46 protein-coding genes (2 of these 46 cut by a window edge) are annotated in these 57,671 nt (G+C 59.9%); 15 read left to right on the forward strand and 31 right to left on the reverse strand.

Annotated features, from left to right (window positions below):
* Window positions 1–297: the 5' portion of an NUDIX hydrolase gene (locus OS242_RS13810; protein ID WP_267152270.1), read on the reverse strand. It extends 156 nt beyond the left edge of the window; the window shows 297 of its 453 coding nt (coding positions 1–297); it begins with the start codon at window positions 295–297; the stop codon falls past the left edge of the window.
* A 142-nt stretch (window positions 298–439) separates the two neighbouring features.
* Between OS242_RS13810 and OS242_RS13815 the strand changes: the two genes are divergently transcribed.
* Window positions 440–1,159 (forward strand): GTP cyclohydrolase II, encoded by a 720-nt coding sequence (locus OS242_RS13815; protein WP_267152271.1) that lies wholly within the window; start codon window positions 440–442, stop codon window positions 1,157–1,159.
* Between the two features lie 187 nt (window positions 1,160–1,346).
* Here OS242_RS13815 and OS242_RS13820 read toward each other — a convergent pair whose 3' ends face one another.
* From OS242_RS13820 to OS242_RS13840, 5 genes are all read right to left on the reverse strand, one after another.
* A complete protein-coding gene (locus OS242_RS13820; protein WP_267152272.1) occupies window positions 1,347–1,541 on the reverse strand; it encodes a hypothetical protein in 195 nt (64 codons plus the stop codon).
* A 364-nt stretch (window positions 1,542–1,905) separates the two neighbouring features.
* Window positions 1,906–3,828, reverse strand: coding sequence for a selenocysteine-specific translation elongation factor (gene selB, locus OS242_RS13825; RefSeq protein WP_267152273.1), 1,923 nt, complete (start codon window positions 3,826–3,828; stop codon window positions 1,906–1,908).
* Window positions 3,829–3,846: 18 nt separating this feature from the next.
* Window positions 3,847–4,788, reverse strand: a complete 942-nt coding sequence (gene trxB / locus OS242_RS13830; RefSeq protein ID WP_267152381.1) for a thioredoxin-disulfide reductase — start codon at window positions 4,786–4,788, stop codon at window positions 3,847–3,849.
* 156 nt (window positions 4,789–4,944) lie between these two features.
* Window positions 4,945–6,666: a tetratricopeptide repeat protein gene (locus tag OS242_RS13835; RefSeq protein ID WP_267152274.1), complete on the reverse strand. Its 1,722-nt coding sequence runs from the start codon at window positions 6,664–6,666 to the stop codon at window positions 4,945–4,947.
* Window positions 6,667–6,725: 59 nt separating this feature from the next.
* Window positions 6,726–7,685 (reverse strand): ribose-phosphate diphosphokinase, encoded by a 960-nt coding sequence (locus OS242_RS13840; protein ID WP_267152275.1) that lies wholly within the window; start codon window positions 7,683–7,685, stop codon window positions 6,726–6,728.
* A 166-nt stretch (window positions 7,686–7,851) separates the two neighbouring features.
* On the opposite strand from OS242_RS13840, the gene OS242_RS13845 reads away from it, so the two are divergent.
* The 3 genes from OS242_RS13845 to OS242_RS13855 all read left to right on the forward strand — a co-directional run bounded on the left by OS242_RS13845 (window position 7,852) and on the right by OS242_RS13855 (window position 10,040).
* Complete coding sequence (locus OS242_RS13845) at window positions 7,852–8,289, forward strand: rubrerythrin family protein (protein WP_267152276.1); 438 nt, start codon at window positions 7,852–7,854, stop codon at window positions 8,287–8,289.
* A 99-nt stretch (window positions 8,290–8,388) separates the two neighbouring features.
* Window positions 8,389–8,988 carry a DUF3501 family protein gene (locus tag OS242_RS13850; RefSeq protein ID WP_267152277.1) on the forward strand — a complete coding sequence of 200 codons (600 nt, stop codon included), beginning with the start codon at window positions 8,389–8,391 and terminating at the stop codon, window positions 8,986–8,988.
* Between the two features lie 134 nt (window positions 8,989–9,122).
* Window positions 9,123–10,040, forward strand: coding sequence for a hypothetical protein (locus tag OS242_RS13855; RefSeq protein WP_267152278.1), 918 nt, complete (start codon window positions 9,123–9,125; stop codon window positions 10,038–10,040).
* Window positions 10,041–10,081: 41 nt separating this feature from the next.
* Here the strand turns inward: OS242_RS13855 and OS242_RS13860 are convergent, their stop codons facing one another.
* Window positions 10,082–11,503 (reverse strand): DUF6020 family protein, encoded by a 1,422-nt coding sequence (locus tag OS242_RS13860; RefSeq protein WP_267152279.1) that lies wholly within the window; start codon window positions 11,501–11,503, stop codon window positions 10,082–10,084.
* Between the two features lie 159 nt (window positions 11,504–11,662).
* The gene (locus OS242_RS13865; RefSeq protein WP_267152280.1) at window positions 11,663–12,469 is read right to left on the reverse strand and encodes a histidinol-phosphatase HisJ family protein; all 807 of its coding nucleotides are present in this window, start codon (window positions 12,467–12,469) and stop codon (window positions 11,663–11,665) included.
* A gap of 156 nt (window positions 12,470–12,625) precedes the next feature.
* Between OS242_RS13865 and OS242_RS13870 the strand changes: the two genes are divergently transcribed.
* From OS242_RS13870 to OS242_RS13880, 3 genes are all read left to right on the forward strand, one after another.
* Window positions 12,626–12,919, forward strand: a complete 294-nt coding sequence (locus OS242_RS13870; protein ID WP_267152281.1) for an SAV0927 family protein — start codon at window positions 12,626–12,628, stop codon at window positions 12,917–12,919.
* A gap of 153 nt (window positions 12,920–13,072) precedes the next feature.
* Window positions 13,073–17,155 (forward strand): Ig-like domain-containing protein, encoded by a 4,083-nt coding sequence (locus OS242_RS13875; RefSeq protein WP_267152282.1) that lies wholly within the window; start codon window positions 13,073–13,075, stop codon window positions 17,153–17,155.
* A 172-nt stretch (window positions 17,156–17,327) separates the two neighbouring features.
* Window positions 17,328–18,677, forward strand: a complete 1,350-nt coding sequence (locus tag OS242_RS13880; RefSeq protein WP_267152283.1) for an MFS transporter — start codon at window positions 17,328–17,330, stop codon at window positions 18,675–18,677.
* A gap of 59 nt (window positions 18,678–18,736) precedes the next feature.
* On the opposite strand, the gene OS242_RS13885 is transcribed toward OS242_RS13880, so the two are convergent.
* Both OS242_RS13885 and OS242_RS13890 read right to left on the reverse strand, forming a co-directional pair.
* Complete coding sequence (locus tag OS242_RS13885) at window positions 18,737–20,254, reverse strand: WD40 repeat domain-containing protein (RefSeq protein WP_267152284.1); 1,518 nt, start codon at window positions 20,252–20,254, stop codon at window positions 18,737–18,739.
* A gap of 119 nt (window positions 20,255–20,373) precedes the next feature.
* On the reverse strand, window positions 20,374–21,273 hold the full coding sequence (locus OS242_RS13890; RefSeq protein WP_267152285.1) for an STAS domain-containing protein: 900 nt from the start codon (window positions 21,271–21,273) through the stop codon (window positions 20,374–20,376).
* A gap of 273 nt (window positions 21,274–21,546) precedes the next feature.
* On the opposite strand from OS242_RS13890, the gene OS242_RS13895 reads away from it, so the two are divergent.
* Complete coding sequence (locus tag OS242_RS13895; RefSeq protein ID WP_267152286.1) at window positions 21,547–22,323, forward strand: DODA-type extradiol aromatic ring-opening family dioxygenase; 777 nt, start codon at window positions 21,547–21,549, stop codon at window positions 22,321–22,323.
* Between the two features lie 6 nt (window positions 22,324–22,329).
* Window positions 22,330–22,890: a DUF3105 domain-containing protein gene (locus OS242_RS13900; protein ID WP_267152287.1), complete on the forward strand. Its 561-nt coding sequence runs from the start codon at window positions 22,330–22,332 to the stop codon at window positions 22,888–22,890.
* 92 nt (window positions 22,891–22,982) lie between these two features.
* Here OS242_RS13900 and OS242_RS13905 read toward each other — a convergent pair whose 3' ends face one another.
* Window positions 22,983–23,885, reverse strand: a complete 903-nt coding sequence (locus OS242_RS13905) for an Rpn family recombination-promoting nuclease/putative transposase (RefSeq protein WP_267152288.1) — start codon at window positions 23,883–23,885, stop codon at window positions 22,983–22,985.
* A 126-nt stretch (window positions 23,886–24,011) separates the two neighbouring features.
* Entirely contained in the window at window positions 24,012–24,431 is a 420-nt protein-coding gene (locus OS242_RS13910) for a DUF4259 domain-containing protein (protein ID WP_267152289.1), read from the reverse strand.
* 389 nt (window positions 24,432–24,820) lie between these two features.
* Here OS242_RS13910 and OS242_RS13915 point away from each other — a divergent pair, with 389 nt between their 5' ends.
* The gene (locus tag OS242_RS13915; RefSeq protein ID WP_267152290.1) at window positions 24,821–25,786 is read left to right on the forward strand and encodes a GNAT family N-acetyltransferase; all 966 of its coding nucleotides are present in this window, start codon (window positions 24,821–24,823) and stop codon (window positions 25,784–25,786) included.
* Window positions 25,787–25,870: 84 nt separating this feature from the next.
* Here OS242_RS13915 and hisIE read toward each other — a convergent pair whose 3' ends face one another.
* From hisIE to OS242_RS14000, 17 genes are all read right to left on the reverse strand, one after another.
* Window positions 25,871–26,545 (reverse strand): bifunctional phosphoribosyl-AMP cyclohydrolase/phosphoribosyl-ATP diphosphatase HisIE, encoded by a 675-nt coding sequence (hisIE, locus tag OS242_RS13920; RefSeq protein ID WP_267152291.1) that lies wholly within the window; start codon window positions 26,543–26,545, stop codon window positions 25,871–25,873.
* The gene (gene hisF / locus OS242_RS13925) at window positions 26,542–27,303 is read right to left on the reverse strand and encodes an imidazole glycerol phosphate synthase subunit HisF (RefSeq protein WP_267152292.1); all 762 of its coding nucleotides are present in this window, start codon (window positions 27,301–27,303) and stop codon (window positions 26,542–26,544) included. The genes hisIE and hisF overlap by 4 nt, the downstream gene beginning before the upstream one ends.
* Window positions 27,303–28,058 (reverse strand): 1-(5-phosphoribosyl)-5-[(5-phosphoribosylamino)methylideneamino]imidazole-4-carboxamide isomerase, encoded by a 756-nt coding sequence (gene hisA / locus OS242_RS13930; protein ID WP_267152293.1) that lies wholly within the window; start codon window positions 28,056–28,058, stop codon window positions 27,303–27,305. Before hisA ends, hisF begins: the two co-directional genes overlap by 1 nt.
* Complete coding sequence (gene hisH / locus OS242_RS13935) at window positions 28,055–28,684, reverse strand: imidazole glycerol phosphate synthase subunit HisH (protein ID WP_267152294.1); 630 nt, start codon at window positions 28,682–28,684, stop codon at window positions 28,055–28,057. Before hisH ends, hisA begins: the two co-directional genes overlap by 4 nt.
* A 1-nt stretch (window position 28,685) precedes the next feature.
* Complete coding sequence (hisB, locus tag OS242_RS13940) at window positions 28,686–29,285, reverse strand: imidazoleglycerol-phosphate dehydratase HisB (protein WP_267152295.1); 600 nt, start codon at window positions 29,283–29,285, stop codon at window positions 28,686–28,688.
* Window positions 29,282–30,565, reverse strand: a complete 1,284-nt coding sequence (gene hisD / locus OS242_RS13945) for a histidinol dehydrogenase (protein ID WP_267152382.1) — start codon at window positions 30,563–30,565, stop codon at window positions 29,282–29,284. The genes hisB and hisD overlap by 4 nt, the downstream gene beginning before the upstream one ends.
* A complete protein-coding gene (gene hisG, locus OS242_RS13950; protein WP_267152296.1) occupies window positions 30,565–31,209 on the reverse strand; it encodes an ATP phosphoribosyltransferase in 645 nt (214 codons plus the stop codon). Before hisG ends, hisD begins: the two co-directional genes overlap by 1 nt.
* A 21-nt stretch (window positions 31,210–31,230) precedes the next feature.
* Window positions 31,231–32,472, reverse strand: a complete 1,242-nt coding sequence (gene hisZ / locus OS242_RS13955; RefSeq protein WP_267152297.1) for an ATP phosphoribosyltransferase regulatory subunit — start codon at window positions 32,470–32,472, stop codon at window positions 31,231–31,233.
* Window positions 32,473–32,749: 277 nt separating this feature from the next.
* Entirely contained in the window at window positions 32,750–33,301 is a 552-nt protein-coding gene (locus OS242_RS13960; RefSeq protein ID WP_267152298.1) for an acyltransferase, read from the reverse strand.
* Between the two features lie 2 nt (window positions 33,302–33,303).
* Window positions 33,304–33,948, reverse strand: coding sequence for a pyrophosphatase PpaX (gene ppaX, locus OS242_RS13965; RefSeq protein ID WP_267152299.1), 645 nt, complete (start codon window positions 33,946–33,948; stop codon window positions 33,304–33,306).
* Between the two features lie 22 nt (window positions 33,949–33,970).
* Window positions 33,971–34,915: a nucleoside recognition domain-containing protein gene (locus OS242_RS13970; RefSeq protein WP_323372951.1), complete on the reverse strand. Its 945-nt coding sequence runs from the start codon at window positions 34,913–34,915 to the stop codon at window positions 33,971–33,973.
* Between the two features lie 101 nt (window positions 34,916–35,016).
* Window positions 35,017–36,489, reverse strand: a complete 1,473-nt coding sequence (locus tag OS242_RS13975; protein ID WP_267152300.1) for a M23 family metallopeptidase — start codon at window positions 36,487–36,489, stop codon at window positions 35,017–35,019.
* A gap of 142 nt (window positions 36,490–36,631) precedes the next feature.
* On the reverse strand, window positions 36,632–37,570 hold the full coding sequence (gene hprK, locus OS242_RS13980) for an HPr(Ser) kinase/phosphatase (protein ID WP_267152301.1): 939 nt from the start codon (window positions 37,568–37,570) through the stop codon (window positions 36,632–36,634).
* Window positions 37,571–37,577: 7 nt separating this feature from the next.
* A complete protein-coding gene (locus OS242_RS13985; RefSeq protein ID WP_267152302.1) occupies window positions 37,578–38,513 on the reverse strand; it encodes an NAD-dependent epimerase/dehydratase family protein in 936 nt (311 codons plus the stop codon).
* An 86-nt stretch (window positions 38,514–38,599) separates the two neighbouring features.
* Window positions 38,600–38,941, reverse strand: a complete 342-nt coding sequence (locus tag OS242_RS13990) for a phage holin family protein (RefSeq protein WP_267152303.1) — start codon at window positions 38,939–38,941, stop codon at window positions 38,600–38,602.
* 52 nt (window positions 38,942–38,993) lie between these two features.
* Window positions 38,994–40,205: an NAD(P)/FAD-dependent oxidoreductase gene (locus OS242_RS13995; protein WP_267152304.1), complete on the reverse strand. Its 1,212-nt coding sequence runs from the start codon at window positions 40,203–40,205 to the stop codon at window positions 38,994–38,996.
* 126 nt (window positions 40,206–40,331) lie between these two features.
* Window positions 40,332–40,979 carry a hypothetical protein gene (locus OS242_RS14000; RefSeq protein WP_267152305.1) on the reverse strand — a complete coding sequence of 216 codons (648 nt, stop codon included), beginning with the start codon at window positions 40,977–40,979 and terminating at the stop codon, window positions 40,332–40,334.
* A gap of 150 nt (window positions 40,980–41,129) precedes the next feature.
* Between OS242_RS14000 and OS242_RS14005 the strand changes: the two genes are divergently transcribed.
* Window positions 41,130–41,669, forward strand: a complete 540-nt coding sequence (locus OS242_RS14005) for a hypothetical protein (protein WP_267152306.1) — start codon at window positions 41,130–41,132, stop codon at window positions 41,667–41,669.
* A 25-nt stretch (window positions 41,670–41,694) separates the two neighbouring features.
* Here the strand turns inward: OS242_RS14005 and uvrA are convergent, their stop codons facing one another.
* Window positions 41,695–44,547 carry an excinuclease ABC subunit UvrA gene (gene uvrA, locus OS242_RS14010; protein ID WP_267152307.1) on the reverse strand — a complete coding sequence of 951 codons (2,853 nt, stop codon included), beginning with the start codon at window positions 44,545–44,547 and terminating at the stop codon, window positions 41,695–41,697.
* Window positions 44,548–44,919: 372 nt separating this feature from the next.
* Here uvrA and OS242_RS14015 point away from each other — a divergent pair, with 372 nt between their 5' ends.
* Together OS242_RS14015 and OS242_RS14020 are read left to right on the forward strand one after the other, a co-directional pair.
* Window positions 44,920–45,729, forward strand: coding sequence for a C39 family peptidase (locus OS242_RS14015; RefSeq protein ID WP_267152308.1), 810 nt, complete (start codon window positions 44,920–44,922; stop codon window positions 45,727–45,729).
* Window positions 45,730–45,989: 260 nt separating this feature from the next.
* Window positions 45,990–46,175, forward strand: coding sequence for a hypothetical protein (locus OS242_RS14020; RefSeq protein WP_267152309.1), 186 nt, complete (start codon window positions 45,990–45,992; stop codon window positions 46,173–46,175).
* On the opposite strand, the gene uvrB is transcribed toward OS242_RS14020, so the two are convergent.
* Entirely contained in the window at window positions 46,150–48,156 is a 2,007-nt protein-coding gene (gene uvrB / locus OS242_RS14025; RefSeq protein ID WP_323372952.1) for an excinuclease ABC subunit UvrB, read from the reverse strand. The genes OS242_RS14020 and uvrB overlap by 26 nt on opposite strands.
* A 252-nt stretch (window positions 48,157–48,408) precedes the next feature.
* On the opposite strand from uvrB, the gene OS242_RS14030 reads away from it, so the two are divergent.
* Together OS242_RS14030 and OS242_RS14035 are read left to right on the forward strand one after the other, a co-directional pair.
* Window positions 48,409–50,184, forward strand: a complete 1,776-nt coding sequence (locus OS242_RS14030; protein WP_267152310.1) for a fatty acyl-AMP ligase — start codon at window positions 48,409–48,411, stop codon at window positions 50,182–50,184.
* 4 nt (window positions 50,185–50,188) lie between these two features.
* Window positions 50,189–57,671: the 5' portion of a non-ribosomal peptide synthetase/type I polyketide synthase gene (locus OS242_RS14035; protein WP_267152311.1), read on the forward strand. 1,475 nt of this gene lie beyond the right edge of the window; the window shows 7,483 of its 8,958 coding nt (coding positions 1–7,483); it begins with the start codon at window positions 50,189–50,191; the stop codon falls past the right edge of the window.

Consider the following 57,671-nt stretch of genomic DNA (forward strand, 5'->3'; position numbering starts at 1 on the left):
GCCCTCTTCCGTCTCCTCCAGCACCTCGCCGTCAAACTTCTCCGCGTAAAACGTGAACAACATCCAGTGGTCGACCAGTTGATCTCCATCCTGCAGGATGATCGTAAACACGCCGCGCAGCACCGGGTCCTGAATCGTCAGCCCGGTCTCCTCGGCGATCTCGCGCACCACCGCTTCGTGAAGCGACTCACCGGGCTCGACCTTGCCACCCGGCGCCACCCACCAGCCGCGGCGGGGCTTTTTCAACATCAACAGCCGATCCCCGTCTTTGATCACGCAGTTTGTCACCAGTTGCATCCTTTGCATCACCGTTTTTAGCATACACCGCACAAGCACTTCCTACAACGGAGAACCCTGGCAAGTTTCGTCGAGCGGCATAGGATACCCTGACTTCGCAAAAAGTAGGAACAAACCAACTCCCAGAAAAGAGTGATCCCCTTTGATCGACGAAAAGGTCATTTCCATCTTACAAGATAAAATTCAAGTCATCGAAGGCGACGCATCCAGCCTCTACCTCGTCGGCCCGATTGGGCTCCCGGTCAACCTCCTCGGAGAAACCACCGGCTTCCACTGGTACTGCTGGCTCAAATGCTCCGAACAGACGCGGGACACCGCCCGCATGATCGAAAAACTGTCGGACGCATCCCTCGCCGAGTATCAACAATCCAGCGTCCTCGTCTACGGCGATTTTGCAAATTGCGACGACGCCCTGATCCGTTTCCACAGCATCTGCCACACCGGCGACATCTTCGGCAGCAAGCGGTGCGACTGCGGCTACCAATTGAAACAATCCATGAAAGAAATCACCGACCACGGCTGCGGCGCCCTCTTCTACCTCGCCAACCACGAGGGACGCGGCATCGGTCTCTTCAGCAAAGCGATGACCTACATCCTGCAAGAGCAAGGCTACGACACCGTCGATGCCAATCTCGCCCTCGGCTTCAAAGACGACGCTCGCGACTACACCGACGCCATCGCCGTCCTCAAAGCCCTCCGGCAAAAACCGGTGACGCTGATGACCAACAACCCGAACAAACTCAAAGCCCTCCTCGAATCCGGCCTCAACGTCTCGGAGAGAAAGCCCCTGTGGGGCGATGTGTCGCAGTTCAATGAGAAGTACCTGAAAACGAAAGTCGAGCGGTCGGGGCATTTGGGTTAAACAAAGAAAGGCGGATCACTCATTTCGAGTAACCGCCTTTTTGTTTTGTCCTATCGCTTTACCTTTCTAAATAACGGAAAATAAATCCGAACAGGCGCGCAACTTTACTCACTCTTCCCTTCAATGCGGCACGGAAAAAGGACTGGTCTCCACGACCAGTCCTTTTTCCATTTCCCATCCCATACCCCTACTTCCCCACGCCTTCCTTCTTCTCCGCCGCCTTCACAGCGGCGAGGCCGCTGGAGGTGGCGATCATGGCGGGTGCCAGGCTGAACAGGAAGAACTTCCAGTTCGCTGTCACCAGCGAAACAACCAAGAAAATCAGCGGAATGCCGATCCCGACCATCCACGTCCAGCGTCTTGCCTGATCCGTGCTCCACATATGTATCCCCCTAACCACGCGTACTACCACAATTTCACACCCCAACCCGCCCGTTGCCCAGCGGACGGTGAGAGTGGCTGGGGGGGTCTTTCGAGGAGCGAGTTTTTTATGACATTCGTCTTAAATGTTTGAGCGGGGGAAAGACCCCCCCAGCCGCTCTCGACCCCCGCACCATCGAATACCGAGCCTCCCCCAAGACAAAAAAGAGGCGAACGCTTTTCCGTAAGCGCTCGCCTATCTAACACATATTGTAAAAGGGGGGGTCAAATGTGATACCTTTACTATATCCCACATATGTTTCAGGCATATTACATCGAAGTTAACAAAACGTGACATCCTGACGAACAACGCATTACAAACCCCGTCAGACCAACACCCGTTTGTCTTCCACCCGTTTCGTGAACTTCAGCCCATCGAGTGTTTCCAAAATAGCGAGTGCGTATTTCCGAGACGTTCCAACCCAATCGCGGAATTCACCTACAGAGAAAGGCCCGGTCTGCTCCACCTTTTCGCGGATCACCTGCTTCGCACCAGCAAACACTTCCCCATCGAGAAGCATCCCATCCCCGAGCTCCACGAGATCCCCTCGTTCCTTCAAATAAAACAGCAGACCGGCGAGCGTCTTCTCGAGCGCCTTCGTCTTCACCCGCACCTCTTCCACAGACGGCGGATGATACCCGCCCTCGCGATACAGCTCCGAGATCTGCCCGAGCAGTTCCTTCTCCCGCAACGTGAACGGCACCTCATATCCGCGCAACAAAATCTTGTCCCGCTTCACCTCAAGCCTTGCCTTCGCCGCCTCCGTCGCCAGCAACGCATCAAACAGCTTGGGCTTCAGCTTCTTGCCCATCTGAGACAACACCTGCGCCTTGGGCACCGTCACCTGATACTTTTCCTTGGCAAAATGCGCTCGCATCTTTTCCTCAATCTCATCAAGCGCACCCTCCAACCAATCCGCATGCACCCACCCGTTCACAGCCGCAACAGGCGCCACACGCCCTGCCTCCTGCAACTGCCCGAGCCAGTCCGCGACCACTTCCTCCGTCGCCTTGATCTCCGCCGCGATCTCCTTCACCGTGAGGCCCGGGAGATCGAGCAACGCCTGCTGGATCAGCGTCTCCGGCCCGCCTTGCTCTCGACCGAGCAACTCCTCCAGCACATAATCGCGACGACGTCGATGCTCCCGAGCCGGATACGGGTCGATCACCGTCCCCCCGGCTATCGTCAACATCGGCGAATACGACCGCACAATAAACCGGTCATGCGGCTCACAGACAATCGGCGACTCCAGTCGGATCTGCACCAGCCCGTCTTCCCCCGGCCGCAGTTCCTCGCCTTCCAAAACAGACACGCGCCCCATCGTCTCGCTGGACCCGATATACAGCCTGATCCGCGTCCGATGCGTCAAAGCCCGAGGAGCATCGGCCAACACTTGCAGCCGCGCATCGATCATCTCCGTCGCCCGGTACAGCCCCGACTGCGCGATCATCATCCCGCGCCCGAGCTCTGCCCGTTCCACACCGGCCAAATTCAAAGCCGCACGCTGACCCGCCCGAGCCGCGTCCCGATCCTCGCCATGCACCTGAATCGTCCGCACCCGCGCCAAAGTCCCTTCCGGCAACAACTCCACCGTCTCACCGACCGCGATCTTCCCGGCAAACACCGTCCCGGTCACCACCGACCCAAACCCTGCCACCGAAAACACCCGGTCCACCGGCATCCGAAATGGCGCATTCGCCTCCCGAGGCTGGACTTCCAACGCCATGCGTCCGATCTCCTCACGCAGTTCCGCGATGCCGACGCCTTTCGCAGCGGCCGTCCTTACAATCGGCGCCTCCGCCAAAAACGTCCCGTTAAGGCCCGCTCTGACTTCCTCCTCCACCATCTCGAGCCACTCCGGGTCGACCGTGTCGGTCTTCGTCAGCACGATGATTCCTTTTTGCACATGCAGCATCTCCAAAATATGCAGATGCTCCACCGTCTGCGGCATGATCCCTTCGTTTGCGTCGATCACCAGCAAGATCAGGTCGATCCCGCCCGCTCCGGCCAACATATTTTTAATAAACTTCTCATGCCCCGGAACGTCAATCACCCCGATGCGTCTGCCATCGGGGAGATAAAACGGCGCGAAACCGATATCGATTGTAATGCCGCGTTCCTTTTCTTCTTTATGAGCATCCGTGTCGATCCCGGTCAGAGCTTTGACCAACGTCGTTTTGCCGTGGTCGATATGCCCGGCCGTACCGAGGATGATGTATGGTTCTGTAGTCGTAGTCGTATGGTTCACGCGAGAGAACTCCCTTGTCTACTCTTGGTCTTCCTCCCACAGCTCCACATAGTGGCCTGCGTAGAAGGCTGCGATTGCTCCGTCGCCCGTCGCCGTCACGACTTGGCGCAACACCGTGTCACGGCCGTCGCCCGCCGCAAAGATGCCCGGGACTGCCGTTTCCATTTTTGCGTTGGTCACGATGTAGCCGCCTTCGTTGAGGATCGGCAGTTCGGAGAAGAAGCCGGTGTTCGGCTCCATGCCGACGTAGATGAACACGCCGTCGCACGCATACTCGCCAGTCTCGCCCGTCTTGTTGTTTTTGATACGGACGTGCTGCACCTTGCCTTCGCCCTCGATGGACTCGACCACCGTGTCCCAGATGAACTCGATCTTTTCATTCTTGAAGGCGCGATCCTGGAGGATCTTCTGCGCCCGCAGCTCGTCGCGGCGGTGGATGATCGTCACTTTCGAAGCGTGACGGGTCAGGTAGATGCCTTCCTCGACTGCGGAGTCCCCGCCGCCGATGACGACCAGCTCCTTGTCGCGGAAGAACGCGCCGTCGCAGGTTGCGCAGTACGACACACCGCGGCCGCGCAGCTCGTCCTCGCCCGGCACGCCCAAGAGGCGCGGTTGGGCACCGGTGGTCAGGATGATCGTCTTGGTCAGGTACTCGCCGCGCGAAGTGATGACCTTCTTGATCTTTTTCTCCGCGTCTTCGATCTTTTCGACCTCGGCGGTGATATACTCCGTGCCAAACTCTTGCGCTTGCTCCAGCATGATCATCGACAGGTCCGGCCCGCCGATCGACTTCACGCCCGGGAAGTTCTCGATCAAGTGTGTCGTCGACGCTTGGCCGCCCGGCATGCCGCGCTCGATCATCGCCACTTTCAGGTTTGCACGGCTCGCGTACAGGCCTGCGGTCATACCCGCCGGGCCGCCGCCGATTATAATCACATCATAAAGATTCTCGCTCATGATGGTACCCTCCTCAAATAAAAAACGCCAAATGGTCGGCAACAGTCTCATGTAGTATACGAAAAAGGGCGAGTCGGTCATCCGCCCTCGCCCTCTAGTATATGAAACCAGATTCTCATTTGACTGTAAGAGATACCACAATTGCTGACTCTGCCGCCTTTATTCCGGCGTTTCCGGGGTTTCGTTTTTAGTCGTCAGCGAGCGATACATCCGCGAGACGCTGTTCGGCGACACCTCATACCGCTTGGCGATTTCCGCCTGCGAGATCTTCTCCCCGAGCTGTTTGCGCACCGCGTACTCCAGAGCGGCCGCCCACGGAGCCGTGCGCTGGATGCGGGGCGACGCATGGAACGTCCGTTGCAGAAAGGCGACCCAGATCTCCCGCGCCACACCGTCCGCTTTCGCCCCGCAGGACTCCTGCAGGCTCGCCTCCGCCAGCGTGAGCACCTCTTGCCACTCCGGCTTCAACGTCAGCAGATCGTCGCTCGGCTGTTCGACGCGCAACAGGATCTCCTCGCCCTCCAGATGCGCCTCAAACGGACCGTCCGCACCCATGTGCCGCAGCACGTACAGGGCCAATTTTTTCAACTGGTCGATCTCGTCGGCGTTTTTCAAAAACTCGCGCAGAGCCGCCTCGACCTCTTTGTCGGCGATCAGCGCGAACGTCTGAATCACCTGCATTTTGGTCTCCAGATCTCCGTGCCGCAACGCCCAGAACAGCGACGAGCGGACCAGCGGGTCGTTGCGCCACGCGCCGAGCTTGCCGTTTTGCAGTTGCTCTTTCATCGCTTTGAACTGCTCGTTGAACGGGATGTGGTACTGGTAGGAGACCGACTGCATCGTCCCTTTGCCCGCCTCCAGCGCCTTGTTGACCTTTTTCAAAAAGAACGCCGGGATCTCCGACTCCGGGTCGAGCTCCTCGACTTCCAGCCAGATCTTGCGCGCCTTCTCCAAAAATCCGAGGTTGGCCGCCGCCGCTGCCACACAATGGAGCAGCATCGGATCGGAGCGGTCACTCCAGCGCAGCAGTTGGCGAAACAGACGGTACGCTGTGGCGTGCTCGCCCAAAATGCCCATCGTCGTCGCCAGTTTGTAGGTGTGATCGAAGTAGAGCGGGTACAGTTTGCGCAGCCCTTCGAGGATCTGCTGGAGATTTTCCTTATCGCCCAAGTGCTGATAGAAGACTGCCAGATTGCACAGCGCATGCACGTTGGAGTTGTCCCGCGACAACACATCCTGGGCGATCTCGATCGCTTTGTCGAGTTCGCCGAGATAGTAGTACGCCAGCGACAGATTGTTGCGCGGCGCGGTCGAGTCCGGCTGCTGTTCAATCGCGCGCTCCAGATACTCGGACGCCTCGATGAACCGGCCTTCTTCTAATAAACGTCGCGCCTGATCCTGTTCCCGCTGCTCCTCTTCCTGCCGCTTTTTGCGCTCTTCCAGCACCTTGCCGCCGCCAAACTCCTGCACGAGGATCTGGAGCATCTCCTCGGCATCCTCGGCAAACTCCCCCTCCGGCTCATGCTCCAGATAGCGGGCGGCGTAGTCCTCCGACAGATCGTACTGCCCGAGGTTGGCGTAGTTGTTCGCCATGTAAAACCAGCACTCGACCATATCGGGTGCGATGTCTTTGAGGATCTTTTCTAAAATGCGGTTCGACTCCTCGAAGTCGCCCAGTTCGGAGAGTACGCCCGCGAGGTTGCAGTGGTGAACCGGATTGTCCGGCTCGTACTCGACCGCTTTCCGAAAGTTTTTCAAGGCGTTTTTCAAGTCGTGACGGTCGAGGTAATGCACCGCCCGTTCAAAGAAAAACGCGCCATCCACCTGAAAGGGGATCACGTTGCTGACCCGTCGCTCAGGCTCCCGTTTCGGTTTGTCCACGCGAGGTCACCTCCATTCCGTTTCGTTGATTATGTTTCCTTAGTATAACACAATTTCTCTCAGCGGTTCGATTCTGAGAACAGTTTGGAGATCGAGCGGTTGTGATGGATGCGGTCGATCGCCTCGGCGATCAGCGGCGCGACAGACAGGACGCGCAGCTTTTGCATCACCGGCGCTTCCACCGGCAGCGTGTCGGTGACGATCACCTCGCGAATCGCCGGGTGTTGCAGGCGTTGCAATGCCGGGTCGGAAAACACCGCATGCGTCGCGCAGAGGATCACGTGCGGCAGGGCCCCGTGCTCGACCAGCCCCTCGGCGACTTTGACGATGGTGCCCCCGGTGTCGATCATATCTTCAATGATGATCGGGATCTTGCCCCGCACATCGCCGATCACGTGGGTGATCTCCGCTTCATTGTGCTTCGGACGGCGTTTGTTCATCAGCGCGACCGGCAGATCGAGGTACGTCGCCAGCCGCTCCGCCGTCTTGGCCCGGCCTGCGTCCGGCGAGACGACGATATGGTCGGTGAGGTCCTTATTGCGCAGGTGATCGGCGATCAGATCGAGCGCCGTCATGTGATCGACCGGGATGTCAAAAAAGCCTTGAATCGCCGGCGCATGCAGATCCATCGTGATCACCCGGTCTGCGCCGACGGTCGTCAGCACATCGGCGACCATTTTGGCGGTGATCGGTTCGCGGGAACGGTCTTGCTTTTCCTGCCTCGCATAGCCGTAGTAGGGGATGATCACATTAATCATGCCTGCCGACGAGCGCTTCAGCGCGTCGATCATCACCATCAGTTCAACAAAATGCTCGTTGACCGGGTGGGAGAACGACTGCAGCACGTACACGTCGGCTCCCCGCACGCTCTCACCGATCCCGACATAGATCTCCCCGCTGGAGAATCGGGACAGCTCAGCCGCGCCCACTTCTGTGCCGAGCAATCGGCAGATCTCGGTGGCCAACATCGGATTGGAGGAGCCGGAAAAGATCTTCACATCTTCACTTGGACGTTTCATGTACAGGACCACACCCTTCGAACGTGATAGAACACACATTTCATACATGTATGTGACGCGCCTTACATCCTGAGCAGCCAATGTTGACTTAGTATAAATTTAGAATTAGTTCAGGTTCACCACACACGAACCCAACTGAACACCCATACTAAGGAGGAATTTCCCCATGGCAGAAGTAGCAAACCTGGTCGGTTCCAAAACCGCTGACAACCTGAAAGCAGCATTTGCTGGCGAATCCCAAGCAAACCGTCGTTACCTGTTCTTCGCAGAAAAAGCGGACACCGAAGGCGAAGTAGAAGTAGCAGACCTGTTCCGCACCATCGCAAACGGCGAAACCAAGCACGCATTCGGTCACTTCGACGCACTGCGCAACGGCAACGTAGGCGACCCGGTCACCGGCCTGCCGGTTGGCAACGCGAAAGAAATGCTCGCGTCCGCAATCGCGGGTGAAACCTACGAGTACACCGAAATGTACCCGGGCTTCGCAGCAGTCGCTCGCGAAGAAGGCTTCGCTGAAATCGGCGAGTGGATGGAAGTCATGGCAAAAGCAGAGCGCGTCCATGCTCAACGCTTCCAAAAACTGCTGGACTCCCTGAACGCGTAATCCCATTATCCTGTCGCAACACATCGGCCGCCCTGTACATACTACGTTCAGGGCGGTCACTTCATCCTCAACAAAAACATATCCGGAGGTGGATTTTTCATGACAACCGCGACGATCTCCCGCACCGACATCGTAGCTCTCTCCACGTATCGCCAAGGCCGCGACGAATACATCAAGAAAATGATCGACTACAAGCGTCCGCGCCGGATCAAGCTGTCCGACGGCATCACGCTTCTGTTTGAAAACCGCAACACGGTGCTGTTCCAGATTCAAGAGTTGATCAACAGCGAAGACCTCGAAGACCCGAAAGAAGTACAGGAATACATCGACATCTATTCCCCGATGATCCCGGCGCCGCAGGAACTGTCCGGCACGCTGTTCATCGAAGTGGACGACCAAGACCGCCTGCAAAAGATGCTCACCGCGCTCAAAGGCATCGAGCATCATCTGTACCTGATCGTCGGCGACGAAAAACTGCAAGCGGTGTTCGAAGAAGAACACGACGACCGCGAGTTCACCACCTCTGTTCACTACCTCAAGTTCCCGCTCACGGACACGGCTGCCGCTTACCTGACCAACGGTTCCTTTGAGCATGAGCAAGTGCGCGTGCTGCTCGACCACCCGGCTCTCGTCTCCGAAGTGCCGCTGTCGGCCGACACGGTCGCGGCTCTGGCCAAAGACCTGGAAACTCACAAGTAAATCGTCCCGCCGTCTCAAGCGGTGTTGATCCGTCCACTCCCTCTCCTTGGCAGTGGGCGTTTTCTTTTGCCGTCAATTGCCTGACATGTCCTTCCCCTGAACTGCCCACACTACTTTTCAGGAGGTGACTGTTGATGACAATTGCAGGGTTTCTCATCACGGCGTTGATTGTGTTTGCCGCATTTGCTGTTTGGTACTACGTGGTTCAGCGCAACAAACCGGGTGCCGGTGAAAACCGCACGCGCATGGCGAACTTCATGACCGAGATCGGGGACATCGAAGACGCCTCGCCGAGAAAACGTCAGCCTCAGCAAGGCAACAACGGGTACACCGCCAGCTCTTTTGAGTACATGGGTGAGAATCGTGCGGTAAGCGACAACGACAGTCAACAACCTGTCAAGACGGCCCAATCCTCCGCGCAAGTCTTCCAAACGGAAGTCGGCACGATGGGGGAGACGGGCCAAGCACAAGGTCAGTCTGCGCAAGCCCAAAGCCGCGTCAACGGCGTGAAGACGGCCAAGCAATCGGCCCAAGTCTTCCAGTCGGAGATCGGCACCATCGGGGGGGCCGGCCAAGGTCAGGCGCAAGGCGCGCAAAGTCAAGCGTTCCAGTCCGGTGCCGTCAAGACCGCCGAGTCCTCCGCGCAGATCTTCCAGTCGGAGATCGGCTCCATCGGCGCGGCCGGTCAAGGTCAGCAGGAACAAGGCTACGCGGGTTACTTTGGCCAAGACCAGCAAGCCAGCCGCTCCAAACAGAGCCCGATCCAGCGCTTCCAACAAGGCGGACAGCAGTTCAACACCGAGGTCGGCACCGTCGGCTTCAACGAACCGGCCGCGCACCGAGCCGCTCGCATGGAACTGGTGCAAGGCGGTCATCAAGCCGCCAAACAGCAAAACCACCAAAAGTACACGGTGGAAGCCGGTGAGATCGGGGAACTCGGGCAACGCCTCGACGCCTCCGTCGAACCGCAATTTCAGCCGCCGGGTGCGACGCTACCGTCCCCGGACAGCACGCAACTGAACCAGCAAGCGCAACAAGACCAGCAAGGCTAGACCCGCACCGCAAAAACACCCTCGCTGTCTCAGCGAGGGTGTTATTTCCAAAACGGGTGTGCCCGTCCCACTCGGTCTTCCTTGGCAAACGCCAGACCCGCGATCACCGGAGCGATCAGCAACGCACCGTACAGATACCGCACATCCTGCGCCGGCAGCGTCACCAACAGCCCCGCCGCGTTGGCCAGGATCGGCACCGTCACGAGCAACGCCTCCCTGCCCAGCCGGATCGCCGCCACGACGGCCAGAGCGCACAGCGCATACAGATACAACGCCGGACGCCACATCCACCACACCCGCGCCGGTTCCTCCGTCCATGCCACCAGCTGGCGGACGGCATTTTCGCGTTCTGGAGAGAGCGGATGCGCCAGTCGCAGGCCCATTTTGTTCGCATCGATATCCCGCTGTGTCGTGTACGTGTACCCGTCCGCCGGTTGCGGCACCGACCAGACGAGCGAGGTCAGCCCCGTCCCGTCCACAAACGCTACATGCGGATGTTCCGCGACGAACCGCACCCAGAGCCGGACGAACTCCCCGCTCTTTTCATTGAGGATCTGCTTTTGAAAATCAGGATGGTGCACCAGCGTATCCACCGTATACGGTCGATACGAACGCTCCCACTCTTCCATCGGCAACAAGCTCGCCAACAACTCCCGATCCTCCGGCTGCACCGCCACACCGGCCCGCACCATCGCCCCGATCTGATGCACCGGCAGCGACAACGCCTGCCACCGCTCTCCCGGCTGCACCTGCAACGATTCGTAGACCGGCCCTTTCACCGTCACAACGGTCAGCACGCACACCGCCCCGATGATCAACGCCCTCCTCCACTGCTCCCGGTACACGATCCCGATGGCCAACAGCGTCGCCGTCGCGGGCAAGATACCGTTATGACGCAACAAGATCACAAACATCAACGAGATGCCGAGCACCGCCTGATGACGCCGTTCCGAGAGCCAGGCTCCGTCGCTTTGAAAGACTTTCAGGCACAGCACCGTCAGCCACAAGAGCGAGATCGAATACGGCACGTCCTTCCACAGATTCAGCACCATCATCCCGTTTGTCGGCAGCAGGCACACAAACACCGTCAGCGAGACCCGCACCCACACCGGCACACCGAGCCGCTCCAACTGCGCCATCGCCGCTCCGAAAACCAGCGACAGAGCAAAGATCTGCGCCAACGCAATCGCCGCCGGCGACTCCCACAACCGGGTGAGCACCCAGTTCAACAGCGTATGAAAGACCGGATGCGAGTCGGAGAGCTCCATCGTCTGCAACTGCTGCCACTGCACCAGCGAATCCATGCTCATCAGCCCTGGAAAAAACACCAACAGATACGCCGCCCACACTGCCACACACGGCAACGCATACAAAAACGCCGACGGCCCCCGCCGCCCCTCCTCACTCTCAAACGCATAATCCCGCCATGAATACTCATAACTTCGCCTCGTACTCCGAGCCATCTCACAAACCCTCCAAAGGAAAGGAATCATCGGAAAATAACAATCTTCCCAGTGTTCCCTTTCAAGAGGTGGCGGCATACTCTCAGCTTGTTTCGACGTAAAAAAGACCGCCTTCGCAGGCAGCCTTTTCCCTCCCTTTATCTCCTCTGTCTCTTCTCTCTAGATCCCGATCGCGTACCGCTCACGCCCGGTAAATCCGTATACCTCCCGATATCCCACCTCGCGCAGCAGGGCCACGACTGTGTCCAGCCCAAGACCGACGTGCTCCGGTTTGTGCGCGTCCGAGCCGATGGTCAGCGGCACCCGGTGGCTGTGCATCATCTCCAGCATGCGCTTCGACGGGAACTGTTCGGCGCACGGGTACCGCAGGCCGGACGCGTTGACCTCCACGCACACGCCCGCGTCGCGCACCGCGACGACCGTCTCCTCCAGCAAATGCTCCCACGACCGCTCCGGTTTGTACCCAAACCGCTTGATCACGTCGATGTGCCCGATCGTGTCAAACAGACCGCTCGCCGCCGCAGCCCGGATCTGTTCAAAATACTCTTCATAGGTCGTTAACACATCCCGCGTCTCCCACCCGGCCAGCTGACGGCTGTCGGTGTGATCCCAGTCGCCGAGAAAATGCACCGAGCCGATCACATAATCGAACGGATACTGCGCGAGCAATGCCCGCACCTGCTCGCCGTAGCCTGCCACCCAGTCCGCTTCGAGGCCGACTTTGACCTCGATCTCCCCGCGGTATTTTTCCTTCAACGCCAGCGCTTCCTGCACATACAACGGCAACTCCTCCAGCGGCATCGCCACCTCCGGGAGCAGATCCTCCGGGCGGATGTGCAGCACCGGCTGGTGGTCGCTCAGTCCGATCTCCTTCAGTCCGCGCTCTCTAGCAGCTCGGACATACTCTTCCAAACGCCCGACCGCGTGTCCGCAGCGTTCATGGTGCGTATGATAGTCGACGAGCATCCTCATCGGCCTCCTTTATCACGTTATCTGACTAAAGTATAGCATATCTTTTCGTAGGACGGGCATAAAAAGTCGATGCCGCCCATAGGATGCTTACTAACACCAGCCTCCTGTCAACCTGTCTGAAAGTCATTCCGAGAAAAGAGGTGGATGTCCATGCCGCGTCATATCGCAAATGAAAGCTATGAGGAGTCCCGTTCGCGTTTCGTCACGCTGGTCACCGACCACAGCCAGTACGATCTGGTGATCAATTATTCTTCCCATTTCTTTGGCAAGGCGTTGATCCTGCTTTTGCAGAACAACCGTTTCGGCATTTTCGACCTGCACGAGGTGCGGGATGTAGAGACGCTCGGCAGCAAACTGGGCATTTACCAGCAAGAAGATGCCGCGATCATCAGCGACTACTTGGAAGACGTCATGCCGACCGTCTACACCCGATCCGAATTGTAACCCCGTTGTGTGAAAACGATTTCATACTCACGTCAGACCGCTGTCAAATACAGCGGTCTTTTTAATTTAGTCATGTTTGAACATCTTCTCAAAATGCTTTATTTTGTGCTAAAATATAAGTTATATGGAAATAGAAGGGAGATAAATCAAAAGATGAATTCCACTCGTTACTCATGGATTTTATGCTTTACGATGGTGTTCACGACGCTGTTTGGCAGCTATGCCCCAGCCTCGCAAGCGGCCGCCGCGACGCTGACTCAGACGTTGACCGACTGGGTCCTCGACGAAGCGAACGGCTACCTCTACGCCATCTCCAAAGACACTGGAAAACTGCTCTTCATCCGTACTTCCGATCTGACGGTCGAGAGGGAGATCGTCGTCGGCACCGCGCCGACCGACATCGACCTGCAGGCCGGCAAACTTTATATCCCGCTGTCCGGCGCGACCGTCGCCTCCGCTGCTGTCGTCGACGTCGCCACCCAATCGTTGGAAAAAACGCTGACCCTCTCTGCCAAGCCGTTCAAGACGGCGCTCGACGGGGACAAACTGTTCTACGTCGACTCCGGGTCGTGGGCCTATCTCTACGTCCACAACCTGAGCACCGGCACCAATACCAAGATCGGCACGAGCTCTTACTCCTCGCCGGAGCTCGCGGTCGACCCGGCCGCTCACCTGCTCTACCTGACCGAGTCGGGCACATCCGGTGCGGACGGCTATGCGTTCCGCACGACCGACCACGCGCAGGTCAGCAAGACCACGTATGACAACGGCTACGGCTTCTCCAACCCGCAACGCAAACTCACCTTGGACAACGGGGCGCTGTTTTTCGCTGGCCGCCAACTAAGCAACACCGACCTGAGCGTGATTCGCGGCGACTACACCGAGCACGTCCTCGCCGCCAACGGCTCGTACGTGATCTCGCAGAACGCCGTCTATGACCGACACGCGTTTGTCAAAGTCGGGACGCTGCCGACCACCGCGTCGCTCGCCGCTGTGGACAGCACGGGACAGGCGTATCTGTTCAACGCCTCGACCCGCTCCCTGCAGACGGTTCAGCTCGCCTACGGACTGCCGACCTCCAACTACCAGCATCTCGGGAGCAAGATCGTCCTCGACAAAAAGCTCAACGACTGGGCGCATGACGAAGCGAACGGCTACCTCTACGCGATCTCCCGCGAGACGAACCGCCTGCTGTTCATCCGCCTCTCCGACTTTACCGTCGAAAAGGAACTGTTCGTCGGCTCCCAGCCGATGGACGTGGAACTCGCGGGGGGCAAACTGTATGTCGCCCTCTCCGGCGCGACCGCTGCGGCTGTTGTCGACCTCGCGACGAAGACGGTGGAAAAGACGGTCACGTTGAAAAACACGCCGTCCGACCTCGCCGTCGCCGGCAACAAAGTCTACTATGCCGAGTTAAAAAACGGCAGCGGCTCCGTCGGCATCCAAGAGCACGACATGGCGGCCGGCACCTATAAAACGGTCGGCACCGACACGTTCTACAACCCGTCCTTGATCGCCGACTCGGCGACCTCCCGCCTGTACGTCGGCGACAGCGGCACTTCGTCGTCCCGCCTCGCCGCCTACCGCACCGCCGACAACGTCAAGCTCGGGCAGACTTCTTATAAAGAAGGTTCCAATTTCTCCAACGCAGCCCGCAGCGTGATCGCAGACGGCACCCGCCTCTTCTACGGCGGCGTACAGCTCGACGCCGGCAACCTGAGCCGCGTGTCCGGCACGTACACGCTTCCGTATGACGCGTTCACGCTCGTCAAAGGCTCGCTCGTCTATACCAAGTCGTCCGTCTATGACCGCGACACGTTTGTGAAAATCGCCTCGTTCCCGGTCACAGCCCAATTGACCGCCGTCGATGCGTCGTACACCTACCTGTACGAAGAGAGCACCAAATCGATCCACCGCGTCCAGCTCCAGCCGACGCTGACCGCGCCGGTGTATCAAGCGCAAACCGACCAGATCGTCCTCGACCGCAAGCTCAGCGACTGGGTCTATGATGCATCCCGCGGCTATCTCTACGGCATTTCCACGGAGACCAACCGCCTGCTGTTTATCCGCCTGTCCGACTTCACTGTGGAAAAAGACCTCCACATCGGGTCGCAACCGAGCGACATCGAGATGACCGGCGGCAAACTGTACATCCCGCTGTCCGGCGCAACCTCCATCGCCGTCGTCGACTTGACGACGCAAGCGTTGGAAAAAACGCTGACCACCACGACCAATCCGTTCCGCGCGGTCGTCGACGGCAACAAATTGATCTTCATCACCGACGCGTCGTGGGCGTATCTCTACGAATACGATCTGACCACCAACGCGGTGAAAAAGCTCACGACTCCCGGCTCCTACTCCGACCCGGACCTCACGCTCGACCCGGTCACGCACACGCTCTATCTCGGCGAGTCGAACACGTCGGGCGGCGATGTAACCGCGATCCGCACGACCGATTATGCAAAATTGAACCAATCCACCTACAACGACGGCTCCGGGTTCTCCAATCCGTCCCGCAAAGTGATCGTCGAAGGCGGCCATGTGTTTTACGCAGGCTCGCAGTTCGACGCGGGCAAGCTCTCCGTCATCAACGGCAGCTACAACGAGCAACTGATCGCGGTAACAGGCCATGGAGTCTTCTCCAAGACGGCCGTCTATGACCGCAACACGTTTGTCAAACGGGCCACTCTCCCGGTGACCGCCACGCTCGCCGTCACCGACACCGCGAACAATACCTACCTGTTCGACGAAACGGCCAAATCGATCCGAAAAGTCCAGCTCACCGACAAACTCCCGGCCGGCACCTACACGCCTGCAAACAACCGTCTCAACCTGCCGTTCAAACTGATCGACTGGGTCTATGACGAGCAAAACGACACGATCTACGCGATCTCCCAAGACGGCAACCGCCTCCTGTACCTGAACGCCGGCACGCTGGAAGTGACGCGGGAAGTGTTCGTCGGCTCGGCTCCGTCCGACATCGATCTCGTCGACGGCAAGCTCTACATCGCACTGAGCGGCGCGACCAAAGCGGTCGTGTACGACGCGGCCACCGCTGCGCTCGTCACCGCCCACGCGCTCGATCACAACCCGTACCGCCTCGAAGTCACGGCGGACAAGCTGTTCAGCGCAGGCTACGACCAAGGAGAAAACCTGCGCACGTACAACCTGTTGACCGGCGCGATCTCCAAACTGTCCACGTCCTACTACCAGCCGGAACTGCTGGTCGACCGCACCACCGGCAAACTCTACGTCGGCGAATCCGGTCTGTCCGGCTCCGACCTGCTCGCGCTGCGCACGACCGATCTGACCGAGGCGGACCGCTCGAACTACGACGGCGGCTACGGCTTCTCGTACCCGGCTCGCTTCCTGCAACAGGACGGCAACGATCTTTATTTTGCTAAACACCGCCTGTCCTCGTCCGCCCTGAACACCGTGCTCACCACCTACCCGGAGCAGATCATCGGCGCGAAAGGCAGCCGCGTCTTCTCCGCCACCGGGATCTACGACCGCGACTCGGCCCTGAAAACGTACGACCTGCCATACTCGGCGAACCTCGTGGCGGTACGCCCGAACGGCAGTTTCCTGACCTACAGCCAGTCGAGCAACGCGATCTTCCTCGATGTCGCGCCGCAGTTGATCGGCACCACGCCGACCGACGGCGAGAAGGGTTTCCCGGTCGACAAATCGGTGACCATCCAGTTCACCGAAGCGGTGCAAGCAGGCCCGGCATTTGACCAGATCTCCTTTGCCGACGCTTCCGGTCAAGAAGTCAAGATCAACGCCGACTTTACCGGCCACACATTGACGCTGACCCCGGACATGCCGCTGGCGTTCGACGCGGTCTACACCGTGACGATCCCGGCAGGCGCCGTGATGGACGGACCGGGCCAATCATCGCTCGGCAGCACGACGTTCTCCTTCACCACCGCACCGGTGCAACCCAAGGATGAACTCCCTGCCGTCACCACCGCGCAAACGGTCGACGGCGTCACCGTCTTTACGTTCAGCGAAGCGGTGACGGCGGGCAAAGCGTATGACGTCATCGAACTGACCGACGCAAACGGCAACCGCGTCGCGATCTCCATTGAGTTGACGGGCACCACCCTGACAGTGACCCCGAAAGCCCCGCTGGTTGTCGGCGCACCGTACACCGTCTTCCTCCCGGCTGCGTCCGTTCAAGACGCGACGGGCAACGCGATGGCGGCTGCATACACGCACGGCTTCACGTATTAGTTGAAGGAATGGATCGCACAAAGAACGCCTGTACCTCTTCGCGAGTGTACAGGCGCTTTTTTTTCGATTCCGTCATTATAAGACTGAAAATTCTGCATCCACTCTCTCTTTCCCTTCCTTTCCCAGTTCCATGCTATGATGTAGAAAAGAAAGTAATGAGGAGGCTCTTCCCATGTCCGACAGCTCAGCGACTGCAACGCCCGGCAACGGGATTGCAGCCACGACCGTCCGTGAGCATCTGGTCATGCCGCTCTGGGCGTTGACCGTCTTTCTCGTCGTCATGAACACGACGATGTTCAACGTCGCCCTGCCCTCGGTGTCGGGCGAGTTTCATCTGACGGCCAGCGCATCGTCGTGGATCGTCACCGGCTACTCCATCGTCTTTGCCATCGCGACGATCACCTTTTCGCGCCTGACCGACTTCGTGCCGATCCGGCGGCTGCTCTTGATCGGCGTGTCGCTGTTTTTCTTCGCCTCGATGGTCGGCGTGTTCGCGCACAATTTCTACCTGCTGATGGCAGCCCGGCTCCTGCAAGCGGCCGGAGCCGCCTGTGCGCCCGGCGTCTCGGCCGTCTTCGCCGCCCGCTACATCCCGATCGAACGTCGCGGCAAATCGATGTCGATGATCTCCTCCGCCGCGTCGCTTGGCTTTGGCCTTGGCCCGGTGATCGGCGGCGCGGTCACGGAGACGCTCGGGTGGAATTTCCTGTTTGCGGTGTCAGCCTGCGTGTTGCTGCTCCTGCCCTTCTTTCTCAAATGGCTCCCCCGCGAACAAGCGCAACCGCTGCGCTTTGACATCGTCGGCGGCCTCCTGCTCGGTGCCGGAGTGACAGGTGCGCTGCTGTTTCTGACCACGTTCCACTGGGGGTGGCTGGTCGGTTCCGTGCTGTCGCTCGCCCTGTGCTGGCTGCGGATCAACCGCTTTGATCCGCCGTTCGTCCAGCCTCGCTTGCTGAAAAACGGTCCGTACCTGCGCATCATCTTCATGTGCTTCGCGGCGTTTTTCACCCACTTTGCCTCTCTGTTCGTGATGCCGATCCTGCTGGCCAAACTGTTCGACAAAAACGCCGCCGAGATCGGCCTGATGATCTTCCCCGGCGCGATGCTCTCCGCCGTCGCCGCCCGCTACATCGGCCGGATGATCGACCGCTTTGGCAACGCGCCGCTGATGCGGGTCGGACACCTGCTGCTCTTGCTCTCGACGGTGCTGCTGGCGACCACGTCGTCCTTGTCGCCGTACATGGTGCTCGTCTCGTATCTGTTCATGAGCGTCGGCTTCTCCACCACCACGTCGGCACTCACCAACGAGATCTCCCGCCGCCTGCCCAAAGACGACATCGGCACCGGCATGGGAATGGCTCAGCTGATCCAGTTCTTCGGCGGCGCGTTCGGCGTCTCCGTCTGCGGTCTCCTGCTCGCGACAGGGCTGGAGTACCGAATGGCGTTCTGGCTGTTGACCGGGCTGCTCACCGCTTCGTTTGTGATGTTTTTGCGCTATCGGAAGTACAGCCGGAGTTTGTAAGTCTGTCAGATACGCAGAAAAAGCACCTGCCCCGCGAGGGACAGGTGCTTTTTTGACGTTTATCTCATCTTCACGTACACATACTTCCCGTCCGGCGACGAACCGACCGCCTGCGCGCTTGGGTGCAAGTTTTTGGCGAGCGTGCGAAATTGACCGGTGTCAGCGTCAAATACGTTCAACGACATCGTCTGGTGGTCGATCTGCGTGATCAGATGCGTGCCATGCACCCACTGCCCTTGGAGATAGTACAGTCGCACGCCGTCCGCGACCTTTTGATCGCCTTTGTACAGGCCGCTGCTGGCGAACAGGCGGTACAGGCGGTCATCCGACATCGTGTAGCCGCTCCACGTCGTCTTTTCCACCGGCGGATTCCACGCGGTCACGGTGCCGCTCTGCCAGTTGTAGCGGTGGCGGAACTCCAGGTAGCTCGCTTCCTCCAGCCGCATCATCGCGAGCGTCACCTGTTGACCGTCATCGGTGAAGACCACCGGCGTCTTGGTCCCGTCCAACAGTTTGATCGGGTAGCCGCCCGTCAGCACGCCTTTCAATCGCTGCGTGATCTCGCCTTTGTCGAGGTCATAGATCGCGAGGTCGTAGTCGCCTTCCTGCTTCTCGTCCCCGAGCGCGAGCAAGAGCTTTTTCCCGTCGCGGGAGAAATTCGCCCCGTGCACGTAGCCCTCCACCTTCACGCGGACGGTGCCTTCCGTGCTGATCTTGTCGTTCGGCTGGTAGAAGAACCCGCGACGGTCGGCCACGAAGTCGCCAGGTCCCATGTAGTCGATGTACAGTTTGCCCTCATACGGGGTCATCTTGCCCGTCTCCGGCTCATAGACCGTGTAGAAATCACCGTAGTCTGCGTCGCACTGGCACCATTGAATGGGGCGGTAGAGCAGGTAGTTGCGCCCTTGTGCGTCGAGCGGTCTCATCTTGGTATACGGCACGTTGAAGCGGGAGATCTGCTCTTTCGCCCCCGTGCCGTCCGTCCGGTAGCGGTACAGTTGGTCGGGCTGCGTCACGACCGCCCGGAACAACTGCCGGTCGTCGAGCGCTTTGCCGCTTTGGGTCAGCGCGCCGGTGAGCTGGATGCGGTAGACGTTGGTGAAGTCCGCTCCCTCAGAAGGCAGCAGTTTTTTCGGCGCGGCCGTGAGTTTGAGCACGGTGTCGGACTTCCAGGCAAAGGTCAACTCGACCTCCATCCGATCTTTGCCGTCCTGCGCCGTGCCGCCGTTTTTTGCTTCTCTTTGCAAGGCGGCCGCGTCATCGAGATGCTTCGAGATCGCCTGCTCCACGCTGTCCCGCTGCATCGGCTCGCGGAACGTCAGCGTGTAGGTCTGCACATCCGGCGGCACCGGCGTCGTCGTCGGCGAGACGAGACGCGGCTCGGAGTCGAGGCGGATCTCCGCATCCTCCGTGAGAACCGGCTGCGTCGGCGCACCTGTTTCCACGGGCGACGCGGACGTCGGCGGCGCGGGTGTCGGCGGCGCGGGTGTGGCGGTCGGTGCCTCCGTGCATCCTGCGAGCAAGAGAGTCAGTGCCAGAGCCAAACCAATTTTTTTGACAGGAGATTGCTGACCCATACGTACCTCCACCTTTCTTCTGACCGAATTCCATCGATTCATCTAGATAGACGACGACAATTTCCAAATGGTTACAGAAAAGACACCTTTTTTTAAAAAAGGTGTCTCTGCAGGTCTCGCTATTCTTGATCATTCAGAAACAGACTGCGCGTCAACCGTTCACCCTTGGCATCGGCCCGTTTGAGATCCTCGATGCGGCGCAACGCCTGACGCAGGTTGTTCATCGTCTCCACTTGCGCCGAGACCTGGATGCCAAGTTGCACCATCGTCTGCGCCACATCCGGCTGGATGCCGCTCAGGATCGACGTCGTACCCATCAGGCGCAACGCTTTGACGATCTCAAACAACCGCTGTGCCACCATCGTGTCGATCACCATCACGCCGGAGACATCGATGACCAGATAGCGTGCTTGCTGCTCCATCACGCGCTGCAGCGTCGTTTCGAGGATCACCTTCGCCCGGTGCGTGTCGATGGTGCCGAGCAACGGCAACACGCAGACATCCTCGGTGATCGGCATCACCGGCACCGCCAGTTCGCCGATCAGCGTGCGCTGCGCTTCGATGATCTGCTCTTTGTAGGCGAAAAAATGGGAGCAATACCGCTCCTGCAACAGATTTAACGTGTCGGCGAAATGCTCCAAGACACGGAAAAATTCATCAGGGCTCTCGTCGATCCCCTGCGCTTTGTAATAGCGGAACAGATAGCGCCACAGCACTTGGCGATACGCGGTAAACCGCTCCAGACTGTGGCTGATGTCGATGCCTTGCCGAGCGCGCGTCGACCCCATGTGCTTCGTCCAGGTCTCCACCTCTTCGCGGATGTCGCCGTTCAAGCTCCGCACCAACATCCCCATCAGGTGAGCGCCGCTGTGTTCCGTCCAGTTGTCCGCCTCCTGATCGATGATCGCTTGATACAGATAGGGGCTCGAAGGATCACTCGGCCGCCGGTTTACCCAGTCATGCGCGATCTCCTCGCGATGCTTTGTCAAAAAATCAATCAAACCGTGATTCCACACCATGTCCCAATCCCTCTCGTCATCTCATCGGATTCTCGATCTATATCGACCATATCGTAACACAAAAGAATATGCGAGAACCGACCCATCTAGCTCTTCTCTTCCAGAATCGCGCGACTTTGCATCATCTGCGCAAATGGACGCACAGACGGAGGTCGTAGCCAAACCGGGGTGGTTTTGTGTTATGATAGAGCTAAGTTCGCTCAATAAGAAACAAAGTTCTCTATATAAAAACGACGAATTGGAAATCTTATCATCGAGGAGGTTCTCATTCACATGCTGCCATCCCTGTTTATCGCGCACGGCGCGCCCACGCTGGCGATCGAATCGAACGACTACACCACGTTTCTGGCCGAGCTTGCCGATCACTATCCGAAACCGAAGGCCATCGTGATTTTTTCCGCTCATTTTGAAACGCCGGTGCAAGCGGTCGGCCGCGTCGAGGCGTACGAGACGATCCACGATTTTTACGGCTTCCCGGAGGAGATGTACCGCCTCCGCTACCCGGCCAAAGGCGATCTCGCACTGGCCGACCGCGTGAAGGCTCTGCTCGATGACCAGCAGATCCCGACGCAACTCAACGAGCAGCGCGGCCTCGACCACGGCGCCTGGGTGATCCTGCGCCTGCTGTACCCGGCAGCCGACGTCCCGGTGATCTCGATGTCGGTCAACCCGTTCCTCACGCCGGAGGAACAATACCGCATCGGCAAGGCCTTGTCCGCACTGCGCCGTGAAGACATCCTGATCATCGGCAGCGGCGGCACCGTTCACAACCTGCGCCAGATCAACTGGAACGCGTCACAGCCGGATGCATGGGCGGTCGCCTTTGACGACTGGCTGATCGACCGTCTGCAAAAATGGGACACCGCCGAGCTGTTCGACTACGAGACGAAAGCGCCCCACGCCCGCCAAGCGGTGCCACGAAACGAGCACTTTGTCCCGCTGTTCTACGCGATGGGAGCGGCCGATGACTCGCCGTCTGCGCAGTTGCTTTATCGCAGTTACCAATTCGGTTCGCTCAGCCTCACTTGCTGGCAATTCGGAAAGGAGTAAGATTCTTTGGCCAAGAAAAACAGCAACCCTGCCAAAAAAGCCCGCGCCGATCAGCGCCGTGAAGAAGCAAAAAAGAAAAAGACGATCCGCACCTGGCTCTGGGTCGGCGGCGTCCTCCTCGTGCTGGCGGCGGTGATCACGTTCGTCATCCAACAAAATCCGTTGCCGGGCGAGGCCGTCGAGATCATGAAGGACCAGTCGCACATCGACGAGCCGACCTCGCCGCACGAACCGTACAACTCCGACCCGCCCACGTCCGGCCCGCACACCGAGTACATCGCCAACTGGGGCGTGCACAAAGAAGCCGTGCCGTTTGAGACGCTGGTGCACAATCTGGAGGACGGCGGCGTCGTAATCTACCACAGCCAGTCGGCCGACGACGCCGTCGCCCGACTGGAGAAACTGGTCGGCGGCTACCAAGAGCGCGTCGTCCTCGCGCCCTACCCGGAGATGAAAAACGCCATCACCCTGACAGCCTGGGGACGGATCGACCGGCTGGAGGCGTTGGACGAGACGCGGGTGGTCGATTTCATCGAGGCGTTTATCGGCATCGACCATCACAAATAAAAAAGCGGCCCGCTCAGGACCGCTTCGGTTTGAACAGCCGCTTGATCCACCGGGACCAAGCGGTTTTGTTTTGCCTCGTGCACTGCCTTGCGCTACAAACTTTCCAAGTCACGAATCACAAGCGATTTATCTTTCCGCAGTCCTTGACGCAACTCGCGAATCTTTTCAAGGGATTGCCTTCTGATCTGCTGTTCGTAAGGCGACAGATCCAAGCCATGAAAATCAAACAGCCATTCACGCAATGTTTCAATCGCTTCCTCTTTTCGGCCATCCAGTTGTGCATCATCGATGAGATCTTGCATGCGTTGCTGTTGATCTTTTCTGCCGATCTCCTGAGAAATGATTCGTAGTCGCAGCGTTTCGTCTGCACTCAGAGTCACGAGCTTGCCATATGCATTTCGGATCGGTTCACTCATGTGCCTCACATCCTCCACGCTCAATTTGTCTGCATACTTTATGAAATATATCCATTGGTAGAGCAGATTTTTCTCTTGAAGCACCTCTTCCTTAGCGTATCCGAACTTTGGCAATTCAATGAAATGCATTTCGAAGTGATCAGTCAAAAGAAGTCCAGTCTTGCTCTCCTGAATCTGAAAGGCACTGTGGAATTTCAAGTCTGGGAAGAAACGAAAGTCCAAGAAGTTGATGCAAATTGCTCTTTTCAAGCGGGTGTACGACTCCCCTTCTGCCAGTTGTGAGCCGTAAATTCTCGCCCAGTAGTATAAAGAACGATTCGAGAAATAGGTTTGCTTCGCGACCTGAATCTCGATATTGATATACTCATTTTCAGCAGTGAGCACTTTGATGTCAAGGATTGGGCTCTTATCCGACACATCTTGGATTTTGATCACAGGATCGACGATGCTCAAGTTTGTGATTCCCGTTTGAAGAATGGATTCCAGAAGCGATTGTAAAAAAGATCGGCTGCTGTCTTGACCGAACAAAGCTTTGAAGACCAGATCATTTGTTGGTTTCATTACGAGATCAGCTGTCATGGAGATTCCACCTTTTTATTCAGTTGTAGAACCATATACTAGCACTTATAAGATAGCCCCACAAGAAGTAGCTCATCAGTTTACGTGTCAGCTTTTCAAAGGTAGATAAAATAAAAAGCGGCCCGCTCAGGACCGCTTCGGTTTGAACAGCCGCTTGATCCACCGGGACCAAGCGGTTTTGTTTTTGTTTTGATGGGCGAGCAACTGCTGCCTCAACGCCTCGTGCACCTCCTTGCGCTCCGCCAACGTCTCGCCCCCGTCGCGCACATCCGCCCAGAGCTCGAGGCCTTCGCCGTTCGCGATGATCTCGAGCGCACGGGCTTTTATCTCCGGCTGCAACTCGTGCTGTTCCATCTGCAGAGCGGCGAGGATCAGGCAGATGTCCGCCCGCTGATCTTCCTCGTCGTCGTACATCTCCTCATACTCTTCCAGGATACGCGCTGTCGCTTCCGGCACGGAGTATCCGTCCTCCAACAGCTCTTCGAAGTCTGCACGCATGTCCAACGCTGTATCATCGTCGAATAGATCGGTTCCCCAGGCACCCAAAAGTGAAATCTCCTTTTACGTGTATATTCTCAGATTCTCCTTCGGTTCGCTGACTGTGATCCTGACAATCCTGCATATACTGCTAAAGAAATAGACCTCCCTTAAGCTTCCAACGGCTTGGAGGTCTATTCTTTTCAGGTGAGCCGACACCCTTAGAGGGGTATCAGTTGTGTAAAAGACCGTAGGTGTTCCCGCACCTGCGGTCATTTTTTAGTTTACTCGATGCTTGTAGGTTTATTCTTACACATACAGTTGGAGAATCTCAACTTTTCCTGTTCCATCTCTTCGCAATTTCCTGTAAAATCCTTGTAATTGATGGGAGCGAAAGGATGAGATGGATGAGAATTCTCCCTTTGCAGGCAGAACATCTCGAGGAGGCGGCTCAACTTTTGGCAGCGCGCCATCGCGCCGAACGCACAGTGCGTCCGGAACTGCCCGCACAGTTTGAAGAGCCGGAGCACGCGAAGAAAGCCGTTCAGCATCTGGTTGACTCGCCGCAAGCGGTCGGGCTGGCGGCTGTACGGGACGGAAAATTGGCCGGGTACTTGCTCGGCACTTTGAAGACCAACGACAGTCGGGAACGCCACCTTTGGGTGGACTACGCGGGACTCGCACTCGCAGCGGGCGAGTCGGCGGAGGTGTACCGCGACCTGTACGCTGCGCTGGCTGAGATCATCGTGCCGCAAGGATATTTCAAGCACTATGTGCTCGTGCCAAGCGGCGACGCAGCGGTGGTGGACGCATGGTTCCGGCTGGGATTCGGACACGAGCAGGTGCACGCGGTCATGACGCTGTCTGACAGCGATTCCCCCGTCACAAGCCCTGCAACCGACGCCCCCGCTGTGCCCGACCTGACGATCCGCCATGCAGAAAAATCGGACGAGGCCGCCATCCGCGACCTCGCGCCGACGATCCTGCAGCACCAAGTCCGCACCCCGGTCTTCTCCGCGACTCTCCCCGGCGAGACGTCGCAACTCCAAGACGGCTATGCCGGACTGCTCGACGAAGCGGACGTGACATTCTGGCTCGCGTTCCAAAACGACAAGCCAGTCGGCTACCAAGTGTTCTGGCCCGAGGAGCCGTCCGACCACAACTTGCTCACCCCCGCTCGTTGCATCTCCCTTGGCGTCGGCGGCACCGTTCCGTCCGCACGGGGTCTTGGCATCGGGCAGACGGTGGTGCGGCACGGACTGCACCACGCCCGCGAGCAGGGCTGGCAGGTCTGCTCCTCCGACTGGCGCATGACCAACCTGCTCTCCTCCCGCTTCTGGCCCAAGCAAGGCTTCCAGCCGGTCGCCTGCCGTCTGTTCCGCCAGATCGATCCGCGCATCGTCTGGGCAGACGGTCGGGGCTGATCGCCAGTTGAGAAGAACGCAGTTCATGCCAGACACAGCACATAAAAGAAGCGACCCCTCTTTCTCTTCGAGGGGCCGCTTCTGTTATTTGTTTTTGATATCTTTCTTCGCGTGGCGCGCTTCCAGCAGAGCCAGCACGTTGTCAAACGAGAGCTTCTGCTCTTGCAACAGCACCAGCAGATGATAGATCACATCGCCCGCTTCGGCGGTCAGTTCTTCCTTGTCGCCTTTCATGGCGGCGATCACGACTTCGGTGGCTTCTTCGCCGATCTTTTTCAGGATCTTTTCCAGACCCTTTTCAAACAGGTACGTGGTGTACGCGCCTTCCGGTCGCTTTGCGTCACGCTCGGCGATGGTCTGCAACAGCTCGTCGAGGATCGCATAGCGGTGGCCCGCCTGCTGTTTTGCCGCTCGTTCACTTGACGCATAGCCCGGTGCTTCTTCAAAGAAACAGCTGTACGAGCCCGTGTGGCACGCCGGTCCCGTCTGCTCCACCTCGGCCAGCAGCGTGTCGCGGTCGCAGTCGTACCCAAACCGCACGACGCGCTGCGTGTGACCGGACGTCGCGCCTTTGTTCCATAGCTGCTCTCGGGAGCGCGACCAGAACCAGGTCTGCCCGGTCTCCACCGTCAGGATGATCGACTCGCGGTTCATGTAGGCGAGCATCAGCACGTCACGGCTCTGCACGTCCTGCACGATGCAAGGGATCAGGCCGGTAGCCGGGTCGTATTTCAGATTCTCGATCCACTCGTAGCTCATCGGATCGCCACCCCGCGTTCTTTCAAATATTTTTTCACTTCGGTCACGGTCGTCTCTTTGAAGTGGAAGATCGAAGCAGCCAGCCCCGCATCCGCTTTGCCTTCGGTAAAGACGTCGTAGAAGTGCGACATCTCCCCGGCACCACCCGACGCGATCACCGGGATCTTCACCGCTTCGCCGACGCGGCGGGTCAACTCGACGTCAAAGCCGCTCTTTTGCCCGTCTTGGTCGAACGAGGTCAACAGGATCTCGCCCGCACCGAGGCGTTCGACTTCCTTCGCCCACTCGATGACGCGCAGCTCGGTCGGCTTTTTTCCGGCGTGGATCACGACGATCCAGTCTTGCAGCCCGTCGTCCCATTTGCCGTCGATGGAGACGACGACGCATTGAGTGCCGAACCGCTTCGCCGCATCGGTGATCAGCTGCGGCGTTTTCACAGCTGCCGTGTTGATCGCCACTTTGTCTGCGCCCGCTTTCAAGATCTCGCGGAAATGATCGACCTGCGACACGCCGCCGCCGACGGTGAACGGGATGAACACTTGGTCGGCGGTGCGGCGTACGATGTCGAGCAGGGTGCCGCGATTTTCATCGGTGGCGGTGATGTCGAGCAGGACCAGTTCGTCGGCCCCTTGCTCTTCGTAGATCTTCGCCAGCTCGACCGGGTCGCCCGCATCCCGCTCGTTGGTCAGGAAGGAGACGTTTTTGACGACGCGGCCGTTTTTGATGTCAAAGCAGGGGATGATGCGCTTGGTCAACATCAGGCCCGACCTCCCGTCACCGTCTGACCCACGTCCCGGATCGCCGTCGCGAGGTCGATGTTGCCGTTGTAGATCGCTTTGCCGATGATCGAGCCGATCACGCCTTGGCCACGATACTTCGCCAGCTCCAGCAGGTCGCCCGTCTCCTTGATGCCGCCCGACGCGATCACGCCAAGGCCGGTCTTTTCCGCCATCTCGACGGTCGCCGCCACGTTCGGTCCGGTGAGAGTGCCGTCGCGGGAGATGTCGGTGAAGATGACGGTCGTCGCACCCGCCGCCTTCAGCTCGCAGCCCAGTTCCACGGCGGTGATCGACGACGTCTCCAGCCAGCCGTTGACGGCGACGAAACCGTCTTTGGCATCGATGCCGATGGCGATCTTCTCCCCGTATTCCTTCAGTGCTTCCCGTACAAATTCCGGCTGGTTCACCGCCGCTGTGCCGAGAATCGCCCGCGACACGCCGAGGGCAAACAGGGCTTCCAGCGTATCGCCGTTGCGGATGCCGCCGCCCACTTGCACGGGCAGGCCGGACGCTTGGACGATCGCTTCGATCACCGGACGGTTGTGCGGCGAGCCTTCTTTCGCGCCGTTGAGGTCGACGACGTGGAGATATCTCGCCCCCGCCTCCTTAAATCGACGGGCGACAGCAGCCGGGTCGGCGTCATAGACGGTCTTTTGCTCATAGTCGCCTTTATACAGACGGACGGCCTGCCCGTCGAGCAGGTCGATCGCCGGGTACAACAAAAATTCGCTCATGCGTTGACTCCCTCTTTCGCCGCGGTGACGATGTTCACGAAATTGCCCAGCAATTGCAGGCCGACACGGCTGGATTTTTCCGGGTGGAACTGAATGCCGCACACGTTGCCAAGACCTACGATGCCCGGCACGTCGCCGTAGTAGTCGGTGGTGGCGAGCACGACAGCAGGATCTGTCGGTTCGACGACCAGAGAATGCACCCAATAGACATAGTCGCCGTCCGCCACGCCGTTCAGCATCGGGTGCTCACGGCGCAAAGTCAGGTCGTTCCAGCCGATGTGCGGGATCTTGAAATCGCCTTGGAACATCCGCACATGGCCTTTCAGCAGGTTGAGCCCTTCAAACAGGGCGTGTTCGTCGGAGGTGGTGAACAAGAGCTGCATGCCAAGGCAGATGCCGAGAAACGGCGTGCCCGCCGCCACCACGTCGCGGATCACCGGGATCAGCCCTGCCTCTCGCAGGTTTTCCATCGCGTCGCCAAATGCGCCCACGCCAGGCAGGATCACGCCGTCCGCCATGCGGACGACGTTCGGGTCGGACGTGACGGTGACTTCCGCCCCGAGCGTCTCCAGCGCTTTTTCCACCGAGCGCAGGTTGCCCATGCCGTAGTCGATGATCGCGAACATCCTACAGCACTCCTTTCGTCGACAGCACGCCGCGCACGTTCGGATCGCGGTAGACCGCTTCCGAGAGTGCACCGCCAAACGCTTTGAACAGCCCCTCGATCATGTGATGCGTGTTGGTGCCGTAGTGGCAGTTCAGATGCAGGGTGACGCCCGCATTGCCGACAAACGCTCGGAAAAATTCTTCCACCAGCTCGGTGTTGAACGTGCCCACGTACTCCTTGGGAAATTCGGCGTTGAAGACGAGGAAGGAACGGCCGGAGATGTCGAGGGTCGCTTGGCACAGTGCCTCGTCCATCGGCGTAAAACGGTTGCCGTAGCGCTTGATGCCCGCTTTGTCGCCGATGGCCTCCTTGAACGCTTTGCCAAGGCAGATGCCGATGTCCTCGACGGTGTGGTGATCGTCGATGTCGACGTCTCCCTGCGCGTTGATCGTCAGGTCAAATCCGCCGTGCTTGGCGAACAGATCGAGCATGTGACGCAGGAACGGCACCGGGATGTTCAGTTCGCGGGTGCCTGCCCCGTCCAGATTGAGCTTCAGTTCGATCTGCGTTTCGGTGGTGTCGCGTTTGATCTCGCTGACTCGTGCGAGTGCGTCGGTCATTGAATGCTTCCTCCCTCTTTTTGCAGGCGGATACGCACCGCGTTGGCATGCGCGTCCAGCCCCTCTGTCTCCGCCAGCGCGATGATCTTCTCCCCGTTGGCCAGCAGAGCTTGTTTGCCGTACTGGATCACCGACGATTTTTTTACAAAATCATCGAGGGACAGCGGCGAAGAAAATCGTGCGGTGCCGTAGGTCGGCAATGTATGGTTCGGTCCGGCGAAGTAATCGCCCACCGGTTCGGTCGAATACGGGCCGAGGAAGATCGCCCCGGCATTTTCAATGCGCCCCAGCCACTCGGTCGGCTGAGCCACCATCAGTTCCAGATGCTCCGGCGCGATCCGGTTCGCCACCTCCACCGCTTCGTCGAGGTCTTTTGTGACGAGGATCGCCCCTTGTCCGCGTATCGCCGCCTCGGCGATCTCGCGGCGCGGCAGTTTCCCGATCTGCTCGACGAGTGCCGTCGCGACGCGCATGGCGAGGTCGTGACTCGGCGTGACGCAGATCGACTGCGCCATCGGGTCATGCTCCGCCTGAGAGAGCAGATCGGCCGCCACATAGTCCGGGTCGGCCGTCTCGTCCGCGATGACGAGAATGTCGGAGGGTCCTGCGATCATGTCGATGGCGACAAGGCCATACACCGCCTGTTTTGCCAGCGCGACGTAGACGTTGCCAGGGCCGGTGATCTTGTCCACCGGGCGGATCGTCTCCGTCCCGTAGGCGAGCGCGCCGATCGCCTGCGCACCGCCGATTCGGTACGCTTCGGTGATGCCGAGTTCCTTCAGCGCGACGAGGATGCCCGGATGCACGCGGCCTTCTGCGTCCGGCGGCGTGGTGACGACGATCTCCGGCACACCGGCGACTTGCGCCGGGATCACGTTCATCAGCGCGGTCGACGGCAACGGCGCGAGACCGCCCGGCACATAGACCCCGACCCGTTTCAACGGGCGCACGATCTGGCCGAGCAGCGAGCCGTCCGCGCTCGGCAGCATCCACGACGTGCGCTTTTGCGCTTCATGGTAGACGCGGATGTTGACGATCGCCTCGCGCAACGCCTCCACAAAAGCGGGGGTCACCTGCGCGTAGGCCGACTCGTACATCTCGTCCGGGATGCGCAGGTCGTCCAGCTCCGCCCGGTCGAACCGCTTCGTCAAATCGCGAACGGCCGCATCGCCTTTTGCCCGCACCTCAGAGAGAATGCTCTGCACCGCCTCCCGCTGCTCCGTCAGATTTTCCGTCTGATCGCGGTCGAGTCTATACTCTGCCGCCGGAAGCACCTTGATCATACCGTCTCCTCCTTCTTCACCACCGGGCGCAGCAGGCGGACAAACTCGTCAATCGCTTGGCTTTTCAACCGGAAGCTCATCCGGTTGGCCACCAATCGCGTCGAGATGTCCATGATGTCCTCTTGCACCACCAGTCCGTTCTCCTTCAGCGTGCGGCCCGTCTCCACCACGTCGACGATCCGCTCCGCCAGCCCGATCAGCGGAGCGAGCTCCACCGACCCGTTCAGAAAAATCACTTCCACCTGTTGCCCGCGACCCCGGAAATACTCGGTGGCGATGCGGGGATATTTGGACGCGACGCGGGGCATCGCATAGTGCGCCGGCTTCTCCGGCAGACCGGCGACCGACATTTTGCAGCGGCCGATGTTCAGGTCGAGCAGTTCATACAGATCGCGGCCCGCCTCGACGAGCACGTCTTTGCCGACCACGCCGAGGTCGGCGACGCCGTATTCCACATAGGTCGGCACGTCGACCGGCTTGGCGAGGATAAACTCGATCTCACCGCCCATGCTCGGCAGGATCAATTTGCGCGACGTTTCGATGTCCTGCGGCACGGGGAGGCCCGCTTCACGCAGCAGATCGAGCGTCTGGTCCATGATCCGCCCTTTTGACAGGGCGACGGTCAAACCTTGTATGGTCATGAGGGAAAACTCCTTTTTCGATTAGAGGCTGAACATGTGCGAAAAATCGGTGTACAGCGCGGAAACCAGTTTGTCGCGGGTGATCAGCTTGCCCGCTTGGAAGGCGATCACCAGCACGTCGTCCGGACGCTTCACCGCCACTTCCGCCGCCACGTCTTCCACGCGCTGCGCCGTGACGATAAACCGCTTCGAACGCAGGAACGCGGCAAACCCGATCACCGGGTAGCGGTCGCGCTCCTCATAGAGCAGCAGATAGCGCTCCGCCGCCTTTTGCGGCATGCTCTTTTCCAGCACGTCGAGCACGCGCTCGATGCCGATCATAAATCCGGTCGCCGGTGTCTGCCGGCCAAACTTGCCGACCAGTTCGTCATAGCGCCCGCCCGAGCAGACCGGGAACCCGACATGAGGCGCGTATCCTTCAAAGATCGCGCCGGAGTAGTACTCGCGGCCGAGCAGAAGGCTCAGGTCGATCTGCAAAAACTCCTCGGTGTTGTGCAGTTGCAACACCTTCCAGATCGAATCGAGGTTGTCGAGAGCGGCCAGCGCTTGTGCCGACGATGTCAACGCCCGCGCCCGCTTCAGCACATCGAGGCTCCCGCGCAGGCGCGGCACTTCCAGCAACACCTCGCGCGCCTTTTCCTCCGCCACATCCGCGGTGACGATCCGCTCGTAGCCGACGATGTCCTTGGCGAGCAGCGCATCCGACAGCCGGGCGCGCACCGCCTCGCTGTCCACATGTTCGGCAAACAGCCCCTGCAGATAGGCCACCTGTCCGATGGCCAGCCGGAACCCGGCCACCCCCGCCTCCTGCAACGCGGTGATCGCCAGCGCGATCACTTCGGCGTCCGCATCGGGCGTCGCATCGCCGAGCAGTTCCACGCCCGACTGCGTAAACTCCGCATCGCGCCCGGCCGCCGGGTCCTGCTGGCGGAAGATCGGCGCGTTGTAGGAGAGTCGCAGCGGCAACGGCTGCTCTTTGAGCAACGACGACACCACGCGGGCGATCGGCGCCGTCATGTCCGGGCGCAGCACGACGGTGCGGCCGGACCGCTCGATAAATTTAAACAGGTTGTCTTCCTCATCCCGGAACGCCCCGTTCAGGAAGGTATCCGCATATTCGAACGTCGGAGTGACGATCTCTTCGTATCCCCAGCGTTGAAACACTTTGGCAACTCTCTTTTCCACTTCGCGCTTGCGAGCAGCAAGCGGCGGCAGCACGTCGCGCACACCGCGCGGCTTTTCAAACAAAATCGGTTTTTCCATCCTTCTTCACGTCCAATGCTTTAGTCTGCTAATATACTAAAGAGTTTGCTACGGTTATCCTAACACGGGTGTTAGGATGTGTCAATCCGCGCTTATGAAAACAGCCACGGCGCAAATCTCGCACCGTGGCTGTTTTCTCGTTAGGAACACGAAGCCCGTCACATCTCGACGCCGCAGCTTTTCGCAAAGCCCCCCATCGGCGGAGAATGAAAGGTATTTAAGCAGGTATTTACAACGCCAGCAGAAAAAACTCCTGCTCCACTGTAGAAATATTTTTCTAGTGGAGGAGTATCGTCTGATCGGCGGACGGTACGTCGAGTTGCTGTTCATCGCCCTCGGCACGGGATTCGGCCGTGCGGATGATCCGGATCGGATTGCCGCCGACGAACGCACCGGCGGGCACGTCGCGGTTGACCAGCGACCCGGCCGCGACCACCGCCCCGTCGCCGATGGTGATGCCGGGGAGCAGCGTCGAGTTGGCCCCGATCATCACGTTGTCGCCGATGATCACGCGGCCGAGCCGGTACTCGTCTGTCAGGTATTCATGAGCGAGGATCGTCGTGTTGTAGCCGATGATCGTGTTGCGACCGACGGAGATGAGCTCCGGGAACATCACGTCCATCATCACCATCAACGCCACCGCCGTCTGATCCCCCACCTGCATGCCGAGGAAGGTGCGGTACAGCCAGTTCTTCACGCCGAGAAACGGCGTGTAGCGGGAGAGCTGGATCACCGCAAAGTTTTTGGCCACTTTGAAAAAGCTGACCGTTTTATACAGTTGCCACAGAGCGTTTGCCCCTTTGACCGGGTAACGGACCGTATCGCGCATCGTTACTTCTCTCCTCTGATGATCGCTTCAAGCTCCAGCATGTCCTCGACGAGGAAGTCAGGCCGGTACTCGCGCAGCCCTTCTTCGCCGCGCAGGCTCCATTTCACGCCGATGGTGGCGACGCCGGCCGCCCTCCCGGCGAGGATGTCATACGGGCTGTCACCGATCATCACCGTCTCGGCCGGCACCGCACCGAGCCTTTCGACCGCTTTGAGCACCGGCTCCGGGTCGGGCTTGTGCTTGTCCGTGTCTTCGATGGTCAGAAACGCTTCGTGGCAGTCGGGCAGCCCGCACACTTTCCAACCGAGCTCCGCCGTGCGGCGGATCTTGCTGGTGACGACGGCGATCCGGTACCCGTCGCGGGCCAGCCGCTCGAGCACCTCTTTGGCATGCGGGAACGCGGTGACCAGGTCGTCATGTTGCTCCATGTACAGCTGTCGGTAGCGGGCGATCACCTCGTCCATCCGCTCCGGCAAAAATCTCGCCACCTGCACCGACAGCGGCTCACCCATGTGCGGCAAGATGTCCGCTCTGGAAAATCGTCCGGGCGCAAACTCTTCCAACGCCTGCTCCACGGAGCGCAAGATCAGCTCGTTCGTGTCGAGCAGCGTCCCGTCCAAATCAAACAGCACATATCGAAAACGCATCTGCTCCTCCTCCTCTGCACCTCTACGCCGATGTGTTCGCGGCGTTTTGCACGCCTCGGTTTGCCTTCCAAATCCGCGCCAGCACCGCCGTCACCACAATCGCGGCGACCAGTCGAATCGCGAGCAAATACCAGCCGTTGACTCCGAGCGGCAGGAACAGCAACGTGTCCTCCACCACCGCGTGGCAGAGCACGAGGAAGGTGATGATCAGGTACATCTCCCGCTTGCTCAGCGGATGCTCCCGCGTCGCTTCCAAGATCACGCCCGCGCCGTACGCAAGGCCAAACCAGATCCCGGCCAGCATCGGGATCGCCGCCTTTTCCGACATGCCGAGCCAGCGCAGGAACGGATGGGTCCCATGCGCCAGTTTGTCGAGCACATGCAGTTCCTTCAAGATTTGAATCACAAACATCAGCGGAATCACGATCAACGCCAACTGCCACACCGCCGTAAACGCAGTCAGCAACACTTCACCCGCCGTATCCAAAATCGGCGTCTGCCACAGATAGCTCGTCGCATGCTGATAGCTCCCGGCCGCCGATGTGATCTCATTTCCCAAGATCAGATGCAGCGAAGCGCCGGACAGCAGCGCCGTGCCGATGCGGACGCCTACCACAATCGCGCCGGACAGCCCCATCCGTCTCGCCACCGCCGTCTCCACGAACAGATTGTGCGCAAACGACATCATCACCGCCAGGATGAAGATCTGCGGCCCCGCCAACTGCAACGAGAAGATCGCGCCGATCCCCGCGTACAGGTTCAGCACCCAGCCGAGCGCCAGCACGACCGCCGCTTCGCCCGGCAGTCCGACAAAGCTCATCACGGGTGCAAACAACCAGACGATCCACTCGATCACCGGCGTGTGTTTGAGCAGCGTGACGATCACCGTGATCGGCACGACGATCTTGCCCAGCGTCCACGTGGTTTTCAAACCGGAGAGCAAGCCGCGCCCCATCATCTCTTTCATCGTGTGTGACTCCTCTCCCACTTCCAAGATGCTGACTCAAATTATAGCATAAAGAGGCCCGCACCAAGCACGGACCTCTGCAAAATCAAATATAGGGTGGATCACATATACGGAGCCGGATTGACCTTCGTTCCGTTGATGCGCGCTTCATAGTGCAGATGCGCGCCCGTCGACCAGCCGGTCGAGCCGACGCCGCCGATGTACTGGCCTTTTTGCACCGTCTGCCCTGCGGAGACGCTCATCGAATTGAGATGCGCGTACAGGGTGGTGATGCCGTTGCCGTGCGAGATGATGATGCAGTTGCCGTAGCCGTCGCCCGCATCGCCCGCCTGGATGACAGTACCGCTGTTCGACGCGTAGACCGGCGTGCCGGTCCCCGCTGCGATGTCAATCGCAAAGTGCGGACGTCCGCCGCGGTTTTCGCCGTAGTGAGACGACACATAGCCGCCGCCGATCGGCCACGCCCAGTCACCGCCGCCTGCTGCCGCCACCGGACCGTTGTAGTACGCCGCTCCTGCGGAGATCTTGGTCCCTTTGGCGACCACTTCCTTCTTCGGCTCGGTGATCACCGTCTCAGCCAGCACTTCTTCCTTCATGACCGCGCCGTTTTTGGTGCGCACGCGGACCGTCTGCTTTTTCTTGCCTTCTGCGCCCTGTTCCAGCACTTTCTCCTGGCCTTTGGGGAGCGAATCGTCTTCCTTGTATTCGATCTCGTAGTTGGTCATGATCTCGCGTTCTTCGTCGTAGGTCGCGAACACGTTGATCAACGGTTCATAGGCGGTCAGGTTGAGCGACTGCCCCTCCTTGATCTCGTCAACGTTGTGCACGTCCGGATTGGCCTGTTGCAACTCTTCGACGGTGACCTTGTTTTTCTCGGCGATGGTCCACAGCGAATCGCCGCGCGAGACAACGTAGGTCTTTTTCTCGTTTTTGCCCTGCACGATCAGCGAGTAGGCCGCGTCCGGTGCGAGGATTTTCGATTTGTCTTCTTTGATCGCAACAAAATCGACCTGTTCGGCAAATGCGACTTTTACATTGGAATCGCTTTTGACAAATTGTCCTTTCAGTTTGCCGACGATCTTTTCGGCGGTCTCTGCGTCTTTGACGTAGGCGACGTCCACGCCGTCCACGCGAATCGCCATCATGTCGACGATCGTCTTCGTCGTGTCTTCAATCGCCTGCGCCACGTAGGACTCCTGCGTCGAAACGACCGCCTGATGCACTTCTTGAAACTCAATGTTTGCTTTGACCTTGTCGCCAAATGCGGTGATCGTCTCTTCGATCAGCGCCTTGTCGCGCACGAGGCCGTGGTATTGGCCGTCTATGTATACGCGGTAGACGGTCTCCGTGCCGGCGACCTTGCCGTGGGCGGTCGTGATCCCCACGGTGGCGAGCATCAGAACCGCCAGTGTTGCCATGGTGTTGCGGATATTAAAAGTCGCGCGAATCTCATCTTTCGCGGCGTCCCAAAATGTCGAATTCTTCATACGGCTGTAATAGGCTTTCATTCTTGCTTGGCTGCCAGCCACTGCCTGAATCTGTTGTTCAGACGTCTTCTCTGTCAGCTTACCCATGCTTTCGCCTCCCGTTTGCACTGTGATCCCCAAAGTGTTGTTTATTTTTTTAGACTTTTCTCTGTCCGACACTTTAGATTCGACACATTCCGCCACGTTCCTCCCGCAGACACAAAAAAGCCACAAAAAAAGAGGAAAACGGTCAATTGCCGTTTCCCTCTTCCATCGAGCGAGTCATGCGTTCGGACAGATCCCGGGCCGCGTTGTAGCCCATGCGCTTCAAACGCTGGTTCATCGCCGCCACCTCTAAAATAACGGCGAGGTTGCGGCCCGGACGGACCGGCAGGAGGATGCAGGGCACGTCGACGTCGAGGATCTGGATCATCTCTTCGTCGAGGCCGAGACGGTCGTACGCCGTCTGATCCTCCCACATCTGGAGTTTGATCACCAGTTCGATGTCCTTGTGCGTGCGGATCGCGCCTGCGCCGAACAACGTCATCACGTTGAGCACGCCAAGGCCCCGGATCTCGATCAGGTGGCGCAGCAGTTCCGGTGACGTGCCTTCGAGGATCGTTTCGCCGATCTGGCGGATCTCGACGGCGTCGTCGGCAACCAGTCGATGTCCCCGCTTGACCAATTCCAGCGCCGTCTCGCTTTTGCCGATGCCGCTGGTACCGGTGATCAGGATGCCGATGCCGTAGACGTCGACCAGCACGCCGTGCATCACCGTCTCTTTGGCCAACTCCCGGTCCAGATAGGACAGGAGCCGTCCGGTCATCACCGATGTCGACTCCGGCGAGCGCAGGATCGGCAGTCGGTGACGACTCGCCGCCGCCAACAGCTGCTCCGGGATCTCCAAGTTGCGCGAAACGATGATGCAAGGCGTCTCCTCGTAGGTGCAGATCTTCTCGGCCCGCAGATCCTTGACCTGATCGGACAGCGATTCAAAAAAAGAGACCTCCGTCTTGCCGAGCACCTGCACCCGCTCAAACGGGTGATACGTCGTATACCCGGCGAGCGCGAGACCCGGTCGCGACAGGTCGCCGACGGTGATCGGACGCTCGGTGTCCGCTCCGGGATTGACCAATTGCAGGTGGAACTCTTGGATCAACTGCGAGGTGGAGATCGACTTGGTCACCATGTCAGACTCACTCCTTGTCCGGCGAGTAGACGGTGCGGCCCCAGGCCACCGTCTTTTGCAAACCGTCTTCCAGCGACGTCTGCGGGCGCCACTGCGGCAACAGTTCGCCGATGCGGCGGTTCGACAGCGAGCTCAGATAGATATCGCCGATGCGAGCCGGGCCGCGCACCGCGTCTTGCGGGTAGCCGACCGCCCGTTTCATCGTGTCAAACAGCTCGTTGACCGACACCTGCGTCTCCGTCGAGACGTTGACCGTGCCGATCACGTCCGACTCCAGCGCGATCACGACCGCCTTCGCCACATCCTCGATATAGATGTAGTCGCGGGTCGCGCCGCCGTCGCCTTCGATGGTGACCGGCAGACCTTTGATCATGTTCTCCATAAAGATCGAGACCACGCCGCCTTCGCCGGTCCGGCCTTGGCGCGGGCCGTAGATGTTGGCATAGCGCAAGATCATGTAGTTGACACCGAACAGTTCGCCGTACATGCGTATGTATTCTTCATCCACTTTTTTGCTCAACCCGTAGAAAGACATCGGGCGCTTTGGATGTTCTTCGTCGACAGGCAAGTAGTCCGGCTGCCCGTAGATCGCGGCAGAACCGGCAAACAGGAACCGCTTGATCTTCAAATGACGGGCCGCTTCCAGCAGTTTGATCGTGCCGATGATGTTCACATGAGCATCATGATCGGGATGTGTGATCGAATCGGTCACCTTGATCTGTGCCGCTTGGTGGCAGATCGCCTCGATCCCTTCCTCTTTGATCAGATCGAAGAGCTTCGGGTCATTGATGTCCATGTTGAAAAAGACGGCCGCCTGAGGGACGTTGTGCTTCGAACCGGTGGCGAGATTGTCGACGATGACGACCTCATGCCCGGCTGCGAGCAGCGCATCTGCAATGTGCGAGCCGGCAAACCCAGCCCCGCCCGTAACGAGTACTTTCATAACTGCTTCCTCCTCAAGATGCCTATAGATACCCGTATCATACCAAAAAATGCGCCGGGTAGCGACACCGGCGCATTTTCATGGCGTTACTCGTCGCCAAACAGCGCGCCCAGCACGCCGCTGACGAGCGCCAGCACAATCGCCCCCCAAAAGGCCGTCCAAAACCCTTCCACATGAAACCCGCCGACCAGCGAACTCGTCAGCATCAACAGGACCGCGTTGATCACCAGCGCAAAAAGCCCGAGCGTCAAGACGGTGACCGGCAGCGTAAACAGTTTCACCACCGGCTTGATGAACGCGTTGATCAAGCCGAGCACCAGCGCGGCCAGAAACGCCGCCCCCACCGTGTCAAACCAGATCCGGTCGAACAGCCACGCCACGATCAGCAGGGCGCCTGCTGACACCAGCCATCGCATGAGCAAACCCATGAGACATCCCTCCTCTTGAGTCAGACATACGTTTCACCTGCCGAAAAGTTTCCTACCGCATCCGCCCCACCGCAAATAAAGGCGCGTCCGGGTGCTGTCCGCAAAGGATCAGCTCTTTGATGATCTCACCGGCGATGATCGCGTAGACCGTGCCGTTGCCGCCGTAACCGAGGGCGTAGTAGCAGTTTTCGTGGAACGGATGCTCGCCGATAAACGGCAGCCCGTCCTTCGTCCCGCCAAACGCCGCCGTCCACCGATGCGAGATCTTCAGATCGGCAAACGCCGGAAACAGTGTTTTCAACTCGATCAGCAACTGCTCCGCCTTTTGCGGCAACAGGTTGTCCCGCTTGGGCCCTTCAAACGCCGACTCATCGAGCCCGCCGACCACGATCCGGTCATCGAACGTCGTCCGCATGTAGAGATACGGCCGCGCCGTCTCCCAGATCAGACACCGGGAGGCATAGGAGGAAAAATCACGGACCGGCTCTGTGGCGATCGCATAGGAGCTCTCCACCACCGCGCCCGGTGTGCGCTGATTTTCCTGCGCCTCATAGCCGGTGGCGATCACCGCTTTTTTCGCCCGCACGATCTGCCCTTCGCTCGTGCGCAGGCAGACTCGGCCGTTCTCGTGAAAAATCGAACAAACCTCCGTCTCCTCGTACACGCGCAGGTTTTTCCGCGCGGCGTGCCGCACCAGCGCATGGGCAAATCGAAACGGATTCAGTTCCGCATCGCCGGTCGCATGCAACGCCGCCGCTTTGCGAAACGGAAACTGCTCCGCCACCTGCTCCTCCGTCCAATAGGCAACGGGAAATCCATACCGGGTCTGCAGCGCATACTCGGCCTCCAGCTTTTTCACGTCTTTCTCCGACGACGCATAGTACAGACTGTCCCGCCGTTTGAATTCAATCGGGTCTGCCAGCGTGTGCGACATGTGATCGAGCACGTCCACCGCCCGCTGGCACAGCTTGTAATAGCGCACCGCCACGTCCAGCCCCAGCGAGTCGGCCAACTGGTGCATCGGCGCGTCATTCGAATATTGAATCAGCCCTGTGTTGGCACTCGTCGATCCATATCCCACGCGGCGACGCTCCAGCATCACCGTATCCACCCCGTGCTCCGAGAGCTGGTAGGCGCAGTTTGCGCCGCCTTCCCCGCCGCCGACCACCACCACGTCGCAGGTCAAGTCCTCCTGCAGACGGGGATAGGCAGGCGCATCGGGAAACGTCTCCACCCACAGCAGGCCGCCCTCTTTCAGATCCATCTCCGATCGCCTCCTCGTTCCTTGCGAGTTGGAACTAGTATGCCAAAAAAAGGGGTGAAAGATGCCGCCGATCCGTCACCGAATCTCGCATACTTTCACCCGTTGATTCATATAAAAGAGAGTAGCCTAATGTTCCGTGCGCGGCAGTCGCGTCGCTCTGCTGTCGCCCGCCTGTTCAAGAATGCGGTGATAGCGCTCGGTCAACTCCTGCACCGTCGCGGCATCATACGAGCCGTGATCGTCGGCGCTCTCAATCGACTTCAGCAAAAAATTGACCAGGCGCAGCATCGACTCGGCATCGTCTTCCAGATGGATCACCTCGTCGTCGTTGCGCACAAGTTTGACGTGGATGTGCTTGGTGCCGGTCTCCATCGTCATGATCGCATGACCGAACTTGTGCCAGCCGAGCGGATGATTGTGCCGGCGGCGGATCGCCTTGAGCACCGGACCGTAGCGGGAGACGAGATAGCGGATGAAGTTCAGCACCGCCGCATCAAAGCCGGCTTTGCGCAGGTCTTCCATCTCGTCATGCGTCTCCAGATAGCGCAGGCACCCCATCACCGCCTGCGCGATCACCGGGCCTGTCAGCACCGTCAGGCCTTGCTCGATCTCCAGCGCTTCCGTCGGCGTGCGCGAGATCTGCTCGCGTATCACGTCCTCGATCTGGCGCTGCAAATCCGGTTCCGTCGCCATGCGGCGGCCAAGGGCCACACAACCGTCATATACATAGCGGACAAAATCGTCCGGCAGGTGATCGAACGTCCAATTTTCCATACGATTCCCCTTATCCGTTCATTTCCCTGCTCACGACTTCACCGCGACAGGGAGATACGCACATCCTACTAAAGCATCTGCCGAAACGCAACCCCTTCTTACATTGTAAATGAAAATATTCCCCATATATTTGAGAAGAAGGTGTCAATTATGGACAAGCTCACCACCCTGTTCGCCCTGCTTGGCGGCTCCTTGCTCGCCGCCGCGCCGCTCTGGTGGCTGGCCCGCCGCGGGCGCAATCTGGACAAACTGCGCCAAAGGCGGGCCTTTTACGACGACCTGTACCGCTTCACCGTGACCGTCTGCGCCTCGTTTGGCCTGTACCTGCTCGCCGTGCACACGCTCCCGGCTCCCGATCTCCCGGACGGCCTGTTGCTCTTTCTGACCACCGCCCTGCCCGCCTGCCTGCTCGCCCTGCTCAGCGGCCGTTGGTACGTCGGCTATGCGGCCGTGCTGCTCGTGCAGGCATTTGCGCTGCACCGCCTCGACGGGCAGGGTCAGATCGCCTTTCACGAGCACTGGCTGCAGGCGTGGTGGCTCTGCGGCGGGCTGGATCTGGCAGGACTCCTTCTCTATGGCATGATGCGCCGCACAGCCCATTCTATGCAAAACGGCGACGTTCAGAATCCGGCCCGGTCTCTCGCCGCCCGCTCTCGACGGGACAGCGAAAAGCAGGTCACCCCCGTGTGACCTGCTTTTTTGCGTCCGGGTCTGTCTAGGCCAGCACAGCGGCGCGTTGCTTGTCCCGCTCCAGGATCGGACCGAGGAATTTGCCGGTCCAAGACTCCGGGATCGCGGCGATCTGCTCCGGCGTGCCGGTGCCGACGATGGTGCCGCCTTTGTCGCCGCCCTCGGGTCCGAGGTCGATCAGGTGGTCGGCCGTCTTGATCACGTCGAGGTTGTGCTCGATGACGACGACCGTCTCCCCGGCGTCGACGAGGCGTTGCAAGACGACGAGCAGCCGGTCGATATCGGCCGAGTGCAGGCCGGTCGTCGGCTCGTCGAGGATGTACATCGTGCGCCCGGTGCTGCGGCGGTGCAGTTCGGAGGCGAGCTTGACGCGCTGCGCTTCGCCGCCGGACAGCGTCGTCGCCGGTTGGCCGAGGCGGACGTAGCCGAGACCCACGTCATGGAGCGTCTGCATTTTGCGGGAGATGCGCGGCACATTTTTGAAAAATTCCACCGCATCCTCGACCGTCATGTCCAGCACGTCGGCGATGCTCTTGTTTTTAAATTTCACTTCCAGCGTCTCGCGGTTGTACCGCTTGCCTTTGCAGACCTCGCACGGCACATAGACGTCGGGCAGGAAGTGCATCTCGATCTTGATGATCCCGTCGCCTTTGCACGCTTCGCAACGACCGCCTTTGACGTTGAAGGAGAAGCGGCCTTTTTTATAGCCGCGCATCTTCGCTTCGTTCGTCGTGGCAAACACGTCGCGGATGTCGTCAAACACGCCGGTGTACGTCGCCGGGTTGGAGCGCGGGGTGCGGCCGATCGGCGATTGGTCGATGTCGATGATCTTGTCGAGGTGTTCGAGACCTTCGATCTTTTTGTGCTGGCCCGGCTTGGTCTTCGCCCCGTTGAGGTGGGCGGCCAACGCTTTTTTGAGGATCTCGTTGACCAGCGTCGATTTGCCGGAGCCGGACACGCCCGTGACGCAGGTAAACACGCCGAGCGGGAACTTGGCCGAGACGTTTTTCAAATTGTTTTCCTTCGCGCCGGTCACTTTGACCCATTTGTCGGACGGCTTGCGGCGTTCGGCCGGGATCGGGATGAACTTGCGTCCGGAGAGGTACGCGCCGGTCATCGAGTTCGGATCGTCCATCACCTCTTGCGGCGTGCCTTGCGACACGATGGTGCCGCCGTGGATGCCGGCACCGGGTCCGATGTCGATCAGATAGTCGGCGGCGATCATCGTGTCCTCGTCATGCTCGACGACGAGTAGCGTGTTGCCGAGGTCACGCATGTGCAGCAAGGTGTTGATCAGCCGCTCGTTGTCGCGCTGGTGCAGACCGATGGACGGCTCGTCGAGAATGTACAGGACGCCCATCAACGACGACCCGATCTGCGTCGCCAACCGGATGCGTTGCGCCTCGCCGCCGGACAGCGTGCCGGCAGAGCGGGACAGGTTCAAATAGTCGAGCCCGACGTCTGCGAGAAATCCGAGACGGGCTTTGATCTCTTTGAGAATCAGACGGGCGATGGTCAGCTCTTTTTCGCTGAGCGACAAGCCGTCAAAGTATTGGAGCGCGTCGTTTACCGACAGACCGGTGACGTGCGCGATGTTTTCGTCGCCGACGGTGACAGCCAGCGATTCCGGGCGCAGACGCTTGCCTGCGCAGGCCGGGCAAGGCTTGGCACTCATGTAGTCCTCGATGAACTCGCGGATATAGTCGGACACCGTCTCTTTGTAGCGGCGTTCGAGGTTGGTCACGACACCTTCGTAGTCGACCTCGCCCGTCTTTTTCTGGCCGAAGTCGTTTTCGTACGTAAATTTGATCTTTTCCCCTTTGGAGCCGTACAAGAGCACCTTCAGCTGCTCGGGCGGCAGGTCGCCGACCGGCACGTCCATCGGGACGTTGAAATGTTTCGCCGCCGCTTCCAGCAGTTGCGGGTAATAGTTGGACGTGCGGCCCTGCCACGGCTCAACCGCATCTTCGAGCAACGATTTGGTGCGGTCGGGGATGACGAGGTCCGGGTCGATCTCCATGTTGGTGCCAAGGCCCGCGCAGACGTCGCACGCGCCAAACGGCGAGTTGAACGAAAACATGCGCGGCGACAGTTCCTCGACGGAGAATCCGCACTCCGGGCAGGACAGATTGGACGAGAACAGCATCTCTTCGCCGTCGACGATGCCGACGATCACCGTGCCGTCCGCCAGTTTCAACGCCGTCTCCAGCGAATCGGCGAGGCGAGGGGCGACGTCTTCCTTGACGACGATGCGGTCGACGACGACCTCGATGGTGTGCTTTTTATTTTTCTCCAATTTGATCTCATCGGTGACTTCCATCATTTCCCCGTCCACGCGCACGCGGACGAAGCCCTGTTTGGCAACGTCTTCGAAGATCTTTGTATGCTCGCCTTTGCGCCCTTTGATCAGCGGGGCGAAGATCTGGATGCGCGTGCGTTCCGGCAACTCCAAGATGCGGTCGACCATCTGCTCGACCGTCTGCGACGTGATCTCGATGCTCGGGTGATTGGGGCAGTGCGGCCGCCCGATGCGGGCGAACAGCAGGCGCAGGTAGTCATAGATCTCCGTGACCGTGCCGACCGTGGAGCGCGGGTTGCGCGAGGTCGTCTTTTGGTCGATGGAGATCGCCGGGGAGAGCCCGTCGATGGAGTCGACGTCCGGCTTGTCCATCTGCCCGAGAAACTGGCGGGCATAGGCGGACAGCGACTCGACATAGCGGCGCTGACCTTCGGCGTAGATCGTATCAAACGCGAGCGACGATTTGCCCGAACCGGACAGACCGGTCAGCACGACCAGCTTGTCGCGGGGGATCGTCACATCGATATTTTTCAGGTTATGGGCGCGTGCGCCTTTGACCACGATATGTTCTTGTGCCATCTCATTCTCCTTCTTTCCAAATGCGAACAAATATTCTATAGCCTATTTTGTACCAACCGCTTCAAAAAAGCAACTTGAAGACAAGATTTGAATTTGGCTTAACAAATAGGCAAAAAAAAGGAGCAGCCTTCTACCGGGAAGGGCTGCTCAATGAGGGATATGACAAATCATTCGTGCATTGGCCGGCTTCCCGAAAGAGGCCGGAACTGATTCCGTAGGGAGCGGAATCCAGTATGTATGGCTTGCTTTTATTGTACGAGACTGAGCGGTCATTATGACAGTTACCCGCGTCATTATTTAACATGACGGCGGTCATGGAGTGGGGGCATCCTAGCGAATGTGGAGGAAGTACTAGAAAGGAGCGACGTCCCCATGCGCAAACTGTCGTCTGTCGTTCCGGCGCTCATTCTCTCCTTCTCTGTCTCCTTGTCCGCACAAACAGGTACCGCTCACGCCTCCTCTGTGGCTCCGCTGTTGCCGACCTCTTTTCTGGAGGACAAGCAGCAGTCGGCTGTCGTCGTCCCGTCCCATACGGTGCTCAAAGTCCCGCAACGCTATCTCGCCCGGCAGGTTGAAAGAAGCGACAACCGCGTCTTGATCCACACACCGGCGATCCGGCAACACCCCGAGCTGCGCGACGGCTGCGAAGTCACGTCGCTGGCGATGCTTCTGCAGGCGGTCGGGCAGCCCGGCGATAAAATGAAACTGGCCCACGAAGTCCGCAAAGACCCCACCCCCGTCCGCCGCGACGCACGCGGCCGCATCGTTTTCTGGGGCGACCCGAAGGTCGGATTTGTCGGCGCGGTGGACGGCAAGCCGATCGGATTTGGCGTGTACCATGCGCCGATTGCCGACTTGCTGAACCAATACCTGCCCGGGCAAGCGCACGACATGACCGGGCAATCGTTTCAACAAGTCCTCGCCCGCGTCGCCGAGGGAAAACCGGTCGTCGTCTGGACCACCGTCCCGCTGCGGGCACCCGATTACTGGGACACCTGGGACTCCCCCACCGGCCGAGTCCGCACCACCTGGAACGAACACGCCGTCCTCCTCGTCGGCTACGGCCCTGACTGCGTCTACATCAACGACCCCTTCGACGGCACAAAAGCAAAGCGGGTCGAACGCGCGAGGTTTGAACAGAGTTGGATCGCGATGGGGATGCAGGCGGTGACGGTGAGGTAAGGAGCAAGACCCCACGTCGTCTTGACTTCGAGGGGTCAAAATTCCAGGCCGAACTTGGACGTGTTTCGTCGAATCACGATGTGCATCTGGTGCTATCAAAAATCGAACAATTGGCAGCATCCACTTCTGACAGATTTCACCGACAAACAGGGCATCCAGCCCATTCATGTCTCCATTTTTACGTGATCGGAATCGAAGACATCATCTTCGACCGCGCCCGTGCTGCTGTCTACTGGAATTCATAGCGGGACGAAGAGTGAGTGCAATTATTGATGGGGGCTCTATTTGATAAGATCGACCTTGAATATTTGGAACAGACTGCAAAGAAGGAAGCCGAGGAAAATGTGCTTGCCCTGCTTGTACAAATGAAAATCGAAGCAAAAAATAGAGACCCTGATGGGTCTCTTTTCTTAAGATCACCTACGACGCCTTCAACTCCAAAATAATGTCCCGCAGCTCCGCCGCTCGTTCAAACTGCAGCGACTTCGCGGCGTCCTTCATCTCTTTCTCCAACTTGGCAATCAGCTCTTCGCGATCTTTCTTCGACATCTTGTCGACGCCCTTCTGGATCTTCTTCTCGGCTTTCGGGTCGGCCGCTTTGACCGCTTCGATGACGTCGCGGACTTTTTTGTTGATCGTTTGCGGGGTGATGCCGTGCTCCTCGTTGTAGGCGATCTGGATGGCGCGGCGGCGTTCCGTCTCTTTGATGGCAACGTCCATCGAGCGGGTGATCTTGTCGGCGTACATGATGACTTCGCCGCCCGCGTTCCGTGCGGCGCGTCCGATCGTCTGGATCAGCGAGCGCTCGGCACGGAGGAAGCCTTCTTTGTCCGCGTCGAGGATCGCCACCAGCGAGACTTCCGGCAGGTCGAGACCTTCGCGCAGCAGGTTGATCCCGACCAGCACGTCAAACACGCCTAGGCGCAGGTCGCGCAGGATCATCATCCGCTCAATCGTCTTGATGTCGGAGTGCAGATACCGCACTTTGATCCCGAGTTCCTTCAAATAGTCGGTGAGATCCTCCGACATTTTTTTCGTCAGCGTGGTCACCAGCACGCGCTCGTCTTTGGCGATGCGCTTGTTGATCTCGCCGACGAGGTCGTCGATCTGGCCTTTGATCGGGCGCACGTGAATCACCGGGTCGAGCAGGCCGGTCGGGCGAATGATCTGCTCAACGACCTGAGTGCTGTGCTCCATCTCGTAGTTGCCCGGCGTGGCGGAGACGTAGACGGCTTGGTTGACTTTCTGCTCGAACTCCTCAAATTTCATCGGGCGGTTGTCTTTCGCCGACGGCAGGCGGAATCCGTGGTCGACCAGCATGTTTTTGCGCGCTTGGTCGCCGTTGAACATCGCACCGATCTGCGGCACGGTGACGTGCGACTCGTCGATGATCAGCAGGAAGTCGTCCGGGAAGAAGGAGAACAGCGTGCTCGGCGCGCTCCCCGCCTCCCGCCCTTCCAGATGGCGGGAGTAGTTCTCGATGCCGGAGCAAAAGCCGATCTCCGCCATCATCTCGAGGTCATAGTTGGTCCGCTGCTCCAGCCGCTGCGCTTCCAGCAGTTTGCCTTCTTCGCGCAGTTCTGTGAGCCGCGCTTCCAACTCTTCGCGGATGCTCGCCATCGCCACCTGCAGTTTGTCGGTCGTGGTGACAAAGTGAGACGCCGGGTAGATGCCGATGTGCTGACGTGTGCCGAGGATCTCGCCGGTCAGCGTGTCGACCTCGGTGATCCGGTCGATCTCATCGCCAAAGAACTCCACCCGCACGGCCGACTCCGACCGCTGTACCGGGAAGATCTCGACGACGTCGCCGCGCACGCGGAACGTGCCGCGGGTGAAGTTGATGTCGTTGCGCTCGTACTGCATGTCGATCAGGCGGCGCAGCACTTCATCGCGCCCCTTTTCCATGCCCACGCGCAGAGACAGGACAAATTTGTAATACTCAATCGGCGAGCCGAGGCCGTAGATCGAGGAGACGGACGCGACGACGATCACGTCTTTGCGCTCAACCAGCGCCGACGTGGCGGAGTGGCGCAGTTTGTCGATCTCGTCGTTGATCTTCGCGTCTTTTTCAATAAAGGTATCGGAAGCCGGGATGTACGCTTCCGGCTGGTAGTAGTCGTAGTAGGAGACGAAATACTCGACGGCGTTCTCCGGGAAAAATTCTTTGAATTCCGCGGTCAACTGTGCCGCCAACGTTTTGTTGTGGGCGATGATCAGGGTCGGTTTGTTGACCTGTTGGATCAGGTTGGCCATCGTAAACGTCTTGCCGGTGCCGGTCGCGCCGAGCAAAGTCTGGTGCTTGTCGCCGCGCAGGATGCCCTCCGCGAGCTTTTCAATCGCTTTCGGTTGGTCGCCCTGCGGCGTATATTCAGAAACCAATTTGAACGGTTTGTCGATCAGTTGCAGATCCAATTCCATACGATCCATTCAGAATCCACCTCCACCCTTCATTATACACCACAGCCCGCCTTTCCACCTAAAAAGTGAAACTTTTTTCCAGTTATTCGCATCTCACAAAGAATAATGCCATTTATCATGTAAGAATAATACCTGCCCTATTCGAACACAACCTTATCATCTGCCAAACAAGCTTTATGAAGCATCCCCGATTTCAATTGAAAAACCCTTACAAATCGCGGATAATTGGTTACATCAACTGGGAGCTTGAGGAGGAAAATCATGTCCCCGCAAACGATCACCACTTTGGAACTGCATGCCACAGGCTTCGACACGCTGGTCGACCTGTTACAAACGCGCGCCCTCCGGCATCCGGAGCGGATCGCCTATACATTTTTGCAAGACGGTGAAGGACGGGAGGTCCCGCTCACCTACGCGACGCTCGACCGCCAAGCCCGCGCCATCGCCGCGCATCTGCAAACGCGGGCCCGGCACGGCGACCGCATTCTGCTCGTCTATCCGCAGGGGCTGGAGTATATCGCCGCCTTCTTTGGCTGCCTCTACGCCGGCATGATCGCCGTGCCGGTCTTTCCGCCGACGATGAGCCGCAACGTCCAGCGGCTGGAAGCGGTGATGGCCGACTCCGAAGCGGCGGTCGCTTTGACCACGTCCCAACTGTTGCTGAAGATGGAAGCCCAATTTGCCGAGCAGGAGGAATTTGCCCGGTTTGACTGGCTGCCGAGCGACCTGATCTGCGAGACGGAAGCGGACGGATGGGTGGAGCCGGTGTTGACGGGCGATCACCCCGCCTTTTTCCAATACACGTCCGGCTCGACCGGCAGACCCAAGGGCGTGATCGTCACGCACGCCAACCTGCTTCACAACGAAAAGGTGATCGCACAGGCGCTCGGCAACACGGAGGCGTCTGTCAACGTGAGCTGGCTGCCCCTGTACCACGACCTCGGCTTGATCGGCTGCGTGTTGCAGACGGTGTATGTCGGCGGGACGTGCGTTTTGCTGTCGCCTGTCGATTTTCTCCAGCGGCCGTTCCGCTGGTTGCAAGCGGTGTCGAAATACAAAGCGACGTTCAGCGGCGGGCCGAATTTTGCCTATGATCTCTGCGTGAAAAAGATCACGGCACAGCAAAAAGCCACGCTCGATCTCAGCCACTGGGCGCATGCGTTCTCCGGCGCGGAACCGGTGCGCAGCGGGACGTTGCAGCGGTTTGCGGAATCGTTTGCTTCGTGCGGATTTGCAAAGGAAGCGTTTTACCCCTGCTACGGCCTCGCCGAAGCGACGCTGATGGTGACGGGCAACGACGCGGCGGACGGGCCGGTCGTGCTGGCGGTGGACGGAGCCGCGCTGGAAGAAGGCCGCGTCGAGCCGGTGCAGACAGACACGCCGAACTCGCGGGAATTGGTCGGCTGCGGGCGCGTGAGAGACGAGTTGACGGTCCGCATCGTCGACCCGGCGTCGCACGCGATCTGCACGGACGGGCAGGTCGGCGAGATCTGGGTGGCCGGTCCGAGCGTGGCAAAAGGATATTGGAACCAACCGGAGCTGACGGAGGAGATGTTTGCTGCGCAGGTCTCTCTGGCGGACAGGCAGGAGAACGGAGCGTTTTTGCGCACCGGCGATCTCGGATTTGTACACGGGGGGCAGTTGTTTATCACCGGTCGCCTGAAAGATTTGATCTTGATTCGCGGGCGCAATTATTATCCGCAAGATCTGGAACTGACGACCGAGCAATGCCACGAAGCGGTCACCGTGGCCGCCGCGTTTTCGACGGAGACGGGCGGCGAGGAACGGGTGGTGATCCTCGCCGAGTTGGACCGCCGCTTCCGGCCGCGTCCAGGACTTGAGGAGCGGCAAGCCCCTCTTTATAAGGAAGTGATCGGTGCGATACGCCGCTCTGTCGCCGAGGAGCACCAACTGCAAGCATCGGCGATCCTGCTGGTCAAAGCGAACAGCCTGCCAAAGACGACGAGCGGCAAGATTCAGCGACACGCCTGCCGTCACGACTACCTGCACAACACGTTGGAAATCTGGGGAGAGTGACATCATGGATCACACGCACACTCGCGATTCGCTGCAAGCTTGGATGCTGAACGAACTGTCGGAACGCCTCGGCCTCCCGGTCGAGGAGCTCGACACCCGCGAGCCTTTTCTCAACTTCGGACTCGATTCGGCGGAGGCTGTGATGCTCTCCGGCGATCTCGGGGAGTATCTCGGAGTTGAGCTTTCCCCGACCGCCCTGTGGGACCACCCCTGCGTCGACGATCTGATCGACCATCTGCTGTCGCTGCCGGAACTGAAACCCCGGCAAGAGACAGCGACCGACCATTTTGAAAAGTTGTACCACCAGCTCTATCACCAAGCCCCGGTCCCCTATCGCGAAACGCGCGAAGAACCGATCGCCATCGTCGGCATCGGTTGCCGTTTTCCCGGCGCGACGGGGCCGGAGCCGTTTTGGGAACTGTTGAAAAACGGCGTGGACGCGATCTCGGAAGTGCCTGCGGAGCGGTTCGACGCATCGGCGTTCTTCGATGCCGATCCGGGCGCACCGGGAAAGATGAACACGCGCTGGGGCGGATTTTTGCAAGGGGTCGATCTGTTTGACAACGGATTTTTCGGCATCTCGCCCCGCGAAGCATCCCGGATGGACCCGCAGCAACGCCTCCTGTTGGAAGTGGCATGGGAGGCGCTCGAAGACGGCGGATTGCCTCCTTCGCAGCTCTCCGGCTCGAAGACGGGTGTGTTTGTCGGCATATCAAATAACGAATATTCGCGCATTCAGTTTTCGGACAAATCGCTGATCGACGCGTACGCAGGCACCGGCAACGCGGTCTCCATCGCGGCCAACCGCCTCTCCTACCTGCTCGACCTGCGCGGGCCGAGCCTGTCGATCGACACGGCTTGCTCGTCGTCGCTGGTGGCGGTGCATCTGGCCTGCCAGAGCTTGCGAAACGGCGAGAGCGAGATGGCGTTGGCGGGCGGGGTCAATCTGATCTTGACGCCCGATGTGACGATCAATTTTTCCAAGGCGGGCGTAATGGCAAAAGACGGCCGGTGCAAAACGTTCGATGCGGCGGCTGACGGCTATGTCCGCAGTGAAGGCGTCGGCCTCGTCGTGCTGAAGACGCTGTCTCAGGCACAGGAGGACGGCGACCGCATCTACGCGGTGATCCGGGGCAGCGCGGTCAATCAGGACGGCCGCAGCAACGGGCTGATGGCGCCGAACGGACAGGCGCAGGAAGCGGTGCTGCGCGAGGCGTTTTTAAATGCGGGCGTTTCGCCCGGCAAAGCGCATTACGTGGAAGCGCACGGCACCGGCACCGAACTTGGCGATCCGATTGAGGTGATGGCGCTGGGCCGCGTCATGTCGGAGGACCGGTCGCCGGAACGGTATTGCCGCGTCGGCTCGGTCAAAAGCAATTTCGGACACACCGAAGCGGCAGCCGGCGTCGCCGGGCTGATCAAAGTCGCGCTGGCGTTGAAACACAAACAGTTGCCGCCGACCCTGCATTTTCAGGAGCCCAATCCGCTGATCCCGTTTGCCACGCTGCCCGTGACGGTGCAGACGGAGCTGTCGGAGTGGCCGACCTTGCCGGAGGAAAAAGCGCTGGCCGGGGTCAGCTCGTTTGGATTTGGCGGGACGAACGCGCATGTGGTGTTGGAGGAGCATGTGGAGCCGACCCCTGCCGCGGAGACCAACAGCCGGGAGCAGGCGGAAGTGCTGGTGCTGTCCGCGCCTTCCAAGCAGGCGTTGGACGAGCTGGCCGGGTCGTATCGCGATTTCGTGCGCAGCGGCGTCGTGGAGGGCGGTGCTCCCGCTCTGCGCGATCTGTGCCACACGGCGAACGCGCGACGGGATCATCACGATCATCGCCTGGCACTGGTGGCGCGGTCGCATGAGGAGATCGCGCAGGCATTGGAAGATTATCTGCACGAGGAGCCGCGCCTCGGACTGTCGCACGGCTCGGCCAACAGCAGAAGGCGGCGGCCGCTCGTCTTTGTCTTTCCGGGACAGGGAGGGCAGTGGCTCGGGATGGGAAAACAGTTGTACGCGACGGAGCCTGTGTTTCGCGATGCCATCGACCGCTGTGACGAGCTGCTGCACGGGCTCGCAGGCTGGTCGATTCTCGATGAGCTGTACGAGGACCCGGAGTTTTCCCGCCTCGGCGAGACGGAGGTCGCACAGCCGGTGCTGTTTGCCGTGCAGGTCGCGCTGGCCGAACTGTGGCGCGCCTGGGGCCTGTACCCGGACGCGATCGTCGGCCACTCGATGGGCGAAGCGGCGGCGGCGCATCTCGCCGGCGCGTTGACGCTGGATGAGGCGATCTACGCGATCTGGCAGCGCGGTCGCGTGATGAGCAAAGCGGACGGGCAAGGAAAGATGGCCGCTGTGGAGCTGCCGGAGCAGGAAGTGGCGGCCAGACTGACGGCATACGGAGACAGGCTGTCCATCGCGGCGGTCAACGGGCCGACGTCGGTGGTGGTGTCGGGCGATGCGGACGCGGTGGAGGAGTTTGTCGCGGCGATGGCGCGAGACGGGGTCTTTTGCCGCGCGCTGCAGGTCGATCTCGCCTCGCACAGCCCGCAGATGGAACGGCTGCGCACCCCGCTGGTGGAGACGCTGGTCGATCTGACACCCCGCTCAGCGTGGGTACCGCTCTACTCGACGGTGACGGGCGGATTGGTTGACGGCACGGAGCTGACCGCCGCTTATTGGGGGCGCAATCTGCGGGAGCCGGTGCGCTTCCACGACGCGTTGACGCAGTTGCTCTCGGACGGCTATGCGACATTTCTCGAAGTCTCGCCGCACAACGTGCTGACCGCCGCGATCCGCACCGCGCTGCAAACGCACGGCCACACCGGGACCGCGCTCCCGACGTTGCGACGCGGGAAAGACGAGCGGGCGACGATGCTCGGCACCCTCGGCGAACTGCATGTGCTGGGTCTGCCGATCGACTGGATGAAAGTCTACCCGGACGGCCGCGTCCTCTCCCTCCCCGCCTACCCGTGGCAGCGGGTGCGCTGTTGGATGGACGGCTGCGTGTCCCCCGAACGCCCCGCTGTCCCGCTGTGGGACCTCGTGCTGGCGAAAGGGGCGGAGCAGTCGGAGCAGGCCCCTCTCGATCTGGGACTGCCGGAGTATGCGAGCAAACGGGCGTGGTTGGATCGTCTGACCAACGCGTACGTGATCGCGACGCTTCGGAAATTGGAGGTATTTGCTCAAGCGGGTGAGGAGCTTGCCGTCGAGGAGATCCTCGCGACGAAAGGACTGCTCCCGTTGCACGGCAAGCTGTTGCATCGCTGGATGGCACGGCTGACGGCGCTTGGGCTGGTGCGGGAACAGGAAGGGCGGTTCACCTCCGTCGCACCGCTGCCCGACCCGCAGGTGGAGCTCGTGCTCGGCGAAGGTCGCGAGCATCCGGTCTTTCTCGACTATCTGCGCCGCAACGGCGAGCGGCTCGTCGACGTGTTGCGCGGCGAGACGACGGCGTTGGAGCTGTTTTTCCCCGGCGGTTCGTTTGAGACCACCGAATACATCTACCAGCACTCGGCGGAGGCGCGTTATTTCAATCGGATCGCAGCGACTGTGGCGGCCGGTGTCGCCGCTTCCGCTCCGCATCGCCGGTTGCGCGTGTTGGAGATCGGCGCCGGTACGGGCGGGACGACCGCTTCGGTATTGCCCGCCTTGCCGGGGGAGCGGACCGATTATACGTTCACCGATCTGTCCGACCTGTTCCTCTACCGGGCGCGGCAAAAGTTTGCCGGGTATCCGGGACTGCACACGCGCTTGCTCGATATCGAAAAAGACCCGGTCGAGCAAGGCTTTTCGCAAGGCTCGTTCGACCTGATCGTCGCGGCGAACGTCCTGCACGCCACTCGCGACCTGCGCGAGACGTTGCGCCATGTGCGCGGACTGCTCGCACCGGGCGGGGTGGCGATGCTGTGGGAAGTGACCGATCATCAGCCGTGGTTTGACATCACGTTCGGACTGATCGACGGCTGGGGACGGCATGAGGACGACCTGCGCGACGGGCATCCCCTGCTGCATCGCGCCGCCTGGCAGGCCGCTTTGCTGGAGCACGGCTTCGAAACGACGGCGGCGTTTCCGGCGGAGGGATCGCTCGCGAACGCGTTGGGACAGCACATCGTGGTGGCGCGGGCGGCAGGAGACATGACAGCATCGGTCGCTGCGCCGGAGGAGGAGCGAGACGCGGCGTTCATCGAGGAAAGCGACGCGGCGGCCACGACCTGGCACGCTCAGTTGCTCGCCACCGCACCCGATCAGCGTCAGGATCTCATCGTCGACTATCTGCAGCGGCGTTTGGCACGTCTGCTCGGCACCCCGGCTGCCCGACTGGACGCGGAACAACCGCTGAACACGCTCGGACTCGATTCGCTGATGGCCGTCGAGATGCGCAACGCGATCATGCAGGACGCCGGGGTAAACATCCCGGTGGCCCGCTTCCTGCAAGAGGTATCGGCGCTGGATGTGGCCGAGGAAGTGTTGGCACAGTGGAGCGAGTCGGCTGTGGAGGAGACGGCGTCGGCGAGGTCTGTGCTCCTGCCGGACTTGGAAAACCGCCACGCACCGTTTCCGCTCAATGACATTCAACAAGCGTATTGGATCGGCCGCACCGGCGCTCTGGAACTGGGCAATGTCGCGACGCAGCTCTACCTGGAGTTTGAAGCGGACGCGCTGGATCTGCCGAGATTGGAACGCGCCTGGCAGACATTGATTCTCCGCCATGACATGTTGCGCGCCGTCGTGTTGCCAAGTGGAGAGCAGCAGATCCTCGAAGCGGTGCCGCCGTATGAGATCGCTTGCTCCGAAGCGACCGACGAGCAGTTGACCGCCGTGCGCGAGCGGATGAAGCACACGGTGCGCAGCGGCGATACATGGCCGCTGTTCGAGATCTGCGCACACACGGCGGCAGAGACAGGACGCACGCGCCTGCTGATCGCCATCGACTTTTTGATCGCGGACGCGGCGAGTCTGCTGCTGCTGTTCCGCGAGTGGAACGAACTGTACCGCGACCCGACGGCTGCGTCGCAGTGGACGCCGTTGACGCTCTCCTTCCGCGACTACGTGTTGGCGGAGGAGGCCGCACGAGATTCTGAGGCGTACCGGACCTCGCTCGCGTACTGGCAGGAGCGGGTGCCGACATTGCCGCCCGCACCGGAACTGCCGCTGACAAAGTCACCGAGCATTTTGGAACGCCCGCGGTTTGCCCGCCGCACGCTGACGATGGACGCCGCGTCTTGGAGCCGCTTGAAAGAGCGGGCCGCCGAGAGCGGGATCACCCCGTCGATGCTGCTGTGCGCCGCCTATGCGGAGGTGCTGAAGACGTGGAGCAAGAGCCCGCGTTTCACCTTAAATTTGACCTTGTTCAACCGCGAACCGATCCACCCGCAGACCGGGCAGATCGTCGGCGACTTCACCGCCCTGAACCTGCTGGAAGTGGACGCGTCGGAAGCGGTGCCTTTTGCCGAGCGCGCCCGCCGTCTGCAAGCGCAATTGCTCGCCGACCTCGAACACCGCCGTGTCAGCGGCGTCCGCGTCCTGCGCGAACGGGCTCGTGCGCAAGGAACGACGCTGGGAGCTCCCATGCCGGTCGTCTTCACCTCGGTGCTGGAAGACTTCGCCCCGACGTTTGACTGGCTCGGCGAACTGGTCGAATCCCTCGCACAGACGCCGCAGGTCTGGCTCGACCACCAAGTCTTGGAGCGAAACGGCGCGCTGTTCCTCATCTGGGACGCGGTCGAAGAGCTGTTCCCGAGCGGGGTGCTCGACGACATGCTGGCCGCGTACGGGCGGCTGTTGCAAGAGCTGGGAGCGGACGACACGGCTTGGCATCGCCACGGGCACGACCTGCTCCCGGCTTCGCAACGGGAGCTTCCGGCTGTCACAGAGACGACCGAGCGACCGGTGCCCGCAGGTCTCCTGCACGAACCGTTTGTTCGTCACGCTCTTTCAACGCCCGCTCATCCGGCGGTGATCACCTCGGTGCGGACGTTGACGTACGGCGACCTGCACGCCCTCGCCAACCGCTGGGCTCGCCTCCTGCGCGAACAGGGCGTGCGGCCGAACACCCTCGTCGCCGTCCTGATGGAAAAGGGCTGGGAGCAAGCGGTCGCCACGCTCGCCGTCTTGCTGGCGGGCGCCGCCTATCTGCCGCTCGACCCGCAGCAGCCGGAGGAACGCCTGCGCCAGTTGATCGAGATCGGCGAGGTGGAGGTCGTCTTGACCCAGCCGCAATTTTTGGAAAATGAGAATCTGTTCCGCAACGTCCGCACCTTCGCCGTCCACGACGAAGCGGTCGCGGGCTATGAGGACAGCCCGTTGGAATCCGTTCAATCGCCGGATGATCTCGCCTACGTCATCTTTACGTCCGGATCGACCGGCGTTCCGAAAGGCGTCATGATCGACCACCGCGGCCCGCTCAATACTTGCCTCGACATCAACGAACGGTTTGGCGTCGGTCCGGACGACCGCTTGCTCGCACTGTCCGCGCTGCACTTCGACCTGTCTGTCTACGATCTCTTCGGCCTGTTCGCAGCGGGCGGCACCGTCGTCATCCCGGAGCCGGACGCGGTGCGTGACCCGGCTCGCTGGGCGCAGTGGATGCAGCGGAAGCGGGTCACCGTCTGGAACTCGGTGCCTGCGCTGTTGAACTTGCTCGTCGACTATGCGGACGGACAGCCGGAGCGGCTCTCCTCCGCGCTGCGAGTCGTGATGATGAGCGGCGACTGGATTCCGGTCTCGTTGCCGGATCGGCTGCGTGCTCTGCTGCCGAACGTCTCGATCCACTCCCTCGGGGGCGCGACCGAAGCGTCGATTTGGTCGATCCACTACCCGATCCGCGACGTCGATCCGGCGTGGACGAGCATCCCGTACGGTCAAGCGATGGCCCATCAGCCGTTTTACGTCTTCCATGACGATCTGCAACCCTGCCCGGTGTGGGTGCCGGGACAGCTCTATATCGGCGGTGTCGGCCTCGCCAAAGGGTACTGGCGGGATGAGGTCAAAACCGCTTCCAGTTTCCTGACCCATCCGGTGAGCGGCGAACGGCTCTACCGGACGGGCGACCTCGGCCGCTGGTTGCCGGACGGCAACATCGAGTTCCTCGGCCGCGAAGATTTCCAAGTCAAAGTGCAGGGCTACCGCATCGAGCTCGGCGAGATCGAACACGCCCTGCTCCGCCGACCGGACATCCGCTCGGCCGTCGTCGCCGCCATCGGCTCCCATGCCGGGGAAAAGCGCCTCGTCGCCTACCTCGTCCCCGAGCCGGACGCACCGGCTCCGGATGCGGACGACCTGCGTCGCGGTCTGCAAGTCGCGTTGCCCGAGTACATGGTGCCGAGCGCCTTCGTGGTTCTGGACAGCCTCCCGCTCAGCCAAAACGGCAAAGTGGACCGCAAAGCCCTGCCCGCGCCCGACTTCACCCTCGAAGCGGCGCTCGGCTACGAAGCCCCGTCCACTGCCGCCGAACGGACACTCGCGGCGATCTGGAGCGAACTCCTCGACCTCG

Source organism: Tumebacillus lacus (assembly GCF_026410385.1).
GTDB classification, from domain to species: domain Bacteria; phylum Bacillota; class Bacilli; order Tumebacillales; family Tumebacillaceae; genus Tumebacillus; species Tumebacillus lacus.

What these genes read in the sequence shown, in the direction of transcription:
- OS242_RS13820 (WP_267152272.1), bottom strand. Translation starts at nt 1,541, where the DNA reads ATGTGGAGCACGGATCAGGCAAGACGCTGGACGTGGATGGTCGGGATC.
- OS242_RS13840 (WP_267152275.1), bottom strand. Translation starts at nt 7,685, where the DNA reads ATGAAACGTCCAAGTGAAGATGTGAAGATCTTTTCCGGCTCCTCCAAT.
- OS242_RS13845 (WP_267152276.1), top strand. Translation starts at nt 7,852, where the DNA reads ATGGCAGAAGTAGCAAACCTGGTCGGTTCCAAAACCGCTGACAACCTG.
- OS242_RS13850 (WP_267152277.1), top strand. Translation starts at nt 8,389, where the DNA reads ATGACAACCGCGACGATCTCCCGCACCGACATCGTAGCTCTCTCCACG.
- OS242_RS13855 (WP_267152278.1), top strand. Translation starts at nt 9,123, where the DNA reads ATGACAATTGCAGGGTTTCTCATCACGGCGTTGATTGTGTTTGCCGCA.
- OS242_RS13860 (WP_267152279.1), bottom strand. Translation starts at nt 11,503, where the DNA reads ATGGCTCGGAGTACGAGGCGAAGTTATGAGTATTCATGGCGGGATTAT.
- OS242_RS13865 (WP_267152280.1), bottom strand. Translation starts at nt 12,469, where the DNA reads ATGCTCGTCGACTATCATACGCACCATGAACGCTGCGGACACGCGGTC.
- OS242_RS13870 (WP_267152281.1), top strand. Translation starts at nt 12,626, where the DNA reads ATGCCGCGTCATATCGCAAATGAAAGCTATGAGGAGTCCCGTTCGCGT.
- OS242_RS13875 (WP_267152282.1), top strand. Translation starts at nt 13,073, where the DNA reads ATGAATTCCACTCGTTACTCATGGATTTTATGCTTTACGATGGTGTTC.
- OS242_RS13880 (WP_267152283.1), top strand. Translation starts at nt 17,328, where the DNA reads ATGTCCGACAGCTCAGCGACTGCAACGCCCGGCAACGGGATTGCAGCC.
- OS242_RS13885 (WP_267152284.1), bottom strand. Translation starts at nt 20,254, where the DNA reads ATGGGTCAGCAATCTCCTGTCAAAAAAATTGGTTTGGCTCTGGCACTG.
- OS242_RS13890 (WP_267152285.1), bottom strand. Translation starts at nt 21,273, where the DNA reads ATGGTGTGGAATCACGGTTTGATTGATTTTTTGACAAAGCATCGCGAG.
- OS242_RS13895 (WP_267152286.1), top strand. Translation starts at nt 21,547, where the DNA reads ATGCTGCCATCCCTGTTTATCGCGCACGGCGCGCCCACGCTGGCGATC.
- OS242_RS13905 (WP_267152288.1), bottom strand. Translation starts at nt 23,885, where the DNA reads ATGACAGCTGATCTCGTAATGAAACCAACAAATGATCTGGTCTTCAAA.
- hisIE (WP_267152291.1), bottom strand. Translation starts at nt 26,545, where the DNA reads ATGAGCTACGAGTGGATCGAGAATCTGAAATACGACCCGGCTACCGGC.
- hisF (WP_267152292.1), bottom strand. Translation starts at nt 27,303, where the DNA reads ATGTTGACCAAGCGCATCATCCCCTGCTTTGACATCAAAAACGGCCGC.
- hisA (WP_267152293.1), bottom strand. Translation starts at nt 28,058, where the DNA reads ATGAGCGAATTTTTGTTGTACCCGGCGATCGACCTGCTCGACGGGCAG.
- hisH (WP_267152294.1), bottom strand. Translation starts at nt 28,684, where the DNA reads ATGTTCGCGATCATCGACTACGGCATGGGCAACCTGCGCTCGGTGGAA.
- hisB (WP_267152295.1), bottom strand. Translation starts at nt 29,285, where the DNA reads ATGACCGACGCACTCGCACGAGTCAGCGAGATCAAACGCGACACCACC.
- hisG (WP_267152296.1), bottom strand. Translation starts at nt 31,209, where the DNA reads ATGACCATACAAGGTTTGACCGTCGCCCTGTCAAAAGGGCGGATCATG.
- hisZ (WP_267152297.1), bottom strand. Translation starts at nt 32,472, where the DNA reads ATGGAAAAACCGATTTTGTTTGAAAAGCCGCGCGGTGTGCGCGACGTG.
- OS242_RS13960 (WP_267152298.1), bottom strand. Translation starts at nt 33,301, where the DNA reads ATGCGCGATACGGTCCGTTACCCGGTCAAAGGGGCAAACGCTCTGTGG.
- ppaX (WP_267152299.1), bottom strand. Translation starts at nt 33,948, where the DNA reads ATGCGTTTTCGATATGTGCTGTTTGATTTGGACGGGACGCTGCTCGAC.
- OS242_RS13970 (WP_323372951.1), bottom strand. Translation starts at nt 34,915, where the DNA reads ATGAAAGAGATGATGGGGCGCGGCTTGCTCTCCGGTTTGAAAACCACG.
- OS242_RS13975 (WP_267152300.1), bottom strand. Translation starts at nt 36,489, where the DNA reads ATGGGTAAGCTGACAGAGAAGACGTCTGAACAACAGATTCAGGCAGTG.
- hprK (WP_267152301.1), bottom strand. Translation starts at nt 37,570, where the DNA reads ATGGTGACCAAGTCGATCTCCACCTCGCAGTTGATCCAAGAGTTCCAC.
- OS242_RS13985 (WP_267152302.1), bottom strand. Translation starts at nt 38,513, where the DNA reads ATGAAAGTACTCGTTACGGGCGGGGCTGGGTTTGCCGGCTCGCACATT.
- OS242_RS13990 (WP_267152303.1), bottom strand. Translation starts at nt 38,941, where the DNA reads ATGGGTTTGCTCATGCGATGGCTGGTGTCAGCAGGCGCCCTGCTGATC.
- OS242_RS13995 (WP_267152304.1), bottom strand. Translation starts at nt 40,205, where the DNA reads ATGGATCTGAAAGAGGGCGGCCTGCTGTGGGTGGAGACGTTTCCCGAT.
- OS242_RS14000 (WP_267152305.1), bottom strand. Translation starts at nt 40,979, where the DNA reads ATGGAAAATTGGACGTTCGATCACCTGCCGGACGATTTTGTCCGCTAT.
- OS242_RS14005 (WP_267152306.1), top strand. Translation starts at nt 41,130, where the DNA reads ATGGACAAGCTCACCACCCTGTTCGCCCTGCTTGGCGGCTCCTTGCTC.
- uvrA (WP_267152307.1), bottom strand. Translation starts at nt 44,547, where the DNA reads ATGGCACAAGAACATATCGTGGTCAAAGGCGCACGCGCCCATAACCTG.
- OS242_RS14015 (WP_267152308.1), top strand. Translation starts at nt 44,920, where the DNA reads ATGCGCAAACTGTCGTCTGTCGTTCCGGCGCTCATTCTCTCCTTCTCT.
- uvrB (WP_323372952.1), bottom strand. Translation starts at nt 48,156, where the DNA reads ATGGATCGTATGGAATTGGATCTGCAACTGATCGACAAACCGTTCAAA.
- OS242_RS14030 (WP_267152310.1), top strand. Translation starts at nt 48,409, where the DNA reads ATGTCCCCGCAAACGATCACCACTTTGGAACTGCATGCCACAGGCTTC.